A 57,671-nucleotide genomic window follows, 5' to 3' on the forward strand; every position below is an offset into this window, starting at 1 on the left:
AGATGAAATCTCTCCTCTTCCTTGGTCTCCCTCGTTCTGTTTCTCCCATACTCGTTCACATAAATATCGTCCTTCGCCAAGTTGCTGTCATAAATTCTCCGCAGCGCAAAATCCATGCCGTTCGGTCCAGGCATTACCATATCCGTTACTTCCACGCGCAAGGAGCCGTCGACAGGCGAGATATGGTCGCTAAAGGATCCGACGGAGTAAGGCGCTTGATCCAACCGGATTGGACGATTGCGGAGCGCTTTCTCATCGTATAGATTATTCCCAAGGAAGGCTAACGAGCGCTTCTCCCATAATCCATACACTTGATCCGTCACCGACGGTTTCCCTTTCCCGTAGACCTGCTCCGTTACGCTGGCTTGATACACAGCCTCCGATACACTTTTCATTTTTTCCTGATGCTCAATTAACGGATCTGGAGCAGGCTTCAAATAAGTGCTGTTCATGAATTGCTCATAGTCTCTTCCCTGCTGCTTGGCTTTTAGACCTTGATAGATTTGATGAAGCTCGTAGCCCTTGAACAGCTCCTCCGTTACCCAATCCCTCGTTACGCCAAAGGTTTCGGTTAGGGAGGTAATCGTAATAAGCTCGTCTGGATTAAAATCCGTGAACGTTGCGTGCGGACCATATACACTGGAGGTTACCGATGGATAGATTTCTTTCACCGATTTCTTAGATGCAATAGCTTCTTCTGCAGAAGCGAAAGGCACGCTTGTAATCAATAGTACACATGCGAGAATAAGTGATAGCCATCTTTTCAACATGATCTCTCCTATCAATTATCTTTCCTTGACATCAATTAGACATCGGTTGAAAAAGCCTTCATCTGATGTATGCTCCGTCTAAACTCACTTCATTTCATTCCATCTCTTCCGGAAGGAACATTTCTACCGGCCCTGAAGGGTTGTAGGTCGGGTTAAATCGTAAATTATGAATTACGATGTTTTCTCCCCATGCCTCGTTGCGAACTATCGGCAATAAACGGACAGAAACCGATATTTCTCTAGTATTTGGTGCAATATCTCCTCGTATAGTAATCACTTGTCTACCATTGCCTAATATATAAGTCTCTTTATACGTTTTTTGGGGAAAACTACCGATTCTCTTAGGAGGCCCAACCTCAACTTCCAATTTTGCATTACTGCTGCTTAGAATCGAAATCTCGCCGTATAAGGCGAATTTCCCTTTCTCAGAACTCGGCTCCAGTGAAATGTCTTGGTAAATTTCAGCCGAAAGATTCCCCCATATTCCAAATGGTACGGATATGTTTTGGCCTCCATCACCACTACTCTTCCCATAAATAGCTCCTACATCCGCTCCACTACTTCTTTTTGCCCAGCCTTGTGCGATATCGCTTTTTCGATCAAACAACGTAAATAACGAGTTCCATAATGCCTGCGGTTCAGTACTATACTCAATTGAAACCTGAGCAATGTAAACATTGTTGATGTTGATGTTGACATTGCTTACTCCACTGTAACGCGCTCCCACGTACACAGTTGCATAGACTGCACCTTTTGGAATATTCCCTCTTAGTGATGCAGTCTGGTCAGTTATACTATCTGATGTTGTATAATTCGTTCCTAGCAATGTCCCCTTCTCATTAAAAAACAAAATTTGAAAATGAGTATTTACATTGCCAAGTCGATGAAATATCCCTCTCAATTGATAATTTCTCGAATCATCAATTAATAGATGCTGTATCAGGTATGATTCTTTACTAGTGCCGTTAGAATTATAAGAGATGACCTGCCTTTTCTTATAGTCACTAGTAGTCATCAAGTTAAACTTAGCAGAACCATTATCCCCTGAGATTTCCCAATAATCTGGAATTGTTCCCTCCGAGACTTGAATTTCTCTGCCCTGAAAATCATGATTCATGAGCAAATTAAAATAATAATCTAAACCATAGGAGACATCGACTCCCTTAATTACTATCGTGCCAGCCGCATTATTGCCAGTTGAATGGATCGCGATTTGCACAATCGCTCTTTCTGCTTTTTGGGGAATACTCTCTCTGAGGCTCATCGTGAAGAAGAAATCTCTCTGCAGCGTGCTTTTTTGGCTCGCATTACCGATAACCTTTCCTGTGTTATCTACAAAATCGACCATCATCACAACCTCTGCATTCTGTAGATGTTCAATCTTTAAGGAAGCTTTCAGATCAAACCCACGGCTGGATTCCTTCGTAATCCACAGTGCTTGCTTGATCCCAATGAAATCTCCAATTGGAATATTGCTCGCTTGAATCTGTTGATGATTTCTTGATCCTATTTTTTGGATGTTAAAGCTCGATGCAGCCTTGTCATCCGTCATATATGACCAGCCTACCGCTTTGCCACCATTGTTTACTTCATGAAAATCTCCGTTTTTCAGCTTATCCTTATATGTCCTCTCTCTTAAACTTTTACTTGTTATGTTTCCATTTTTATCTGCCTGATAGACAATTTCTTTTTCATCTTGCGTGATCACCGTTAAATTCCCATTTCTGTCATAACGATATTCCGCTTGATGAGCACTTACGCTAGTTACGGAAAACGTCAATAATGACAGCACTACGAACATAATTGCACACCTCATGTTTCGCCCTTCCTTTCTAAAATATATGACCGTCCCTGACTTTCAAACAACCGCTCTCCCCCCTTCATTATTCTAGGACTTACAATAATAATATCCTATTTTTCCTTGATTTTACTATTTTAAATTTTGGGGAAACTTTTCTTCGTTTTACATTTGAGTGAATACTCATCTGCCCCGAATAAAAGAAGACTTACTCGGTTAGAATAAGTCTTCTTTTATGGTTATTTAGGAAGACACCCGGAATCTGCGCTTCTTCGCTTGACGAAGTAATCTCCGCTGCTTGCAGGCGATGCTCCGCATGTTCGGATTCCATCAACTCTTGCAGGATCTGAACAGCTCTGCCGAATAGTACGTCCGCTTCGCCCTCCGTGACTTGCAGTTCTTTTCGCTTCAGCGGACGCATGAACATCCAACTGTTCATTGCTTTACGTTCTACACTGGCCTGCTGCATGAGACATTTGCATTCTCATTTGCTCTTACATGCGGCTCACTTAACCCGATCTCCGGTTCCAGGTCCGAATCGTCAAACCACGGCTCACCAATTTCAACCTAAATTTCCCCTAAAGGAATCTCTTCTCATCTACACTTAGACTTCGTTCAATATAAAAAAGCTGTCTCCTATGTAGTGATCCACTACAAGAAAACAGCCTTCGAACATCCTGCTCTTGAGGCGTTGCTTCATCATGTCGTACGATACCAGGTATCGTATATCAGCGAGGCCTCGTCAAAATCGCGACTTACATCCCCGCCATTCTAGGAAATACATATTCGTATCTCCTACATTCCCTAACCGTCGATTCACCGTTACTGAATAAGCCAGCTCTCCGCATCTGCTCGCGTTTCGAAAACCCCGAAATGATTGCTGCGATTGGATTCTCCCACCATTTCCTTAAAGCGGCCTCTATTCAACGATGGATCGGGAATGATGACAGCCGTCTTCACATGGTAGTTCGTAAACTTTTGAATCATTCTTCCCGCTACGCCCGTTCTAAGACTGAAGAACTCCCCCGCAAGAGCTTCCCCGTGTACCAGAAGCAGCTCAACATCATTCTCCTTGCACAAGGCAATCAAATCCACAGCATCCTGCTCCGTACTTAGCGGTGTATCGCTTGCAATCAATTCGATATATGGCTTCGTTTCGTTTTCGACGAGTCTATAGTTCATAGTCATTCTCTCCTTCATTTGTTTTCTTCCCTTAAGCTCCATGCGAATTCCCTGCACCCATTTCAGTTCATTGAGGTAGTTGGACAGTAGATTCTCAGAAATTTTATTCCACAAAAAGGCTTCCCGCTCATTTCGATTCGGCTCTTGGAGTCCACGATTCATTTTTTCTTGCTGATAGACGAGCTGCATGTTGATCCTGTCCTCATACCGATCCAGCAAATCATCTAATTCCTCGTCATCTAGTTGGTCTGCCCATGCCAATTGGATCAGGAATGTATTCTTAAGCTCGGGAAGTTCAGGTTCCTCAAGCACCCATTCTTTTAATCGGAGCATTCCCACATCTGTAATGCTGTAAATTTTTTTGGATGGAGAACTTTCCTGATGCTTGATTTCGTTAGTGACTAGGCCATCATCCAATAGCTGAACAAGCGACTTATAGATTTGATTGTTATTGCCGGACCAATACATCGCTGATGAGTCCTCAAAAATCTTCTTCAATTCATATCCGGAAGCCGGCTTCCAACTCAGAAGCCCCAGAATGGCATATTTGATCGACATCGAAAAACACCTCATTAGGTTACTAATAACATAGGTTAATAATAATCTATATTATTGATAATGTAAATACTGGATGGTTGATTAGATCAACAAAAGAAAAATAGGGCTGCCCCATAATCACATCTGATGTGACGGGACAGCCCTACTATATTAAAGATTCCATATTCTCATTTTCTTGCAACCTAAGATGGAAGCACACCCTGCTTCTTATGAACGACAAGCTTGTAGCCCACGCCACGAATCGAATCAATCTGCACAGATTGTTGATTCATCTCCAGCTTCTTGCGAAGAGAGCTGACATGCACATCTACTGTCCGCTGTCCGCCAATATAGTCAAACCCCCATACGGCATTCATCAGGTCATCTCTTGTTACTACGGTTCCAGGGCGCTGTACTAAATATAACAATACTTCAAATTCCTTAGGCCGCAGTGGAATGAGATCATTATGAAGCGTAACCTCATACTTCTCTGGATAAATCCGCAGATCGCCAAGTGCAATCATCTTGTCATCAGACTCTTCGGACAATGTCAATCCGGTTCCGTCACTCGATGTCCGTCTTAGCACCGCTCCCACTCTTGCCAACAGCTCTGCAACACCGAAAGGCTTCGTAATATAGTCATCAGCACCACACTTCAGACCTTGTACGACCTCTTCCTCCGCATTTCGAGCAGTTAGAACAATCACTGGGGTACGAATCCCTGCCTGTCTTACTCGCGACAATATTTCGAAACCGTTCATTCCCGGAAGCATAATATCTAGAACGATAAGATCAAATTTGCGATGGAGCGCCATCTGCAAGCCCTGAGTCCCATGATCGACAACCGTTGTCTCATACCCTTCCAAAGTCAGGTTGTAGGACAGCAGTCGCGCCAGTGTCGGTTCATCTTCAACTACCAATACTTTAATCTCTGACATAATCTTCCTCCGAAAGTCGAATCGATTATACGTAATCGTCTTTCTTCATCGTTTCTCAACATTATCGTAACATATATCATGTGATGTTGACCAAGCATTTTTTGAAAATGTTGAAAATTAATGAAAGGCAGCCGATCTCATCGCGTGGCCTACTTTACACTATTCGATAGCATCTGAATATCTTGCACGACTGGCAACTCGATCGTGAACGTCGTACCCACCCCAAGTTCACTGTCTACGCGAATTAATCCATGATGAGCATCAACGAGATGCTTCACGATGGACAATCCTAGGCCAGTTCCTCCGGAACTGCGAGACCGTGCCTTATCAACACGATAGAACCGTTCAAATATGCGCGGCAAATCCTTCTTCGGAATACCGATGCCAGTATCGGATATAGTCAGACGAATCCACTCTGCTTCCCCGTTCTCGCTATGTTCAATCGGCATTGCTACAATTTTTACGTGACCGCCTTCTGGCGTGTAATTAATCGCATTCGACAAGAGATTCAGTACAATTTGACGGAAGCGATCCTCGTCAGCCTCCACATACATATCTTGTTCTGTACTCAGAAGAACATCTATTCGCTTCTTGTCAGCTTCCTTCTGGAGCATCTCCACCGTCTTCTCCAAGAACAGATCAACCTGAACCGGGGAATATTGCAGCGGCACCCGCTTCGACTCTATCTTAGACAGCTCCAATATATCGCCGATTAGGCGATTCAACCGCTCACTCTCATCATGGATGATCTGCAGGAACGACGTTGCTATCTCTGGGTCATTTATCGCGCCATTCATTAAGGTCTCCGCGAATCCCTTCACCGCAGCAATCGGTGTCTTCAATTCATGGGACACATTGGCCACGAATTCACTTCTCATTCGTTCAAGACGCCGAATTGTAGATACATCCTGCATGACAAGCAGTACACCTGCCCATTCATTGTCTGTGAAGTAAACGGGCACTACACTCACATCAAGCAGACGTTCTTCTGGATAATACAGTGTAATTTCATCATGATTCGCTACTTTGCGTTCCAGCACCTCTGCAGTCATTTGCTGCATCTCATGTGGCGCTCGAACATCCTCGAAGGTACGTCCGATCCACTCGGTGCTCTTAATGCCCAATATATGCTCCGCCTTGCGATTCAACAGACCAACTTGGCCCTGAGCATCAATCATAACAATGCCATTAATCATATGTTCAAGCACTGCCTGAAGGCGGCTTTCCTTCTCGCGAATTTCCGACATTTGAACCTGCAGACTATCAGCCATCGCATTAATCGCAGATCCAAGCTGCCCGATCTCATCTTTCCCGACAGATTGAGTTCGTGCCCGATAGTCCATCTGCGCGATACGCATCGCGACACGGGTCATATTCTCAATTGGCCGTGTCATGTTATACGCTATTCGATAGCTGACAATAGCTGCGACAAGGAACAATATAGCGAGCCCTATCGACAGATAAGCCCACAACTCTCGTACACTGCTCTCTACATCTGCCAGACTCATCGCTAAGCGTACGTAGCCATCGAAGTCTGGAGTATGAACAGGACTAGCAACATACAGCATATTTTGCCGAAGGGTATCGCTATAGCGAATTTTGGAGCCTAGTCCATCCTTCTTCGCAGCAGCGATCTCCTCTCTGTTCAAGTGATTATCCAACTCAGCTACTGGACGGTCAGAATCTCCGACAACGGTTCCATCTTTCAGTATGAACGTAACCCTTGCATCAGCACTATCATGAAGCTTGCGAGCCCAGTCTGTGTAGTAGCTGGCAAGCTCTTCGAAGCGGTTTCCCTGCTTCCAGACCAAGGTCTGTTCGATGAGCATAATTTCCCGGGACATATTTTGCTCAAGCTGCCGAATATGACTCGTCTTGAATGTAGATGCCATATAAATGCCCGCTGTTAGCACTGAAATACCGATAAGCAAGACAAACACAAAGGTCAACCTTGTGCGAAAACGTGACATGGTTCTACTCCTTCTCTCTGCTTCAATTCATTGTTGTTACTGTCTACGTATTAATCCTACTTATCCCTTTTCCGTTTGACCAGCAGAAATTTTATTAATCTTTTGTAAAATTGCGTGATACACGGTGGCAGCTGGCTGCTGAATTAATATGGCGAGTACAACAGCAACGGCTGTTTCCGGCCCGAAGTACCTCATCGCTAGCACTAGACCAAGAGAGATATTGCGCATCCCTGAAGCGAAGCCCAATGTCCCCTGGATTGCTGTGCCGATGCGCTTGAACATAAAGCTCAATCCCCAGCCTAGTGCATAACAGACGGCAACGAGCAGCAGCACGACGAAGAACAGCCCTATCGCCTCACTCCCCCAGGCCCGCACATAGGGGCCAATCGCTGCTGCATTCAAGAGTACAACACCAACAAATGCAGCCTTCGATGCAGGCAGAAGCACGGGCGCAGCAGATGCCTTGGCCTTGCCTCCTGTCCATTCATATATGCAAATGCCTGCTGCGGTTGGAACCACAATAATCCACAGCAAATCAAGCAGCATTGCCCATACATCAAATGCAATGGTAGCCCCGAACATCGCAGACAGCGATGCGGGAACAACGATGGGGCTAAGCAGTGAGTCCATGACCACTAGAGCCAACATCAGAGGGACAGATTCTCTCGCCATCTCCACCCACAGCACAGAAGATATCCCTAACGGGATAATCGTGAACAGAACGAGTCCAGCCGTATAAGATGATCCTCCACCGAACAGAAGCGTGCCTATCCCATAGGCTGCGATCGGTGAGATGATATGCGTCAGAATGAATACGGCCGCGAATAGAACCGGCTGCCGAAAGGCTCCCATCACATCACGGCGTCCACATCCTAGCCCCATAACGAAAGTAACAAGTCCGAACATCCACGGTACGTAGGGCACGAACGGAAGCAACGGCTCACTACAAAGAACCCCCAGCACCAAGCAGCTGGGGATAAGCAAGTACATATACTGTTCGAACCAATCGTTCACGATCAGACCGACATTACGATCGAACTTTATTTTTCGATTCATTAGAATACCGGAGCCTTGAACTGAGACAGCTTCTCAAGCGAACTCCGATCCACATCTGCATGCAAGCTGTTCCCATGGGCATCCATCGTAACAATTGCTGCAAATCCTTCTACGTCCAAATGCCACATCGCTTCTGGAATACCAAATTCCATATAGTCAACGCCATTTACACGCTTGATGCACTCTGCATAATACTGCGCAGCACCGCCAATTGCATTCAAGTACACCCCGCCATGCTCCTGCAATGCAGCCAGAGTCTTCGCTCCCATCCCGCCTTTGCCGATAACAGCACGGATGCCGAATTTCTTCATAATATCACCTTGGTAAGGCTCTTCGCGAATACTCGTCGTCGGACCAGCAGCCTTGACATGCCAGCCTTCCTCATCCTTCAGCATGACAGGGCCGCAGTGGTAGATAACTGCCCCATTCAAATCAACCGGAGCATCATGATCCATCAAGTACTTATGAAGGGCGTCACGGCCAGTGTGCATCTCCCCATTTATAATGACAACATCGCCCACACGCAAGGAACGAATCGCTTCCTCCGTAATTGGAGTTGTCAGCACGACTTGACGACTCTCTCCTTGCTCAGAAGCAGCTGCGACTTGTCCAGAGTTCTCTGATTTCTGTGAAGCTGCCATAGCTACCTCTGTTCCACGCTCATATATCCATTCGCGGATAGCTCCCGAATCGCTGTCGATAATTACGCCCTGACGACGGAATGCCCAGCAGTTGTACGCAACAGATACGAAGAAGCTTGCTGGAAGACGGTTCATCACGCCAATTTTACATCCGAGCAGGGTGACCTCACCGCCGAAGCCCATCGTTCCAATCCCGAGTTCGTTAGCTTTCTCCATAATATATTGCTCCAGCTGTGCCAAATCAGAATGAGGATTCACATCATCTGCCTTACGGAACAGTTGATGCTTCGCAAGCTCGTATCCAGTCGTTCGGTCGCCACCGATGCCAACACCGATGAAGCCTGCACTGCAGCCCTGCCCTTGAGCCTGATAGACAGCATGCAGGATACACTTGCGAATGCCGTCCAGATCACGGCCTGCCTTGCCGAGCCCTTCCAATTCCGCAGGGAGGCTGTATTGAATGTTCTTATTCTCACATCCGCCACCCTTGAGTATCAGCTTCACTTCAATATCTTCACGTTCCCATTGCTCGAAGTGGATGACCGGCGTGCCCGGTCCTAAGTTATCTCCGCTGTTCGCTCCTGTTAAGGAATCAACTGAATTCGTACGAAGCTTGCCCTCTTTCGTTGCGCGGCTAATCGCTTCGCGAATGTCTTTCTTCATTTGGATTTGATTCGCTCCAATGGGTGTATGTACAATAAAGGTTGGCATGCCTGTGTCCTGACATATCGGCGACACATTTTTCTCAGCCATGGTGATATTCCGAGCGATTGTGCTCAAGGACAAGCCGGAACGCGTTGCAGCATCCTCTTGTGCCTGTGCCTCTTGAATCGCGCGCCGTACATCCCCTGGCAAATTTGTAGACGTTTCTACAATTAAATCGTACACACTCTGCAAAAATGATGTCATCATGAACTTGCTCCTCTCATCTCTAATCATCCCGGGAAATGAGTGTTCTTGATGCAGATCTCGGAAGCAACGGGAAGTAGTCTTTGTTACAATTTCGTCAAATGAGTTCCAATGCTATTATAATATCACAAGGCGTGCACCTAATCGAAGCATTTTCCACGCCTATCTCCTGCGACAATCCGAAGTCAACTGATTGCTGCAATTGTAGAGCGTCTAGATATCCCCCTGAAAGGAAGGAACCTATGAGTACAACTGAGAATTCAACAACCAAACCCCATCATTTTCTCGCCTATATGTACCGGCTCAAGCATATCGAACGCTGGAGTCTCATGCGAAATACAGACAAAGAGAATGTTGCGGAGCATACCTTCCATGTTGCCATGACTACCCATATGCTGTGCACGATTGCTAATGAGGTGTTCCATAAACAAGTAGACACCGGGCAAGCTGTAGCATTGGCCTTATTTCATGATGCTACCGAAGTATTTACAGGCGACATTCCTACTCCTGTCAAGCACCACAACAGCCGACTGCTGAACAATTTCCGTGAAATTGAACAGTTGGCCGCTGAACGCTTAGTCGGCATGATTCCTCCCGAACTGCAAAGCATCTACACGCCCCTCATAGATCCGCAAGGAGATCATGAGTTGCGGATCTATGTGAAGGCAGCCGATCTACTGGATGCCTACGTTAAATGCATCAGTGAGCTAGCTGCTGGCAATCGCGAGTTCGAAGTCGCCAAGCGCCAGACGGAACAGAAGCTGAAGCAGCTGAATATGCCAGAGGTACAATATTTCCTGACTACGCTCGCTCCGAGCTTCAACATGACTTTGGATGAAATATCTCTATCGGATGAAGAAGAGCATACCTAATAGCTGATGTCATAGACACATATGTGAAGTCGAGTATGAATTCATGTGTTTGTTACAATAATGGAAATACCAACACCACAGATTGATTTCATAGAAAGGAAGTCATGAATGCCTATTTTTAATCCTACTCTCGTTCACCGCATCTTCCGAGCAACATGGGTGCTATTGATCATTGCTGCGTTTACAGCGGTATTCTATTTCGGTTTTTCGATCATTTGCCCGTTTCTGATTGCCTGGCTGCTTGCTTACATGATGAATCCAATCGTTCGTTTTTTGGAGAAGCGTTGGAAGTTCCGCCGTGGATTCGCCGTGATGACGGCCCTACTGCTCTTCTCAGCCATCATCGCAGGAATTCTGTACCTATTCACGACGAAGATCATTTCCGAATCATGGCATATTATGGGGATCGTACAGAATCAGATTGTGGAATGGAGAATACAGGCTGAAGCCTATTTCTATTCTGCAGAGTTCCAGCATTTTCTCACCGACATGAATGATACATTCAATTTTGCAGATTTGAAATCATCGCTGTCAAAATACACAGGAACGATTGCTAGCGGAGGCACGTTAATTGTCACCTACTTGTTTCATTTCTTGAAAGCTACCGTCTTATTCCTGCCTAAGCTTGCGGTCATCACAGTCATTGTCTTGGTAGCTACATTCTTAATCAGCAAACAGTGGAATACGATTTCATCCAAAAGCAACACACTCATTCCTGAACGGGTACGCCGCTCTCTTGGCGTCGTGACAAGTGATTTGCAGAACGCCGTGTTCGGATATATTAAGGGCCATATTATTCTCTCCAGTATTACCGCATTTGTCTTCTTTCTTGGCTTGCTTGTACTCGGAGTAGAATATGCATTCACCATCGCCCTTATTGGCGGCATTGTAGACCTGATCCCATTAGTCGGCATCCCTGCTATCGTTGTGCCATGGGCTGTATTCGCCTATGTTGAAGGAAATGTATTTTTAGGAACAGGACTGCTCATTATGTGGCCTATTATTCTCGTTACTCGGCACGCCTTTGAACCGAAAGTATACGGGGACAGCATTGGACTGAATCCGCTTCTGCTTCTCATTTTTCTTTATGGTGGTTTGAAGCTGTTTGGCGTACCCGGCATCATTATTGGTATCCTCGCCCTCGTCGTGCTTACTGCGTTGCAGAAAGCTCATGTGTTCCGGGATGTATGGCGCTATATTATGACCGGCTCCTTTTTCAGTAAAGAAGACGATCAGGCTGTATCACTCATCGATTAGTTTAGAATCTTAGACCAACCATAGCGACATTCAAAAAAATCGCCCGGCTAGACGTAAGTCTGACCGGGCGATTCTATTATCCTGCCGTTACCGTAATGAACTTATAGCTATAAACCATCAGAAGCACGATGACGATGAACAATACGAAGATAAGCGTACTGAAAGTGCGAACCTTGCCTGTAGCTGCTGCATCCGCTTTACCGTTTTTTGCGGACTGCACCGCAAGCTTAATTTGCTTGCCCATGATGCCACTAAATGCAGCAATCGCTAGGAAGACAACCGTTGTCAATACCATCCAGAGCACACTGTACTTCGCTTGGCTCATGAGATAACCGCCTGTAATGAACTGAACGATTAAGAAATACTGTCCCAGACGATTCGCCGTTCCCACGCCCACGAGCAGCCCCTCTTGTCCTGCTGTAGACAGCTTGTTTAATTTCCCTACGATAAATGGAACAATGGCATAGAACCCCATTGCTACTGCACCTAAAATGTGCAAAAGACTAAAGGCACTGTACATGAAATACATTCCCTCCATAGACATGATATGGTTCAATCTTCGTTCCATTATACTAAAATTTACTTACTAACACAAAGAAAGACACCGAAATATTCGATGTCTTTCTTGATATTTCTATGAGATTTGTCACAATGTTCATAAATAATGGAATCATTGCATTATACACGTTCTCCAGCGACCACTTGAATAACGTTGCGGACGGATTCGGCCGACTTATCCAGTGCAGCCTTCTCTTCTGGCGTCAGGTCGATCTCGATCACTTTCTCTATACCATCTCCACCGAGTACAGCCAGTACGCCCATAAATAACGCGTCATAACCGTATTCACCTTCGAGGTATGCGATGACCGGGAGAATCCGTTTTTTGTCTTTCAAAATGGCTTCTGCCATTTGCACGATGGAAGCAGCTGGTGCGTAGTAAGCACTTCCGTTGCCAAGCAAATTGACAATCTCACCGCCGCCTACACGTGTACGCTGTACGATTTCCGCAATGCGTTCTTGTGGAATGAGGCTCTCAATCGGTACTCCGCCTGCGCTCGTATAACGAACGAGCGGCACCATATCATCCCCATGTCCTCCAAGCACGACGCCGCGCACATCTTCAACGGATACGTTCAACTCTGCTGCAATGAATGTGCAGTAGCGAGCGGTATCCAGAACGCCGGATTGGCCGATTACGCGATTTTTAGGGAATCCAAGTGCTTCAAAAGCAGCAAATGTCATTGCATCTACCGGATTACTCAAAATAATCACGTAGGCATTCGGGCAATAAGCTTTCACATTCTCACATACCGACTTCACAATGCTCGCGTTCGTAGTCACCAAATCATCACGGCTCATACCAGGCTTGCGAGCTATCCCTGCTGTAATGATGACGATATCGGAATCTTGCGTGTCTTCATAGTTCGATGTTCCTGTAATTCGGCTGTCAAAGCCTTGAACCGGGCCAGCCTCCAACATATCAAGCGCCTTGCCCTTCGTCGGATTCTCCAACTGAGGAATATCTACTAATACAACATCTCCAAGTTCTTTCTGAGCCAACATAAGAGCAGTTGTCGCTCCAGTGAAACCAGCACCAACGACTGTGATCTTGTTGCGTCGAATAGCCATTCGGATTCGACCTCCTAGTTCAAATGATTGATGATGTGGTCAGCAAACTCCGAGCATTTTACTTCTGTCGCGTTTTCCATCAGACGCGCGAAATCATAAGTGACAGTCTTGCTGTTAATGGCGTTTGCCATGCCTTTATAGATGAGGTCTGCAGCTTCCTGCCAGCCAAGATGCTCAAGCATCATAACACCAGACAGAATAACAGAACCTGGGTTTACTACGTCTTTATCTGCATATTTCGGAGCAGTTCCGTGCGTTGCTTCGAAGATCGCATGTCCTGTCACATAGTTGATGTTCGCTCCAGGTGCGATGCCGATGCCGCCAACTTGAGCAGCCAATGCATCAGACAAATAGTCGCCGTTCAAGTTCAATGTCGCGATGACATCGAATTCCTTCGGACGAGTCAATACTTGCTGCAATGCGATATCTGCAATTGCATCCTTAATGATGACCTTGCCAGCCGCTTCAGCTTCTGCTTGCGCCTTGTTAGCCGCTTCCGTGCCTTCAGCCTCTTTGATGCGGTCATATTGTCCCCAAGTGAATGTGTGCTCTGCGAATTCTTGCTCCGCCACTTCATAGCCCCAGTTCTTGAACGCACCCTCGGTGAACTTCATAATGTTCCCCTTGTGTACGATCGTCACGCTCTTGCGGTTATGCTTGATCGCATATTCGATCGCAGCACGTACAAGACGCTTGGAGCCATCGGAGGATACAGGCTTAATGCCGATACCTGATGTCTCAGGGAAGCGGATCTTCTTCACTCCCATTTCTTCTTGGAGGAATTGAATCACTTTCTTCACGTCTTCCGATCCGGAAGCATACTCGATGCCAGCGTAGATGTCTTCCGTATTCTCACGGAAAATAACCATATCAACCAGCTCAGGATGCTTAACAGGAGAAGGAACACCATCGAAATAACGTACTGGACGCAAGCACACGTACAGATCAAGCTCTTGGCGAAGTGCAACGTTCAGAGAGCGAATGCCGCCGCCGATTGGCGTCGTCAATGGACCTTTAATCGCTACAATGTACTCGCGAATGGCTTCCAGCGTATCATTCGGCAGCCATTCACCGTATTCATTGAATGCCTTCTCGCCAGCGAATACTTCATACCATGCAAGTTTGCGTTCGCCGTTGTATGCCTTCTCAACAGCTGCATCCAATACACGCTTGGATGCGCGCCAAATATCACGACCTGTGCCATCCCCTTCAATGAACGGGATAATTGGATGAACAGGAACTTGAAGCTTGCCATCCTCAATCTTAATTTTCTCGCCTTCGGTTGGTGGTGCAAATTTGTCCAATTGAATCACAGATGTTCCTCCTTCAATTTCATTGTCACACAAACAGCTAACGGGAGCTACTCTTCTATTGTAGCAACCCGTCAATTTGTAAGACAACCTATGTTTTCAAAAACTTCTACATTTATCTCAATTGAGTTGATAATTACCGTTCTTGAATCGGGATAAATAACTGACTGGATGGGCCTGTATACTCTGCACGCGGGCGAATGATACGGTTATTGTCCAACTGCTCCAAAATGTGCGCTGTCCAGCCGGATACGCGGCTGATTGCAAAGATTGGCGTGAACAAGTCTCTCGGAATGCCCAGCATGGTATAGACAGATGCTGAATAGAAGTCAACGTTCGGCTTCAGTCCCTTCTGTCCAGTAACGAGAGACTCAATGCGTGTCGACATATCATACAGCTTCATATCTTGACACGCTTCTCCAAGCTCACGGGACATCTTCTGCAGATGCTTCGCCCGAGGATCCCCGTTCTTATACACACGGTGTCCGAAGCCCATAATCTTCTCCTTGTTGTCAAGCTTGGACTGAATATAATCATCAACACGATCAAGGTCAGCAATCTCCTCCAGCATCACCATAACCGCTTCATTGGCTCCCCCATGCAGCGGCCCCTTCAGCGCGCCGATTGCCGATACAACACCGGAGTACATATCCGACAAGGTGGCAACCGTAACCCGGGCAGCGAATGTAGAGGCGTTCAGTTCATGATCCGCATGAAGGACAAGCGCCTTGTCCATAGCAGATACAGCGCTATCGGAAGGCTCCTCGCCAGTTAACATATATAGGAAATTATAAGCGATGGAATGACCCGGTTTCGGAGAAATCGGCTCCTTCCCTGCACGAACGCGTGCAAAAGCCGCGACCACAGTTGGTAGCTGTGCTTGCAGCGCAATGGCTTTATGTACATTAGCGTCATGCCCCGTGTCATTCGCTTGCTCATCATACAGAGCCAATGCAGAAATCGCAGTTCGGAGAACAGCCATCGTATTCGCGTCTGACGGATACAATTTCATTTGTTCAACAACGGCTGAAGGAATTGCAGCGCTCTTCTCCAGACGAGTGCGTAACTCCGAAAGTTCCTCTTGATTTGGCAGCTTGCCGAACCACAATAAATGAACAACTTCTTCGAATGTCGTATGATCGGCCAAATCGTCGATATTATAACCGCGGTATGTTAGCACACCATCGATGATTGAGCTAATAGAAGAAGTCGTTGCAACTATGCCTTCCAAACCTTTCGTTGCTGTCATCTGCCCTCTCTCCTTTGCATATGTAACCTAATACCATCCCATCTTTCTTTTCCCTGTGTTATCTCGATGTGTTTCGAAGTATTCCGCCCCGGAAAAAAAGGCAAGTTTTTCTATTAAGATGATAATGGATAATGTCGGAAATGTGAACGGTTTCAGTTGAAAAATATGGATAGAAATGCTTTATCAGAGGTATAAACGTTTTTTAAACTCCTTGAAATCATTGAGGATAAAAAGAAAAAATCAAGGAAATTGGGTATGGCGCATAGCATATAGAGAGGGTCGTCCTCCCAGATCGGACGTGCTGGGAAACCGAGGATTTACAGTAGGATTCATGGAGGTGATTGAGATCATGGAGCAGCACATCATCAAGCGTATTCTTCGCGGAGGGTGGGTATTGACCGTTGGTATACTTATACTCTTATCCTGCTATCTATTAGTCCCCCTGCTCTATCCGTTTCTCATTGCCTGGCTGATCGCTCTAATGCTCAATCCCGTTGTTGAGTGGATGTCAGAACAGTTCCGCATGCCGCGCTGGCTAAGTGTTACGATATGCTTGACCCTGTTCATTACGTCGATGCTAACGGTTGCGGCAGCGGTAGTTACGCGTGTGGTGAGAGAGGTTTATAATCTGTCTAATTCTATGGATCATTTTCTCCGTCTATGGAGGGAATTCTTTATTCAGCTGTTCGAAAATGATAAGGTTCGCACATTTCTTGAAACGCTTGGCTCCTTATACAAAGATAATCCAAATCTTCAAGGCTCGATCAACAGTAACTTATCGAGCACTGCAGAAAAGATAACGACAGTGATCACCAACTTCATCACCTCTTTTCTGGATGCGATCGTCCGTCTCTTGTCCAGTCTTCCAAATGTGGCATCCATCTCAATCATCATTCTCTTATCCGCCTTCTTCATAAGCAAGGACTGGTCGCGTTGGATGGGCATCCCTGCACGTGCCATGCCTGCCTCCATTAATCAATCCATGCGTACGATCTGGGGCGATCTGAAGCAGGCCCTATTCGGTTACTTGCGAGCCCAGTTATTTCTGATTTCCATTACGATGTTCATCATTACAACAGGACTCATTGTTCTGCGCGTGGATTATGCAATCACCATAGGCCTTCTCGTCGGCATTATCGATTTGCTGCCGTACCTTGGTGTCGGTGCTGTCATGATTCCATGGATTGTATACTGCTTTGCCGTTGACCAAGGTTCGCTTGGCATCGGCTTACTTATCGTATATGCCATCGTCCTGCTCACGAGGCAGATTATGGAGCCGAAGGTACTGGCGTCAACAGTCGGTCTTGATCCGCTCCTCATGCTAATTGCCATGTTCGTCGGCATGCAGTTGTTCGGCTTCCTCGGACTTATTGTCGGTCCCGTTTCCCTCGTTCTGCTGTCTGCCATGAAGCGAGCAAATGTCTTTCTGGATTTACAGACGTATATTATCAGCGGCAGAAAATAAAAAACGCACTGTTCAAATGTACACAAAAACGCCCGCCACATGGTTCTTCACCATTCAGCGGGCGTGTATATTTCAAGTTTAGAAACGGCGGAAATAAATAAAATTTCCGTCCTTCATCTTTTTCTCCAACCACTTAAGCAGATAGTGCCGATAGATCGGTCTAGTCAGCGGAAATACAAGTGTGAAGCCAATAATATCCGTAAAGAATCCCGGTGTAAGCAGTAAGATTCCTCCTGCAAGAATACATAGGCCTTCTACCGCAGAACGTCCTGGAATTTGCCCTGCCTGCATCTGCTTCTGAGCTTCTGCCAACACTTGATTCCCTTCGTAGCGCGCAATTACTGCTCCGATAACCCCGGTAAGCAATATCAACAGGAACGTATTCCAGCCCCCTACCCAGTTGCTCATCAGTACGAAACCGTACACTTCCAGTGCAGGAATTAATGTCAGAGTAATGAGTACCCATACCATCGGATTCAAGAACCATTCCCTCCCTTGCATAATGACTTATGCATTGCATCTTGCATTACAATCATGCAACTCTCATGGATGACATTCTAAGTAGAATCATTCCCATCCATCTCTTGAAATGGAGAAATCAACATCCTTCATACTGAAGATGAATTAAGAGGTCGGGCGCATTCGCTCCAGCAATGACCATACATCTTCCGCTTCCCGCTCAAGACGAATAGGCCGCCAATCCGCATTCAGCCAAGCAAGAGTAGTTGTTCCTTCCACGAGCAGCTTTCCGGATGACTTAGAGACCCAGCCTGCTTCAGGCAGGCCTGTGTCTGTACCGCCCTCTATCCTGCATACTTGTGACTCAAATGTCAACCGGAGAGGCGACAGCTGCATCAAGCGAGTATATACCATCACTCGATCATCATAGTATGCGGGACGCTTGAACCTCACCTGCAAATCGACCACAGGGAGCAGCAGCCCTCTTGCTTCAAGATCCCGATAGTTCATACCGAGAGCTCGAATCCATTCCGTTCTTCCGACTTCGAACCACGTCACATAGTTGCCATGGAATACGACATTCATTCGATCTGTCTCTTGATAGCGAACACGCAGCGGATAACCAAACCATACCGATTGATCTTCTTCCCTAACGTCATGATACATCTTCATTCCTCCTCCATTGTAGCGCATTCGAGGGTACGTTCACAAATACAGCAAGAGCAATGGTTCAACCATTGCTCTTGTCTGGTATTGCTTCTATATTCAATTGGATAGGCCTATTCTTATTAGCAACGGCCTTGTCCGATTTGGCTTACTTTAACAAGGTTTGTAGAACCTGCACAGCTTGTAGGAACACCAGCTGTGATCACAACCAAGTCGCCTTCTGCAACGATGCCTGTCTTCACGCCGCCTGCAACAGCAACGTCGAACATTTCGTCTGTAGAAGTAGCTTGATCGACTTTAACTGGAGTAACACCCCAAGTCAAGGACAAACCACGCATTACTTGCTCAGAAGGAGTCACAGCGATGATTGGAGCTTTCGGACGGTATTTGGATACCATACGCGCTGTGTAGCCTGTTTGTGTAGAGCTGATGATTGCCTTTGCATCCAGATCAAGAGCTGTGTTAGCAACTGCTTGGCTGATTGCATCAGTAACTGTAGCTTGCTGTCTCGAGCTTTGTTTTACCAAGATTTCACGGTATTCAAGCGCAGATTCAGCTTTTTCAGCGATACGGGACATTGTCAATACGGATTCAACTGGGTATTTACCAGCAGCTGTTTCACCGGACAACATGATTGCATCCGTACCGTCGAAGATTGCGTTTGCTACGTCACTTGCTTCCGCACGTGTAGGACGTGGGTTGCGTTGCATGGAATCAAGCATTTGTGTAGCTGTGATAACTGGCTTGCCAGCCAAGTTGCACTTCTCGATCATACGCTTCTGAACGAGTGGAACTTCTTCAGCTGGAATTTCAACGCCAAGGTCACCACGAGCAACCATCAAGCCGTCAGACGCTTCCAGGATTGCATCCAGGTTGTCTACGCCTTCTTGGTTTTCGATTTTGGAAATGATTTGGATATGAGTTGCATTGTGCTTCTCAAGCAATTCACGAATTTCCAAAACGTCTTGCTCTTTACGGACGAACGAAGCAGCGATGAAATCAACGCCTTGCTCGATACCGAAGCGGATGTCGTTCGCGTCTTTTTCTGTAATACCTGGCAAGGAAATTTTCACACCAGGAACGTTAACGCCTTTTTTGCTCTTGATTGTGCCGCCGTTAACGATTTTACATTTGATTTCTGTACCTTGAATCTCAACAACCGTCAAACCAACGAGGCCGTCATCGATCAAGATTGTGGAACCGACTTCAACGTCACGAGGCAAGTTCTCGTAAGTTACGGAGATGCGGTCTTTATCGCCAAGGATTTCTTCTGTTGTCAATGTGATGAACTCGTCTTCAACGAGGTCAACGGAGTCAACAGCAAGCTTACCTGTACGAATTTCAGGGCCTTTCGTATCAAGGAGAATTGCAACCGTTTTGTTCAACTCTTGGGATGCTTGACGAATGTTTTTGATTCGGTTGCCATGCTCTTCAAAATCACCATGTGAAAAATTGAGACGAGCAACGTTCATGCCAGCCATGATCAATTTTTTAGTGTTCTCTAAAGATTCGCTGGAAGGACCGATAGTACAGACGATTTTTGTTTTACGCATATGGGCTTCCTCCAATTATGTGTGTCTCTCTGTATCTCTATATTGTATTGCTAAAAACAAGGCTCTCAACTATCTAATTTACTATACTCAATAAAATTTGTATATGAAGATAATCATATTTATAAGTTTTACCAGTGAACGATGTTTTAAGTCAATTGACTCATGAAAACCGTGTCATCCCAGTCAGGACGCGGGATTAAGGACACAGACGCCACTGAACTTATCCGTGCTGCAGAATGCCGAACTCGCCAATATTGCGAAATTTGTCATATCTATCTTCGCGAAGCTGCTCTGGGGACATCCCCATCAGCTCGGTCAGATGACGCCAGAGCGCATCTTTCATGTTGGCGGAGGCCGCTTCAACATCCTTATGCGCACCGCCTTGAGGCTCTGGAATGATCTCCTCGATAACATTGAGTTCCTTCAGGTCAGAAGCTGTAATCTTCATCGCTTCTGCTGCTTGGTCGGCTTTGGACGCATCCTTCCAGAGGATAGATGCAGCACCGTTCGGGGAAATGCATGAATAGATTGCATTCTCCAACATAAGAACTCGGTTGCCTACGCCGAGCGCGAGCGCGCCGCCGCTTCCACCTTCACCGATGACGACGCAAATAATTGGCACGCCGAACATGGCCATATCCCGCAAATTGCGTGCAATAGCTTCCGATTGTCCTCGTTCCTCAGCTGTATTGCCTGGATATGCACCCTTCGTATCGATGAATGTAATGATCGGACGACCGAACTTGTCCGCTTGATGCATGAGCCTAAGTGCCTTACGAAAGCCTTCTGGATGCGGGCTGCCGAAGAATCTTGCAATGTTGTCCTTAGTATCCTTGCCCCGCTGATGTCCGATTACCGTTACCGGCACCCCGTTCAGTCGCGCCAATCCGCCCACAATAGCAAGATCGTTGCCGAACAGTCGGTCACCATGAAGCTCAATGAAATCAGTGAATATATGCTGGACAAAATCCAGTGTGGTTGGTCGCTGTTGGTGTCTCGCCAAGTGCATTTTCTGCGATGGGGAGATGCTAGCATAGATCTCTGCCGCTAACTTGGCGTAACGCTCCTCCAACCGGGCGATTTCTTCAGTAAAGTCAATTTGCTTCTCGTCGCCGAACCGTTTTAATTCAGCAATCTTCTGCTTCAACTCCACCAAAGGTTGCTCGAACGGAAGTTCATTCGCCATGAGCTACATCCCCTTTCACCGTATGCAGATCGATAAGTTTCGCCAACGTGGACTTCATGTCCTTGCGCTGCACGACCAGATCAATTTGTCCATGCTTCTGATTGAATTCAGCCGTTTGGAATTCTTCCGGAAGCTTCTGACGAATCGTCTGCTCGATTACGAGACGGCCAGCAAAGCCTACTCTTGCCCCAGGCTCAGCTATAATGATGTCGCCAAGCATAGCGAAGCTTGCAGACACTCCACCCATAGTCGGATCCGTGAATACCGAAATATAGAACCCGCCTGCTTCATGGAATTTCCCAAGCGCTGCACTTGTCTTGGCCATCTGCATCAGACTCAAGATGCTCTCCTGCATTCTTGCGCCGCCAGATGTAGAGAAGATGACTAACGGATATTGTTTCTGCATAGCAGTTTCAATAGCTCGTGTAATTTTTTCTCCTGTTGCCGAACCCATGCTGCCAGTGAAGAAATCGAAGCTCATCACAGCTACGACAACCGGAAATCCTCCAATTGTCCCCTCGCCCGTAATAACAGCTTCATCCATGCCGGATTTCGCTCTTTGCTGTTCCAGCTTGTCCTTATATTCTGGAAAAGCAAGCGGATCTGCGGATACGATATCCGCATCATATTCAAAAAATCGGCCTTCATCCAAAGTCATCTCAATGCGCTCCCTTGCATTCAAGCGCATATGATGCCCGCATTGCGTACATACCTTCAGGTTTTTCTCCAGCTCTTTATGATATTGAATCGAGCCACATTTTGGACATTTATTCATCAAACCTTCGGGTATTTCGCGTTTGGGACGGTCATCGTGTACAGATCCGGACGGCACCGTTGCGTACTTTTTCTTTTGAAATAAGTCTTTAAACACCCGATACACCTCTTTAGGCGTGATTTCTCCAGTTGAAATACAGGACATCATCCTATTGCTTCATACTAGAGATTGTCCTAACCATAGACAACAAAAATCGGCTGTTTGAACGATAACATCGTCATTCATCAGCCGCATCATGCATGCAAGATCGAATTAAGCACTTCCTGAACCTCTTCAACTTCTCCGGAAGGCACTAGAATTTCAAACTGTTGTTTAGACAGATGGATTGGACGGATCTGAATAAGGAATCCTTCCTCGGTCAGCTTGCGCTGAATCTTATCTGCTAAATTGGCAGTCGGTGCGATGTAGATAACAGTCCACACGCGCGATTGACCCCCCTAACGTTCCAGAAACGGCTCATATAATGCCATTATGATATCATAATTGTCAATTTCATCGCAACAAATTCCAACAGACTTGCTGCAATGCACTGCCCAATAAGCAATGATGAACCAGCGCCAGGCCTTATCATATCTCGGCTATTCGTATTCTTTAAGAATTTGCATTCATATCATCAAGCTTGCAGGCTCCACCCTCGCCATACTGCTGAGCACGCTTGTCGTGATGGGCAATTCTAGCTGACGCAGCAGCAGCTAATCCAGCTACAATATCATCTAGAAAAACATGAATTCGCGTACGATCCGAATTGAGCTGATGAATGATGCCAAGCTTGGCCTTATCCAAGTATCCGAAGCTCGTGAGGCCAATCATTCCATATACACTCGTAATGCCAAGTGCAAGTGTCTCATCAACACCATACAAGGATTCATCCGTCTCCATAATCGCTTGAAGCGGCTCCGGCAGCAGCTTCTGCTCGGCAAGCAAATCCAATGCAATGCCTGTAATGAGCGTGTATTGAACTTCGCGCTTGCGTGTTACGGCTCGTACGCTGTCCAGACAATCCTCCAGCGTCAACGCTGCATTGTATGGCTGCTGAAGATGGAGCACAATCTCCGCGATGGATTCAAGTGATACGCCGCGCTTAACAAGCCATTGTTCCGCCATATTGAATGTCATGGCGTCCCCTCCCTTCGCCCCTTCAACTTTACCTACCCGTGAATAGGGCGTATGACCACTCTATGCGGGATGATAAGGAATTGTGCTACTTGCGGGAGGAGATTCGATCCCTGACATTTGTTATTTGACGCGTACGGTTCCAGCACCGAACATTGATTCGATCCGCTTGAACAGATCCGGCGACGGCTTCAGCGAATATGCCTCGCTAAGCGCCCGCAATTGCTGTTCGCGCTCATAGAACAATACAGTCGGCAGCGGCCCTGGCTGCGACTTCAAGAGTTCCTTCAGCTGTTGCAGCAGGTCAGGCCGCTCATGATCGGCTGTAATCTTAATATATACTCGCTGTCGCTGTGGTTGGCGCCCACTCGCTCTGGAAGCAGGAGCTTCGGTTCCCCCACCCTGTGCTGTGTTCCGCAGACGAGCTGCGGATGAACTCCTATCCGTCCTATCCGCAGACATGCTGCCCGCATCTCGGTTCATGTCGACAGCTGCTTCAGCACCAGGTTGTAGGTTGACCGCCGCCTCTCGTTGATTCGGGCTTCGTCCTGACGGTTGTTCGCCGACCATGCGCGACTGAGAAGCTTGTCCACCACGCGTCTCAGAGGAGCGTCTGCGATGGGCAGCACGCTTCGCCAACGCAGCAATCGCATGGGGCTCAAGCGGTACAACCTCGTCAGCAAGCAGCTTATAGCCTTCGTCCTGACGCTGCACCTTCGCCCGCAGCGCAATCAATGCTCCCTTCCCAATCAACGGTTCTGATCGGCGCCACACTTCGGGGAACAGCACCACTTCAGCCCGCTCGATTCGATCCTCAATTTCAATGAATGCCATCGGCTTGCCCTTCTTCGTCATTATCGTTCGAAGCGACACAACCATCCCAGCAACGGTACAATCACTTTCGTCCGGCACCTCATGCAAATCAACAAGCCGATCCGTCTCGGATGATTCCAGCAGCTGTGCATGGTCATCCAGCGGATGGCCGGACAGGTACAATCCGAGCAGCTCACGCTCTAACTCCAGCTGCTCTGCCATGGCGAACGGCGGTATATTCGGATAATCAATCGTCCAATTGTTCACTTCCACGAAGCCGAACAATTGAATTTGAAGATCCTCTCTTTCCTTGCGCCATTTCGCAGCCGCATCTAAGGCCTCATCCAGCATGGCCAATAGCTGTGCCCGATGACCTGGAAGTGAATCGAATGCCCCCGCTTGAATAAGCGATTCAATGACTCTGCGATTGCACACCCGAAGATCAACTCGCTGACAGAAATCGAGCAAATCTGCAAATGGCTTCTCTTGTCGCTGTTTCAATATACTCTCAATCGCAAGCGTACCCACATTCTTAATGGCGCCAAGGCCGAAGCGAATCGCGCCATCAACAGGCGTAAAGCGAACATAGCTTTCATTAACATCCGGTGGAGATACCGTTATGCCTATTCTTCGACAATCTTCAATGTACTCCGCGATCTTCCGGTGGCTTCCCATATTCGCTGTCAGCATAGACGCCATAAACTCTGTCGGATAATGAGCCTTCAAATAGGCGGTTTGGAAGGCAAGCACGCCGTATGCAGCTGCGTGCGCCCGTGGGAATCCATAATCAGCGAAGCGAACGATCATATCGTACACCCGATTTGCTTCCACTTCCGTATACCCTTGATTCAGACTGCCTTCTACGAAATGGCGCCGCTCTTGATCAAGCACTTCCCGCTTCTTCTTCGAGACCGCGCGCCGCAGCAGATCCGCTTCCCCGAGAGAGAAGCCTGCCATTCTGGAGGCGATATGCATAATCTGCTCTTGATAGACAATAATGCCGTACGTATCCTGTAAGATCGGCTTCAGATCAGGATGAGGATATTCGACAGCTTTCAACCCATGCTTGCTATGAATATAGTTCGGGATGAACTCCATTGGACCCGGACGATACAGCGCAAGCACAGATACGATATCTTCAAATACAGACGGCTTCAGTTCCCGCAGAACTCGCCGTACGCCAGCTGATTCAAGCTGGAACAACCCTGTCGTATCCCCTCGGCACAACAGTTCATAGGTCGCCTCATCCGCATCATCAATCATGCCAAGATCAAGCGGTTCGTCGCCACGAAGATTCACCCATTCTAAGGTTCGTTCAATAATCGACAATGTTCGCAAGCCGAGGAAATCCATCTTCAGCAAGCCGATCGATTCTAAATTTTCCATTGAGTATTGGGTGAGAGCAATATTCTCGGTTCCTGCCTGCAGGGGAACATAATGCGTTAGCGGCTCTTCACTGATGACAACACCTGCCGCATGGGTTGATGCATGGCGCGGCATGCCTTCTACCTTAGACGCCATATCAATAAGCTCGCGTATGCGCGAATCACGTTTTCTCCAACTGCTTAGCTCGCTGCTTGCCCGCAATGCCTTCTCAAGCGTGACTCCGAGTTGATTCGGAATCAGCTTCGCTACCCGATCCGTATCGTTATAAGGCACATTCAATGCCCTGCCGACATCCCGCACCGCTGCCCGCGCAGCCATTGTACCGAACGTAATAATCTGTGCCACGCGGTCATGGCCGTACTTATTCGAAACATAAGCAATGACCTCATCACGCCGCTCATCATTGAAGTCAATATCAATATCAGGCATCGTTACCCGTTCCGGATTCAAAAATCGCTCGAACAATAAATGATACTTGAGCGGATCCACATTCGTAATCCGCAAGCAATATGCCACAAGGCTACCCGCTGACGAGCCCCGTCCGGGACCTGTCATAATGCCTTGTTCATGTGAGAAGCGAATGAAATCCCACACGATGAGGAAGTAATCAGAGAATCCCATATTCTCAATCGTATTCAGCTCATAGACAAGCCTCTCTCTCGCCTCTCGCTGAAAGGCTTCATCCTGCCATTCTGGCAGTGCTTGATAGCGGCTCGCCAGTCCCTCTTCGCACAATTGTCTCACATACTGCCCTGCATTCATGCCTTCAGGGAGCGGATGATAGGCGGGAAGGACATGCCCTCCGAAGTCCAGCGCCACATTGCACTGCTCCGCAATACGAGCCGTATTCGCAACCGCTTCCGGGACATGTCGGAACAATGCCGTCATTTCTTCCTGCGACTTAAAGTACATCTGGTCGGTATGCATGCGCATCCGCCCCTCATCCTCAACCGACTTCCCCGTACCTATGCAAATAAGGACATCCTGCATCGCTGCATCTTCCTGCTGCAAATAGTGAACATCATTCGTTGCAACGAGCGGAACGCCCGTCTGCTCACTTAAAGCTATAAGGCCAATGTTAACCTTCTTCTGTTCCGGAAGGCCATGATCCTGCAGCTCAATATAAAATCCATCACGGAAAATATCCTTATATCGTTCAACCGCGCTGCGCGCTGCCTCTTCATTGCCGTGAAGCACATGCTGCGACACCTCGCCGCCAAGGCAGGCGCTTAGCGCGATTATCCCATCTGCGTATTTGCGGAGCGTATCCATATCGACACGAGGCTTATAATGAAATCCCTCCAAGTGCCCTACGGAGCAAATCTTCATCAAATTGCGATATCCCTGCTCATTCTTCGCCAGCAATATGAAATGATAAATAGGCTGTTCCTTGCGCGATACCTTCTCCTGGAGCGCTCCTGTCGTTACATACGCTTCCACGCCAATAATGGGTTTAATGCCATGCGACATACATGCTTTATAGAAAGGAATGATTCCGTACATCACCCCATGATCCGTGAGGGCTAGCGCCTTCATTCCGCATGCGGCTGCTCGTGCAGCAAGCGCTTCAATACGCGCTGCTCCGTCGAGCAAGCTGTATTCACTATGCACGTGCAAATGCACGAACTGATCCATACCATTCACTCCTTCAACCTGCCATGTTATACGAACATATTTTCGTCTCTTATTGTATCATAATTCCGCCAGCAAGTCCTATACATGTACAAAGGGCAATTCTATGTGAAAAGGGGCGTTACGATGGGTTCATTTCTCTCGAAAGCACTTCTCGATTTCTTCATCGCCTTCGGCATCGTGCTCGGAGGTGCCATACTGGCGGGCATAGGGTCCGTCATCGCTCTTCAACCCCCTTCTGATACGATGCGCCATATTGCGGAGCATCTTAAAATATGGGCAGTCGTAGCTGCCGTAGGTGGAACGATCGACCCGATCAGAGTCATCGAGAGCAACTTCTGGATGGGCAACTTGAATCCAGTATTTAAGCAGCTTATCTTCATTTTCGTATCATTCTTGGGAGCTCACCTCAGCACAGAGCTCATTCACTGGATTTGCCGGGATCGCGTATAACGCAATACGCTACCAATTTCATTCTCATTCCCATCAACCACTTCTTACGCCGGAGTCGCGCATAACATCGCGTAATGGAGTCAAGGGAAGGAAGGAGCTTGCACGATGCGCCAGCGTAAAACCCCATTATGGCTCAGCAATCTCGCACTCATCATTGTCGGCAGCGTCATCGGTGCGGGAATCTACCATGCGGTCTATTTGCGTCAATTTAATGAGGTCATGATGATCAATATTGATCTGCGCGACCGCCTTGCCCATTACAAGGCTGAAACGGAAGACTTGCTTCGCTACAAAAATCGGAAAACCATTATTAAAAGCATCGACCTGCACATCTACAAACAGCAGAACGACACTAGCATCCCGCAAGCAGATGAAATGGAACTGCGACGGCGCTTGCTCAAGGACTTAGCCGTATTGAAGGGACGCAACGTGTTCAAAATTGATGAGTACAGCAAGCTTGTGGAAGGGCTATTGTCCCGTAAAATATATCCCGACGTGAATGACAAGGACTACACGGTTCAGCTCCGAACAATGCTCGTCACCGAAGGAGTGCTTCATGTGTGGATTGATGTACATACTTATGTGCCAACATCCCCTTAAGGGAATCATCGCTCGCTTAGGCAGCTCACTAAATTTTGTAGGACGGCCCCCTGGAATATGGTAATATAAAGGAGTTTAGATTGTATTCGTTTCCATATTGTCAAAGAAGGAGAGTTGCTTAATCGATGGAAACTATCCAATGGGTGCTCATTATCCTGATTTGTGTGACTTCAGGAATGTCTGTGTATTACAGCTTTCGCTCAAGACGTGAGCAGGCCACTGCGCTTCGTGGCTTGTATGCGGCTAGAATGAATATGTGTATGGGAATTATGCTGCTGCTCATCGCAACGATCCAAATTTTCATGTTCACAGCATCGACAGTTAGAGTCATTGTAGGAGCTGTACTGCTCGTAATCGGATTATTCAATTTGTTCGCTGGGCTGCGCAATCACAGCCATTATCAAGCCATCTATTCCGCAGGCAAAAAATAATCGCCTCATCAACAAAATGGGATTGCCTCTCATATGCCGCGTTACAGCAGCAGAGGCAATCCCATTTATTTACTCGTCGTGAAGTATCCATATCCATATATCTAAGTCCCAGTTGCTCTTTGCGTATTCATTTGGATTAGACAACTAGACATACATTCTCTCTCCGAAACATTAAGTCCCTACTGCGGTGCATAGCTGTGCGCTAGTCGTGATCGATCGACTGTGCGGTCATCATTGCTTTGGCGACGAGATGCTCTCCGTGGCGGATGGACAATTCCAGCTTGCAAAACTTGCGGCTCATCTCGATAAATTCCGGATGCAGCGTAACGATATCCTCGATTTGAAGCGGGCGGACGTAATAAGTTGTCATATTCTCCATAACGTGATCATAGCTGCGAACATCCTTCACCGCCCGCAAAGCGGCCTGCGTCATAATGGTGGATAAGATGCCCTCCGATACAGAACCGAATCCATTCACCATCTGTGGTGTGATGACACCACGGAAAAAGAGCTGCCCCTTATCGTCCCGCTCTTCTTCGAACCCATTCCATATCAGGTCATCGAACGTCTCCCCGAGATGCGGCTCCTTACGGGCATCACGCATCGCCTGCAGCACCTGCCGCCTGGTCACTACAGCAATGAGCTTGCGGTTGCGATCGACGATCGGGAGCAGTTCAACGCCCTCCCACACCATCGTATGCGCTGCCGAAGCGAGCGTCGTCTGCAGCGTAGCTGTGATCGGACTCCGCGTATAGAGCTTTTCAATGCTCGTGTCTGGTTCAGCCCCCAGCACATCCTTGTATGTAATCATACCAATAACCCGGTACCACTCGTCTACGACGGGGAATCGAGTATGACTTGTCTCATCACGCAGTCGTTGGAAGTCGCCAACTGTGCTGGATGGACGCAGCACAATCATTTTGTCTTTCGCTGTAACGATGTCTTCAACGATCATAATCTTCTTCTTAATTAACCGGTCGAACAGCGCGCGGTTGATCATAGAGCCGACCGTAAATGTATCGTACTTCGAAGAGATAATTGGCAAGTCCAGCGCATCGGCCAGCAGCTTCACCTCTCGGCTTGTTCCGAATCCACCCGTTATAAGTACACCTGCTCCATGCTGAAGCGCAAGACGATGAGCATCCTCGCGGTTCCCGACAATGAGCAAGCTCCCTGCATCAATATAACGAGCCATGGCATCCAGCTTCATCGCGCCGATGACGTATTTGTTCAGTGTCTTCATCAGACCGCGGCTTCCGCCAAGAACATGACCGCCTAAAATATCAACAACTTCACCGAATGTCAGCTGTTCGGACATATTGCGCGGCTTCTTCTCTACCCGAACCGTGCCAATACGTTCCTTCGTGACGACGATCCCGATGCTCTCTGCTTCCTTCACGGCACGATAGGCGGTTCCCTCACTAACGCCCATTTCCTTCGCCAGCTTACGAACCGATATTTTCGTCCCCGGCTTCAAACTTTCAATATGCTGCAGCAATTGTTCGTGCTTCGTTAGCGTCGCATCATGGCCATCCATCTGTTACACCCCTATATCCCGAACTGTTGTATTCTGTGCTTAGTTTACCATATATTTATAGGTAACTGCAAAATAAACAAGCTGGCATCTGACGATTCAGATACCAGCTTGTTAGCTAAGCATACGAGGGAATTCCAGCCTTATCCCGCAATCACTGCGGATGATTCTGCTCTCTCCTTTTTCACTAGCTTGCGATAGAACATCTGGAACGACAAGCTGCTTGCTGCCAGTGCGAGTCCAATGTACACCCACAGAAATCCGAGGTTCATCCATACATAGCCCATATCACCTAGTGAGATAACGCCGCGGAAAGCCCGTATTGTGTACGTCATCGGAAGCCATGGATGAAGCATCTGGAAAAATGGCGGTGTCAGCTCAATTGGGAACGTTCCTGCCGTTGAAGACAACTGCAGCACGAGCAAAATAATAATGATAAACCGGCCTACATTGCCAAACGTCGTAATGAAAAATTGGATCAAGGCAAAGAAGGTTAAGCTCGTTGTCAAGCATACAAGGAAGAACATCGGTATATTGGTTACAGGCAGGTTAATGACCGTAAGTACAACTGTACCGCAGATGATCACTTGCAGAATGCTCTCGACTGTCATAAAGCCAAATTTACTTACCATCCAAGCCATACCAGATGGAGGTCTCCCGCTTGTTTGTTTCAACGGATAGACCATGGAGAACATAAGTGCACCCACGAAGAATCCAAGCGACAAGAAATACGGGGCCATACCAACGCCATACGTTGTGACATCATGATTATCAAGCTGGTCACTGCCGACCGGAGATGAGATCATCTCATACGTTTTGTCGGTCGGGTGCTGCATCGCCTTCTCTGCACCTTCTCTCAGCTTGTCGCGCAGCTCTGCACCTCCATCTTGCAGTCGCTTCTGACCATCTAATAGCATCGCAAATCCGTCGTTAATCGATGCCTTGGCCTTCTCTACCTGATTCAGCATATTACTCATCTTCTGGAACATAACCTTCTGCACATGACTGGCTGCTTCATTCAGCTTCATATCCGCCAAATTATGCAGCATATCACGCGCCATAGGCTCCATCGCATTTACTTTGTCGTCTGCAGCCTTATGCAGCTTCTTCGTAATCTCTGGCGCCAATCGGTTCAACTCATCATTTACTTTATGATGAATGCCGTTAACGACTTTCGGCTCGTATTCCTTCCATTTCTCATCAACAAGCGTATGCAGCGTATCGACTAGCTGCTTCGACTTCTGCTGATACATATTTTCTGCAAGCTCATGCGCCTTGTCTCGCAGTTGAGGAGCCAATTCATTCGCCTTCGCAATCACCATGCGGTTCGCCATGGAGCGTATCTGTGGGAAGACTTCATCGAACTTCTGATCCGCTGCCTCGTGCAGCTTCTTCACAAGCGAACTTCCCACCTTGCTCAGCTCTCTATCCGCAAGCTCCGTTAGATCCTGCTTCACCTTATTCTTGAGCGCCAACAGATTATCGCCGTTCAAGCGATCCTCGACCTTCGCACGAGCATCCCCCAGTTTCTTCTTCAACTCATCCCACTGCGGTTTCATAGCAGGCGGAATCTGTTCTTCAAAGGGCTTAAGCTTCTCCTCAAGTATTTTCAAATCCTCGTGGATCTTGTTCATCTCATCCTTGCCACGCTGAATTGCACCGTCAAAGATCGCATCCACCTTCTCATCAATGTAGCGATGAATGGACGAACGAATCGTGCTGTCGAGCTTGCTGTACTCATTATCGATGATGGTATGCATCTTGGCACGAGCTGCAGGCTCCATCTTCGTTATCGAATCATCAAGCTCCTTGCTGATCTTCGCCAATACATTGTTCAAGTTCGCTTCATAAGCATGATCAATTTCTTTATGCATATTCTCCCGAATTTGCTCACCATACTTGTTAGCTTGCAGATCAATTTGTTCATGTACTTTTTCCTTAGCCGGCATAGATTTGGTGCGAACAAGCTCGTCAATTTTGATATGCAGCGAATCGTGCACGATATCATAATACTTATCAGATTGCGTATCAATTTCACGATGAATCTTATCCATCATCTTCGGTTTATTGCTGCGGATCGCTTCATCGATTTCCTTATGAATCATCTGATCAAGCTTCTCTTTGTTCTCCTCCAAGGCACGTTCCACCATCGTTCCAGCCTGAGAGGTCTTCGAATCGACCGCCGCATTCAATTCATCGCGGAACCTCTCAATCCCCTCACCTAGCTGGCCTAAGCCTTGCTCAATTTGGCTCGCACCTTCACTAGCAGCATTCAATCCATCCGCTACTTTGTCAATCGCATTGAACATTTGCTCAACATATGTTTCCGTTACCTTTCGCGACAATTCTGCCTTGATGTTCTGCACTACTTTATCTGAGATCTGTCCCGAAATAAAGTTATAACTGCTGTTCTCTGTGTATATCAGGTTCATCGGCTGCGGGTGCGGATCAAGGATCGTCGTTGCATTATGCGACATTTGTTCAGGGATGCGGATCATCAAGTAGAACTTGTTCTCGCTTAATCCCCGTTCCGCTTCCTGCCTGCTTACAAAATGAAACTCTACCTTCTCATTATCGCGCAGCTTCTCGATCAGCTCTCTGCCGATGGCAATCTCTTTCCCTTCGTACATCACCGGTCGATCCTCGTTGACGACAGCGACAGGCATATGCTTGACATTGCTATAAGGATCCCAATTCGCAACCAGATATACGCCGCAATACAGCAGCGGGATAATGAGCAGGCCCAAAACGGGTACAAGCACATCTTTGGTACGGATATTCGCCACGAATTCCGACCAGAAAAAACGAATACTATTCACGCTGTCACCTCCTTATTGACCGAATGACCATTTTGTTAATACGGTTCTCGTTTGACAGATGTGAGTATTATATCTTAGCCTTTTTCAAATTTCAATTTTTAATTTTTTTCCCAATGAAACCCATTTTACAAGACAAATATTCCAAATGCCAACTCAAAAAAAGTAATGCTGTTTCCAACACTTCAGCGATGCTTCTCCTGCCCCACAATGTCACAATTATGACCGCAATCAGCGGTTCAGAACCAAAAAAATAGAGCCTCTCCTAATGGAGAGACTCTATTCGTCAGCTATTGTGCTTACTTCAACCTGGCTGCCGCTTCATACGCTCTTCCAGGCGTCTATATTTCTCACGCTTAATCTTCTGCAGACGCTGTTCCGTCTCCTCATCCACCCGCAGCAAGCGGTGCAAATGAGCAGCCACAATCAACAACGCAAACGCAATCCATACAACGCCGAACGTCGAAGCTGCTGTCCAGCCATCCTTGAAGCTCAATGTAGGCAATACATAAATCAGCATCGCTACAACCAGTATGATGGATATGACATGCTTCCAGTTATTCCGTGGTTTCACAATAGCCGTATGATGTTCCGTTTTCATCCCGTTACGCTCCTTACTTGAGACGAGCCGTGATATCTGAAGCATCATCTCTATTCTTGTCCTATACTAGAGCGTATGCCGGTTATATGAATCCCATGACTTCTTTCTTGTCCTTATTGATACAGGTGGCCTAGCGATTCAGAGACGATCTTATTCACATCTTGAATGACAACGGCAAGGCGGCGTTCAGCATCGAACAGCTTCGCAATATCCGCATTCATGCTGATCACTTGGAACAATTTCTCCATCTTTTCCATCTCTTCTTGATCTGGCATTTCACCTGTCATCATCTTTTGCTGCATATCCATCTGACGTGCACGGAAATCATCCAGCATCTGCTTGCCTTCAGGGTTCGCATCCACTGCTATCATTGCTTCTTCTACAGCTTTGGCCTCTTCAGAGGACTGCAATGCACGTGCCAAGTCGTGCGCTTTGTCGTATACGCTCATCATTCATTACCTCCCGCAAAAAATACAATCTTCAGCATATCATAGTTCCATATTACTGTCCTCATCCAAATATGACGTTTATCCGACAGCTAACAGAACAAAAGCCTGCACCAATCCAATAATACCTCCAAGCAAAGCCCCCAGCCATGTAATTGCTCGGAACTCCTTGCCCGACACACTTAAAATGATCGTCTCCAGACGTTCAATCGGGAATTGCTCCACCTGAGTGCGTACCACTTCCTGCAAGCGGGCTGCGCGAACAATAGCGTCCAGATTGCGATCCAATAGCGCAAATGCTGCCTCCACAGCTCGTGGAATATAGCCGCTCCACACTGCTTCATACTTGCCAACCAGATGCGCCGGCTGAATCTCGCCAAGTCGATCGATCCGCTTCGGCCACTGAATCATCGCAGCGGCTTGGCTCGCAATATAATCAAGGGAATTCGTCTCTTCGGGTATATCCGTCCACGAGCGAACAATCTGAGCAGGTGTCTCTTGTAGCCATTCACCAAGTTTCGATAAAATGAAACCTGCAACGGTCGCGCGAACTTTAGGCGAGCGAAGCTGTTCGACGAGCACAGGCATCATCTTGGTTACGAGCTTATCCTCATCCACAAATATCGCTGCCATAGCGCCAAAGAAACCTGAGGCACGATCAATGACATCCTTCGCCAGCTTCGTCATGAGCAGTTGTCCCTGCAACGAGGTCAATTCCTTCTCGAACGATGACAGCATCACAGCTGCGGCTTTGTCTGCCCATTTCGCAGATGACTGCTCCCACCCTTCAGGAAGCCATTCAATCAGAGGGCGCTCATCCCAGCCTTTCCCCTCGAGCCACTTCTTAACCCCATTTGCCGTCCATTCCTGCAATCGATGCGCAGATTGATCCCGAATCTCATCCCATTCCTTATCCGGAAACAACTTGACCGCCCACTCTTTGACCGTTCTGTCATCTTCCGACCAATTCTGAGTCATGCGCAGAACCGTTTCTGTCGCCTTCTCACGAGTATCGGGCCTATTCAGCATCGTACGGAGCCCATCACTTGTAACTAAATATTCGGCTACAACGTCACCGAAAGAAGCGGCAATATCCTCTCTGCGCTTCGGAATAAGTCCTGGTGTAAATGGTATGCGCCAGCGGCCAATATACATGGCTTTGCGCGGATGAAAAAGCATTTTGATCGCAAAATGGTTGGTAACCCCACCTACGATAGCAGCAACGACAACACTAAAACTGATAAACAGCCATACCGGCATGTCTATTCCCCCTTTTTATTTCCTTCAATAGGTCAATCACCAAGGGAAATATGTCCTCATATGATGAATTAACGTATACGGTCTATCTGTATCGACCCATGCAGATGGGATCGTATGAATGACTGCAAGTTGTTGTTGGAAGGAGAACCTCCATGTCTAAATCAAAAGTGACGCTCCAGTTGATCAGCTCCAGCCTCTTGCAAGACGATGTGCTCATGTTGGGAGAGGCTTATGTCAAGCTGTGGAAGGTTCCTGTCAACCAGCCGCTGACTCTGAAGTTCGGTTCCTTCAAGCAGCGCGTGACAGTAATATCCGTCTCCCGCTTCGACGGGCTACGAATGAATCACTCACTTGCACGAAAGATGGGGCTGACGAACGGCCAGTCACTGCGTGCGGCCTACAAGACATCGAGCCAAATCTTGAGCCTTGGACCGCTTATTGGTGTATTAGTAAGCCGTGATTATCCGAGCATGCCGGATAAGCCATTCGGTTCTATTACCTCTTTCTGCAAGGAATTGGTCGATGCATGCCAGCTCCAAGGAGCATGGGTATGCTTCTTCACACCCGATCATATCCAAGACCTCCACAACGTCAAAGCGTGGGTCAATACCAATGGTAGCTGGCAACGAGTTACGATGCCGATACCGGATATTATCAACAACCGATTGACGTCACGCAAGCTGGAGAACAAACCTAGCGTACAGCATTTTATGAAAGAAGTAAAATCGCGATATCAGTCCGTTGTCTTCAATGAAAAATTCTTGGATAAAACAGAAGTGTTCGAAGCACTCAGACCTCATGCAGAGCTATCCAAGTATTTGCCGGAGTCTTACTCGCTCCGTACCTTCTCCACCTTAAAAAGCATGTGCAGCCGTTATACCACTGTGTTCTTAAAGCCCGCACGCGGCAGCCTTGGCAAAGGCATTATTCGCATCACCCGGCTCCCGGATCACAGTTATCAAGCCTTATATTCCACCTTAAACGGAACAAAACGACAGCAGTTTAGCAGTCTTACTAAGGTCTTCTCCAGCTTATCTGGCAAGTTGAAAACGAACCACTACCAAATTCAGCAGGGACTGACGCTAATCGATCATAGTAGGCGTCCGGTGGATTTCCGAGCACTCGTCCAGAAGAACGCTTCCGGCAAATGGACGATCACTTCGATCGTCGCCCGCATTGCGAGCAATCAGCACTTTGTATCCAACCTGGCACGCGGCGGCTCACTCAGTACCGTGAAGGAAGCCATATTCCGTACGAACCTGCCTCCTTCGGTGAAGAATGATGTAAGTGCACGGCTGAGGCGAGCTGCACTTGACATCGCTCAAGGTGTAGACACTTATATTCCCGCTCATTTCGGTGAGCTCGGCATCGATCTTGCTGTAGATAACTCGGGGAAGGTCTGGCTCCTCGAGGTCAATTCCAAACCATCCAAAAACGACAACACGCCTTTAGGCGATCGAAAAATACGGCCCTCTGTGCGCAAAATCGTGGATTACTCTCGATTTCTAACCGGGATCTAAGGAGGTGGCAGCAATGAACATGTCAGAACCTTCTGCGCTGACGCTTGGCGTTCTGCAATGTGAAGGCACAGGAACGCTGCCATTTGCGGAAGCGGACTACTGCCGCAAACTTTGTATTGCCGGTCGTAAGCACGGTATCCGTGTTATCGTGTTCTCCCCGTTATGGATACATTGGGTTGACTGCACCGTTCATGCATTTGTATATGGGAAGTCAGGATGGGAACGGCGTACATTCCCCCTTCCCCGGCTCGCTTATGACAGATGCTCCTACAGCAATCCGCAGCAATACCGTAAAACACAAGCTGCCATCACCCGTATGAAGCAGTTGGCGAACGTCACGCTTCTCGGCATCGGCTTACGAGGAAAATGGGATATCTATCGTTCAATGCGCAAGGATTCATCCCTGTCTCCTATACTGCCTCCCACTCGGTTGTTCGTAGGCATCTCCAGTCTCGCAGCTCTGTTGAATCGTTATCATGGCGGCCTATTTCTGAAGCCACATGGCGGCACTCATGGAAAGTCTACACTGCATGTTCGCTACCGCGACAACGATAAGGAGAAGACTGATTCGATATCAACTGCTCTTCCCGGCACTTTGGAGCTTCGTGGAAGGGACGACGATAATCATCCCATACAACACAGCTTCTCCCGGCCTCAGGAAGGATTCGCTTGGATCGAACAATTTGTCGGCAAGCGCAGATTTGTCATACAACCCTATTTATCATTGGTTACCCAAGAAGGAGAGCCGTTCGATGTCCGTGTTCTTATGCAAAAAAACGGAAACGGCCGTTGGGTTCTAACCGGTATGGCAGCAAGGGTCGGCCAGCCTGACAGCGTCACATCTAATCTGCACGGAGGCGGTCGCGCCGTCTCGGTCATACCATTCTTGGAAAGCCAATTCGAACCGAATCATGTTCATCGGCTTATAGAACAACTGAGTACGTACAGCGAATACATTCCACCGCTTCTGGAAGCCCAATATGGGCGAATAAGCGAGATCGGCCTCGACTATGGAATTGACCTCAAGGCTCGCCCTTGGCTGCTCGAGGTCAATTCCAAACCTGGCAGATCCGTATTCAGACACACCGGAGAATACGAAGCTGCCCTGCAATCAGTGGAAAATCCCATCTTGTACGCACGCCATGTGTTGGTTCGGTACCTTAGGAGGGTCAGTTCATGAGTTTGACGGTATGCAACGTCCATTTGACGCCAAATTCCGAAAAAATTTTATATGTATCCAACTCCTTATTAAAACAGCTCAAACTTGCCGGCAAAAGATCGGTACGGCTCAGGCTCGGAAAGACGATCATTCCAGCTTCAGTCAGACCGATCCAGAAGCCCGGCAAGCATCTCTATGTAACGGCAGGATTACGCTCAGCCGTACGCGTCCCTAAATCTGGATCTGTATATCTGCTGAATGAAGCTGAAGGCGACATTCATATCGGCCCTCTCATTGGCATAATGTCTGACGGAACGTCCCGCTCATCTTCAACTCCCTTCGGCAGCCGTACAGGATTTATTAGACAGATCCTTCGCACAGGCAATAAGAAAGCATATGTGTTCGCATTCGCTCCCCGCGACATTAATTGGAATAACGATACGGTGCTTGGCTATTTTCTTGGTCCTTCGGGGGGCTGGATAAGGCGAACCGTACCGCTGCCTGATGTCGTATACAACCGCTTGCCTAGCAGACGTGCCGAAACATCCGGCTCTTACAATACGCTTCGTGAACGGTTCACACGCAAAAAAATCCCGTTCTTCAACTGGAGCTTCTTCAATAAATCGGATGTATATGCCCTGCTCAAGAATGAATTAGAAGCCAATCAGCATGTTCCTGAATCCATCATGAATCCATCATCAGACACAATCCGAACCATGCTGGAACGACATCAGTTTGCGTATTATAAGCCTTCTGGAGGCAGTCTTGGCATCGGTATCTATCGGCTGACCTACTTGCCGAAGAAGGGGTTCTTCGCCCGGTATACTTCAAATGGCAAGAACGTACTCCTTCGCTTCCGCTCCTTCTCCAGTCTGATGCGCATGCTCGAAGCGAGACACGGACGCAGCCTACGCAATTATGTCATTCAACAGGGCGTTCGTCTTATCGAGATCGACGGATGTCCGATTGATTTCCGTTTCCATATGCATAAGAACGGAGATAACAAGTGGGCGGTGGTGGGCATAGGCGCCAAGAAGGCCGGCAAAGGCAGTGTAACCACTCACGTCAAAAATGGCGGTAGACTCATGACTCCTTCCCAGGCACTTCAACGTGCATTCGGAGAACGCTCAGACGAAGTGCTCGACAAGGCGAGGAAGATCGCAATCCAGTTGGCGGAAGCAATTGAGCGCAATCATCCGCATTTGATCGGAGAGCTTGGCTTCGATATTGGGATTGACCGTGATGAGCAGGTCTGGATGTTCGAGGCAAATGCGAAGCCGGGACGCTCGATATTCAAGCACCCTTCCCTTAAGAATGAAGGGCAAGCTTCCATTGAACATATCTTGGATCACTGCCTGTACCTAAGCAAATTCCGCAGGGGGGAGATCACGTGAGTGGGAACGAACAAGCAGCACAAACACCTGTCATTGCAATTCTAACGATGGATGATGACAGAGAGTACTTCCGCGGCAACCGAGATAATTTTGCTGATATTATCAAAAAGGGGAGAGAAATGGGGTTTACTGTTTTTCTCCTAACAGTTCGGGATTTGAAGCTTCACGCGAAGCGTGTCATCGGTTATTCCTATGAGAATAATGTGTGGAAGCAGGAGTGGTTCCCGCTTCCGCACGTTATCTATAATCGCATCCCCCTTCGTGAGGATGAAAGTCTTCCAGCGGTTCGCAGCAAGATTAAAGAGGTGCTCGCACATCCTTCGATCAAGTTGTTCAACCCATACTTTTTCAATAAATGGCACTTATTCGAATGGCTGAAAAAATCAAAAATTACGAAAAAGTATATCCCTTCAACCAGACGGCTGAAAACCTCGGCCGCATTAGGTAAAATGCTGCATAAACATCCTTACTTGTTCTTGAAGCCGGAATCCGGCAAAGCAGGCGCAGGGATTATGACTCTTCGCGTGAATCATACCAAGGCACTCAAGTACCGTCTGAAGATCCAGGAAAAAAAGAAGAGCGTATCGTATAAATGCGCTACGATCTCGAAGCTATGGAGCCGTATCCGTAAGGAAGCCGGCGCCCACGACTATATTGTGCAACAAGGCATCCCACTTGCAGCCAGCAATCGTCGCCCCTTCGATCTTCGTGTCCTGATTCAGAAGAACGGCCGGGGACAATGGGAGGTTACAGGCGTGGGCGCACGTGTCGCAGGTACAATGAGCATTACGACACATGTGCCTCGCGGCGGTAGTATAGACGACCCGGAGAAGCTCTTAATCTCTGTGTTCGGTAATGAGCAATCTAAGCGCATCATGATTCGTGCCAGACATGCTTCGCTGATTATCGCAAGACAGATCGAGCGTGCATCCGGGCATCTACATGGAGAGATGTCTATGGATTTAGGTGTCGATGCTGGCGGAAGCATTTGGTTCTTCGAAGCAAATGCCAAACCGATGAAGTTCGATGAGCCTCATATCCGCCAACGTTCGCTCGAGCGTATATTTCAATACTGCCAATATCTTGCCAAATTAGGCGGATAAGGGACGGGAAGAAGGTGATACAGCTTGAGTCAACCGACACTCGGTATATTGACGCTATACTTGAATGAACGAAAGCATCTGGAAGAGCGCCTCATCTATCAGCGCATGATCACAGCCGGCAAAAAAATAGGACTCGACGTATATGTGTTCACACCACAGGATGTTGATGACCAACATCGACGCATTCACGCGATGTGTTATCATCCAGAAACGAGGCGCTGGACACGGAAATGGACGCGTTTTCCGAATATGATATTTGATCGATGCCGTCTCCAAAACAGCCATCGCTTCACTCAGCTTCGCCGATTCCGCAGCAAGTACAATCACCTGCTGTTCTTAAATCGGCCGCTGCGCAACAAATGGACGATTCACCAGGTGCTGTCGACCGTCCCTTCGGTCAAGGGGCACTTGCCAACTACCCGCTTATATCAGTCAATGCAGGATCTGCAGAGTATGCTGCGCTCTCATTCCTTAATCTATTTAAAGCCGATAAACGGTACAGGTGGAAGGGGCATTATGCGTATCGAGCGTTCGTCTCTCAATCCCACCACCGTATTCGTACAAGGGCGTGATCATCAGCGCCGGATTATTCGTCCGCAGAAGCTCACGATTGGCCAACTAGCAAGGAAACTGGCTGCCTGGAGAGCTAGAGACCGTTATCTCGTCCAACAAGGGATTGCATTGAAGCTGCCGAACGGACGCGTGCATGATTATCGCATGCTCGTGCAAAAAAATGGCGAAGGCAAATGGGAAGTGACAGGCTGTGCGGGTCGGGTTGGAGCAAATAAAAGCATCACGTCCAACCTGCATGGCGGCGGCGAGGCGGTTCGGATGGATGAACTGCTCCGCAGATGGATAGGCGATGAGCATCGAATTGCAGAAGTGAAGGATGACGCAGAGAGGATCAGTCTCGAGATCGCACAGTTCCTAGAAGAGAAATATGGAGCCTTATGTGAATTGGCACTGGATCTCGCGATCGACCGCAAGGGGCAAGTATGGCTGCTCGAAGTAAATCCGAAGCCTGCACGGGAAGTGTTCCATCGAATCGGGGATCGGGATACTTATCGGAATGCAATCGCACGGCCAATGGAATATGCATCATGGCTATATCGCCAGAAGGGGAAGCGCCAAGGAGATGCGGCTATCTCCATTGTTGAAGGAGCACTCTCATCCGGTAAAGACCAGAAATAAAATAATAGCGCTCAACCCACATCGCGCGTACCTATGGATACGGTGATGTGGGTTGTTCGCATCTAGTCACGAAATGGGTTTTCGAGAAGCACTACCTCATTGGTATGAGGGCGAAGCTCCACTCTTCCGCCTAATGGCAAGATAAGCTTCGGATCCGTATGGCCGAAGTCGAAGTTCACAACAATTGGCAGATCTCCGGCACCGAATTCCCCTTCTACAATATTGACGATAATGTCGTACAATTGTTTATTTTCTTCCTCACTATAGTCCTTGGCTCTACCGAATATAATTCCCTTCACCTTCTCATACACACCCTGCATCCCATAGTTGCGCAGCATGTAGCCTACATGCATCGGTGAAGGCTTCTCCTCAGAAGTTTCGAAGCAGAGAATCTTATTGTCCCAGAACGATGGATCAGGCCAGTACGTTGTCGTTTTCATAAATTCCAGTACTTCAATACAGCCGCCCCATACTTCACCCTGCTGGACAGAACTTCCTTGCAAGAACCTCCATCCATCCCCATTAGGGTAAAATTCCTGGCACTCTCCAAGTGTATCGAGATTGCCCCAATCCTTGTATCCGTTGGTCCACCGACGATATGGAGCATAGTTGTAGGGAAATTGATCCGAGAAGAAGAAATCACGAAGATGCTCTGAATACGCTTCAGGCAGATGCTTCAATTGGGCTATTCCCGCCAATATTGATGGGCCGTAGAAGGTGATCATTCCGAGCTGATTCAAGTACGAGAGGAACGTTGTTGCATCGGAAAATCCCATAATGAACTTTGGATTGTTCATGATGATTTCAGTATCCAAATAGGGCAATATTCGAATTGATTCATAACCGCCAATGGAACAAATGATGCCGTCGATGCTTGAATCACCGAAGCATCGGTTGATATCCTGCGCTCGCAGCTCTGGATAGCGATACAATTCAGTCGGCTCCATCCTAGCTGTCGGCATTTCGATGATGTCAAATCCGAACATCTCCCGCAGGTTGCTCAGCCCAAGCTCGAAGGTTTCTGGAAATAAGTATGGGAGTCCACTCGATGGAGATATCACCGCAATTTTCGAGCCTTGCTTCAATCTTTTGGGTTTCATCATACGAATCATTCATCCCCGCCTCCCTAAAGTTTTCCATCCATCTTACCCCTACTCACCACTTGGGTCAACCCTATTTATGTTCACATACATAGCAAAGATGCCGCACAAGTGTGCGGCATCTCCTCTCTTACTTCGTATACAGTTGATACATCATCGTATCTTCGTCCGCGGCACGAGCGAGTTCATAAGCCTGCTGAACGCTTCGTTTGTTCTGGATCAGTTCATAACAGAAACGGGTGACGAACATCAACGTGCTGTTCCCATATGGATAATCATCAGGCCCAATATAAGTCTGGCAGCCACCATCCAAGAATGCCTCGGCCATCTCCTTATTGCCCAGATCACATCCGTTGCAGACGACCGTCCGGCCATCGAGCTTGGCAAATTGCCTAACTGCCTCGCTGCCGAAATCACCACGCGGCTCCCCTTCCTCATATACCTCGTCCCCAATCTCAGACATCACAAAGCGGCCCTCGTCGCCATGAAAGTTCAAAATGACGAGATCCGTATTAGGGAACAGATCCTTGCCGGATAATACATCGATAAAGTCATTCGGTCTTCCTACCCAATACATGAACACCCGAGCTCCAAAGTACTCCAAGGTAGCTCGAAGCGCTTGCGTCTCCATATCACAATCCGGTCCACATACGATAGCAACATTCATCTCAGGTTTACTCATTCCAATCAGCCTCCATATTGTTTAAATAGTAGTTACGCGCGAACGCATTGTTGGTTCAACTACTATGAACAATGGAGGCGGCCTGGCCCACCACGGTACATGCTTACGTTACTTCTTCATTATTGTCTTCCCTTCAGTAATTGTTAATTGTTGTTATTGTTCCGATGAAGCATACAATTCCAGCAACTCATCGAAGTTATGGATAAGAACGTCCGAGCCCTTCAACTCTTCGTCCGCACCGAAACCTGCATATTGACAGCCGATAACCGTCTGTCCATTTTCTTTGCCGGCCTCCACGTCTGAAGAGCGATCACCAACCATCCATGCTGAGGAGATACCATGCTCCTTCAACAGAAGCTCTACAAGCTCCACCTTCGTCGAAGTCTGCCGGCCTCCAGCACTATACAGCTCCGTGAATAGCTCGGTCAATCCGTGCGCAGCAGCTACACCTTGCACATATTCTTCCAACCCATTACTTGCCACAAATAACTTTACACCAGCTTCTCGCAATTTGGCAAGTGTTTCCTCCACTTGCGGGTACAGCTCCGTTCCACCCTCTTGCAAGCCCTTCAACTCATTTTCGAGCAGCAGATCATCTGCGCGCAGTCTTGCCTCTTCGCTGGACTCTGGCATAACCCGCTCCCAAATATCTGCAAGCAGCATACCAAGAGAGCTTAAGATGCGCTCCTCCGGCGGGGTTGGCCCTTCGAACAGTCCCTCATTGCGAAGCTGGTCAAATGTTCTGTGGTACGCCGGAATCAACAACGTCTCTGTCTTGAACAGCGTTCCATCCATATCAAAAATCATCGCCTCCGGGCGCTTCAAAGTACTCGCAGTACGAGATACGTCAGAAATTGTAGTCATTACTTTCCCTCCAATTCTATGGTTGACATTGCACAGACTATACATCATTGTACACAACATCGATCGTCGAATCATTAGTAATATTGTAAATGTTTTGTAATCAATATGTCAGGATGAGGATAGCCAATTCTCTTCACGTTCGATATGATAAGGATGTTGAATATACTAGGCACTGGATTATACAGCAACCAACTAGTCATACGGAGGCGAATCAATTGGAACAGGCGATCATCATCGGCGCGGGTCCATGTGGACTGTCCGCTGCTATAGAATTACAACGGATTGGTATGAATCCGCTCATCATTGAGAAGCACTGTGTTGTGAACTCAATATATCGTTATCCTACCCATTTGCAATTTTTCAGTACACCGGAAATGCTCGAGATCGGCGGCATGCCATTCGCCAGCCCGCACGACAAGCCCTACCGGGATGAAGCACTTGTCTACTACCGCAAAGTTGCGGAGCGATATCAGCTGCGAATTCGATCTTATGAAGAAGTAAAGCACGTTCACAAAGAAGAGGATGGCACGTTCACCGTCCATTCTACGACACGCAGCGGCTTATCCAGCTCGCACCGCGCGCGTTATGTAGTCATTGCAACAGGGTATTTTGATCATCCGAACATGCTTGGGATCCCAGGAGAGACACTTCCGCATGTATCGCACTATTTCCAAGAAGCTCACCCTTATGCCGGGATGAATGTTGTTATTATTGGCGGCAACAATTCAGCCGTTGATGCTGCACTTGAACTTATGCGAGTTGGAGCTAAGGTGACGGTTGTATACCGCGGTGATGAGTTAACTGCTCATATTAAGCCATGGGTACGTCCCATTTTCGAGAGTATGATCGCGAAGGGACATATTGACATGCACTATCATTCTCGAGTTGTAGGCATCGAACCTGATAAGGTTCATATTGAGCGTAATGAGGGGGGCACGGATGTCATCGCAAGCGACTTCGTCCTCGCCTTGACCGGATTCAGACCGGATCGAACGATGCTGACTGCTAGCGGAATTGAGCTGCAGAGCGATCGCGAGAAACCGATATTCGATCCTGATACGATGGAGACGAATGTCCCTGGATTGTATGTAGCTGGAGTCATCTCATCAGGCCGGGATGCCAATGAGATATTTATAGAGTCTGGCCGCCATCATGGTAAGCTGATTGCGAATCATTTGGAGCAGCAATCCCGTTAAGAGAAGCGGGTGGGTACAATGAACCCACCCGCTTCCTTATGGATGAACTAAGACATCACCGCTGTCCGTTCTTTGAAATTAACACCTCGATAGTACATATCCGCAACGAGCAAGTTCGGCCCGCAGCAGGATGCTTGCGGACAATGGCAATCCACCGTTCTGGAGAGCGGATGTTCATTCAGCCAAGCATTGAATGTATCGTCAAGCTTGCCTGAGTAGATGCTGCCGAACGCTGGAATATCTGCAAAGTCCGTAACATAGATATCCCCGCTAAACAAGTTGACATTCAATCGATTGCGGCCATCCGGATCGTTGCGCACAGTCACCATTGGTTCCCTATGGAGGCGGCGGAGCAGCGCTTGATCCTCCTCATTCGAATTACAGGAGAAGAACGGCAGCGTGCCGAACAACATCCACATGTCCTTATTGCGAGTATCCAGCAACCGATGAATAGAGGTACGCAATTGTTCGATTGGAAGCACCGGCAAGTTCTCCGCGAAGGAGCTCGGGTACATCGGGTGAACCTCATGTCGCTTGCATCCCATTTCATCGATGATCTGATGAATTTCGCTTAACTTGTCATGCGTCCGATAGTTGACCATCGATTCCGCGGAAATATACATGCCTGCCTCACTCAGCTTGCGTGTATTCTCGATCATGCGCTCATACAGTCGACCTGCGGCTCCAGATTTGACTTCGTGGCTGCTGTGCGTAAAGCCGACTGCATGGAAGTCCTCCATACATGTGTAGTTGAATGAAATATGCATGACATCCAAATAGGGAGCAACCATCTCGTATCTGCGCATGTCCATCGTCAAGTTCGAGTTGATCTGGGAACGTACCCCGCGCTCACGTGCGTATTTTAACAGAGGAACGATATACTCCTTGACCGTCTTCTCGTGGAACATCGGCTCACCGCCGGTAATGCTTATCGTCTCCAAGTGCTCAACCTCTTCAAGACGTTGAAGCATTAGATCAAGCGGCAGCTTGGGAGGCTCATTTGCGACGAGTGTGTGTCCTACCGCGCAATGCTCGCAGCGCATATTGCATGCCTGGGCCACAGTCATTTCCACACTCGTCAATAGATGACGGCCATATTGCTGCAAAGAACGAATCGGATCCCATGGATCGTAGGCTGGACTAATTGTCTTAAGACCTACTGTTCCTCTTTGCTCCGTATTCGCTGCCTTCTCCGCTTGCAATTGATTCATGATTCATTCCACCTAACTTTCTAGTTGCCTGCTTACAATCTTTATTGCAGAAAATAATTGCTTACTTATTTATAGCATACTTCGCCGTTCCTTGCGTCGAAACATGCTTGGGACCCACCAATTGGCATGCCCCATCAGCTTCATAAATGCGGGAACGAGCAGAACACGTATGAGTGTTGCATCCAAAAATACAGATACTGCAAGCCCAAGCCCGATAGCCTTCATCATCTCGTTATCGGTGAAAATAAACGCACCAACAACAACAATCAAGATGAAAGCAGCACTTGTAATAATACTGCCTGTCTTCATTAGCCCTTGAGCGGTGCTGTGCTCATTGTCCTTCGTTCGATCATACTCTTCCGCAATCCGTGACAGCAAGAACACCTCATAATCCATAGATATGCCGAACACGACACAAAAAATGATGACAGGAAGCATCGCCACCACCATTCCTGTAGACGTTACATGCAATAGTTCAGCTAAATAGCCATGCTGGAAGACAAGGACGACAATGCCAAGACTTGCGCCAAGGCTCAGCATGTTCATGATGACCGCCTTCAGCGGCAGAAGAACCGAGCGGAATGCGAGGAAGAGCACGATATAGGTCACGATAAGAATAAACGCAATCACATACGGAAGCGCAGCCGTGATGCGTTCAATGATATCATGCTGAACCGCTGGCCCTCCGGTTACATACTTCCTGCTCAATCCCGAACCTGAATCTATCTGACGCAGCTCGTCCACTACCTTGAACGCAGCATCACCCTTCATGTCAGGCCTCAGAATCACTTGCACCACAAGCATCTTGTCACGAAGCGGCAGCTTCGCCTCCATCTGTGTGCGAACTTCTGGGCGGGACAACGCCGCTGCCTGCGCTTCAGCTCCTGTAATATTCAACTGAGCTAATGCATCCACATAGCTATCAGCACGCTGTACACCCTCTATAAGTTGAATACGGGATGCTAGCCCTTGAATCGCTTGTATCGTCTCGATAGAAGAATAGGGCTTGTCCGTCTCCACAACGATTTGAATTGGATTCAACGCCTGCTCATCATAAGCTTCTCTCATCAATTCTGCACCGTAGCGCGATTCGTACTTCGGCGGCAGCATCTCTGCATCCGGTATCCCAATCTTCATGCTGCCTATCGGCCATGCACAAGCAGCCAATGCAGTTGTGAGCAGCAGAACGATCCCTACGGGATGCTTCATCACACCATGCGCAATACGGCTCCATAGTTCACTGCCACTCGTCTTCTCCGCACTTCTCCACCGGGCAGGAATGATAGGGAACTTGTTCACCTTATCGCCGAGTACACTTAATAGTGACAGAAGAAGCGTGTTCCCCGCTATAACTGACATCATGACGACGATAACTCCACCAATGCACAACGAGCGGAACAAGGATAAATCAATAAACAGCATAGCAATTAAGCCGATCAGCACCGCAACACCAGAAAATAAAATTGACTGGCCCGCGGTCTGCGCCGTCATGGCGACAGCCTGCTCAACAGAAGATTGCTTGGCAAGTTCCTCTCGGAACCTGCTTACAATGAAGAGCGCATAATCAATGCCAACAGCTAGTCCCAACATGGACACCATATTCGGCAAAAAATTGCTTAACGTATCTGTTAGCTGAGCAATTCCATAAATAATCCCGAGCGTAGTTGTCACACTGAACAGCCCGATAATGAGCGGAAGGAATCCCGCAAGCCATGTTCCGAAGACGAACAATAAGACGATCAGCGCGATTGGCAATCCGATTAGTTCCGACTTCACAATATCGTTCTTGCTCGCAGTCTGAATATCATAGTAGACCGGTGTCGCACCAGTCACATAGGCCTTCGCGAACGGGATGTCGGAAATAAGCTTACGCAGATCGGTATATCGATCCAGCGCTTCATCCGTATCCATATTAAGACGGACATGTGCAGCAACTACATCGCTACGCACTCCCGTTCTATCCTGAGTCCGCAGCTGAACGTCACCGACGGATGAATTCTGCTTCAATTCAGTAAGGGAACGTTCAATCTGCTGTATCGATTCTTTCGTCAATAGCGACCTGCCGTCGCTGCTCTCATAGACAATGTCCATCGTCGTAGAAGAGAGACCAAGCCCATCACGCAGCAGCTCATATCCTACATAAGATTCGCTTCCTGTCGGCGTAAACCCATTATCCTTAAGCATGGAAGGCACTTGTATAGCCAATATCGAAGCCATTGCAAATAGAAGCGTCCATATGATCAATACCCCATGACGCCAACGATACATCCACTTTCCCCAGTGCCACAACCAACCTGTTCTGGCTGTTTCCCTCACGTGTTGAACCCCCTGCTCACTTGTAGACTGAATAAAGGGTATATGATAATAATGAATAAGTGCTGAGCTTACTTGCTTCGTTGTTTGTTGCCTACGCGCTCATTAATCAGCTGCGTGATAGCCCACGATCATAACGTGGAGTTTCTTGGATAGATCGATCTCATGAGGGGTCTTCAATGGATTGCCATCAGCGTCGTACAGTACTCTTACAACTGGTCGTTGTGGACACTCAGCATGAATGCGGGCAACAACGCATGTCTCGCCTGTATTCAAATGAATGGACATTCCTATCGGATAGACAGCCATACGGTCTCTGAACAATTCCAGCATACCTTGCTCGTATTGTGTCCCTGATCCGGTATACAAAATTTCAAGTGCTTCATGTGGAAGCATTGCCTTACGGTATACACGATGGGTTGTCATCGCATCATATGAATCCGTAATCCCAATCCACTTCGCATATTCATGAATATCCGGCGACTTAATGCCGCGCGGATAGCCAGAACCGTTCAACCGCTCATGGTGCTGATAAGCACAGTGCGCTGCCAGAAGCGGAATGTTCGGCTCATCCTTCAACATGCGGTATCCTATCTCCGCATGCTGCTTCATATGTGCAAATTCAGCATCAGACAACGAACCTGGCTTGTTCAATACTTCGAGATTAATCTGCGTCTTGCCAATGTCATGAAGGAGCGCCCCCATGCTCAATGTCCGCAGTTCATTGCGGGGATATCCGTGATGAAGTCCTAGCAGGGTCGTATATACACACACATTAAGGGAATGTCGAAACAAATAATGATCAGTTGTCTGCATATCATTCAGCATTACCATCGCCTTATGGTTGCCATACAAATCGCCAATGATGGCATCCAATACATCGAAAAACTCGCGATTCAATGTAGAATTCGAGGCAGCACGCTTCCGTGTCATGGCTTCATCAATCAATTGCTTGAATTGCTTGCGAATCGTCATATTAGCCAGCCTTCGTGTCTCATCGCTCAACACATCCGGCGCATGAATACCTTCTGTCCGATCATCTTCTACATATACGTATGATACGCCCATCGCTTCCAAGCGCTGAATATACGCGGTATTAAGCTCTACTTGCTCCTTGAGCAGCACTAGACCTTCTTCATTATATATTTGTTTTGCTAATCGCATGCCAGCTCGGCACGCTTGTATAGGTACCCATCGCAAGCAGAGTCAACCCCTGAAGTTATGATATTTACATTCACTTAAAATGCATCGAATTAATCATATCAAATTCTCGCTAGACTAGCGAGTCACTACCGTACATTCCTTTGTTTACGTAGAAAATATGGCAGATTTCACTCCCTCCCTTCTCCACCTTCCAAGTAAATTGGATGAATAAAAGCACACAACTGTTGCATACTTCTGAAATTTACTGGCATTCTAAATGCCTCGAAATGATCCTATCAGAAATACTCAGAACTTCACACAGAGATATTCATGAATGTTCAATATCTAATATCTGCTACATCATGAAGTACCAGAATAATGCTGCGAGAACAAAGCGATATATCGCAAAGTGACGAAGCTTAATCCGCTGAATATGCTTGAGGAAGGCAACAACAATCACATAGGCTACAACAAAGGATACTAAGAAACCAAGTACAAAAAAAGCGAAAATATCGAGTGTAAACATCTTATAATTTTGGAGCAGTTCATAGCCGCTTGCCGCACACATAATGGGAATCGCAATAAGAAAGGAAAAATCAGCAGATGCCCGGTAGCTGACACCGCTCAACATACCACCTGACATGGTAGAGCCTGATCGGGAAAACCCTGGCCACAGCACAGACAATATTTGAAAGAGTCCTATTGAAAAGGCCTGCTTATAACTAATTTCATCGATCGTGTTCGCCGAGGGTTGTCTGCGAGACCCATACCATTCTGCGAACCACATAAATGCACCGCCGACTACAAGCGCCCATAACACCGCTTCCGTGCTGTCAAATAATTGCTTAATATGGTCTTTCGCTATATAGGCCACCGCTAATGCAGGCGCTATTCCAATAATGACATGAAGCAGATTCAGACGAGGACAGATGACATGACCTTGCTGTACGGTTCGCTTGCGCAATCCCAGCATCTCCAATATGCGATCCCAATACACAACCGTCATGGCTAAGGTCGCCCCCAATTGAATGACAATTTCGAATGTCTTGAGCCAGTTGGCCTGCTCCTCAATCCCCATCAGCTTCGTCGTCAATATCATATGACCTGTTGATGAGACAGGTATGAATTCTGTCAGTCCCTCCACGATGCCCAGTACAATTGCAACAATGACATAGAACATGGCTAAATCCCTCATTTCCCCATACGTAGAAATACTCAGCATGATGATTTGAATGATTGCGAGCATTTCACGTTCGGACAAAGTATCTTGTTCTTTGTATACGAGCAGAGGGAACATTTCAGCACCAATTCTTCACATTTTCCTGGAAAATGTTACTGTTATCTTGTGACTGGCTTTGATATGATAAATGATACATGTAGTACAAAATGACTAGAAGGGTGAGACATTTGGTGCGGATTCATGTCACGCAAATTCACGAAGGGGACACTCTCACGAAGGATATTTTCAATGATAGAGGGCTGTTGGTTCTGTCTGCTGGAACCGTTATGAAGCATAGGGACATCGCCCTACTTATTCGCCATCACATGGATATGGTAGACATCGAAGCAAGACCACTCACCGATGAAGAGGCTGTATCCCCATCCCAGATCAATGTGCCGCCAAGTTCAAATCATATCGTTCATAAGGAAATGCAGAAAGGCTACATGGAGGCAACTCGAAATGTGGAGAGCATCTTTCAGGATGTTATCCAGCACGGATTTCTGCAGGATGAGCTTGTACAATCGTCCATCACACCGCTTATTCAACAGATGGAGAAGCAGCGTGATGTTGTATCCCTCTTGCTTCTGCTGGACTCGAAGGATAATTATACGTACCAGCATTCCGTACAGGTCGGCATGCTGTCTTACTATTTGGCCAAGTGGATGCATTACGGAGAAGAGGATGCGGAGCGCATATGCAAGGCAGGATTTCTGCATGACATCGGCAAGAGTCGCATTCACAAGTCGATCCTACTCAAGCCTGGACAGCTGACGAGCTCGGAGTTCGAAGAGATGAAGTCGCATACTGTGATCGGCTATGAAATCATCCGTTCCTCCTATAGCGACAATTGGCTCGCGATGGCGGCCCTCCAGCATCATGAACGCTTAGATGGAAGCGGTTACCCTTATGGTGCTGCTGAGCAGGAGATCCATCCGACAGCACGTATCATCGCAGTTGCTGATGTGTATAGCTCCATGACGTCTACACGAATTTATCGGGACAAGCAGGATTTATTTACGGTTCTGAAAGAACTTGATTCGATGAGCTACAGCGGACTTGATCCCCACATTGTTCATACCTTCATTCGCCATATGCTGCCGAACTTCATCCATAAGCAGGCACGCCTAAGCGACGGGCGAACCGGAACAATCATCATGAATCATCAGACTGAATTTTTCCGGCCGCTCGTGCAAATTGATAATCGTTTCGTTGATTTGACACAATGCCGCGATCTTCATATTGAAGAGGTGTGCATGTAACCTGCTGTGTGCCCGATGTGTGCCTGATGTGTGCTCGATGATGCGCACACTTACGGCGTTTTTCTCGCTGGGTATGAACCCTTCTAGCCTGATAGGCACATGAACTTAGGAAGTCTTCGCCTTGACACGGTGCGCCATTAATTCAGAAACGGTGACAAATGAATAGCCCCGCCGCTTCAATTCGGGCAGTATTTTCTTCAGCGCCTGAATGGTTTGTGTGCTTCCTTCTACTAAGTCGTGCATCAGTACGATGTCACCGTTTCTTGCATGTCCAAGCACCTTATTGACAATTCGATCTACTCCTGGAGAACGCCAATCCTTCGTATCCTGATGCCACGACCATAAAATAACGCGGTACCCCTTCTCCCGTGCAATTTCTACAAGCCGCTCATTATAATACCCGCCAGGTGGCCGGAACAATTGAGGCGGCGTACCTGTTACCTCTTCAATCACTCGATGCGCCTTCATAATTTCCTCTTCAATCTCGGCCTTCGTTACACCCTTGCGAAAATATTTATGATGATACGTATGGTTCGCAATTTCATGTCCTTCACGAACTGTGCGCTTCACTAATTCTTGGTGCGACTTTACCCTCCATCCTACGACGAAGAAGGTAGCCTTGGCATTATACTGCTTTAACAGGTCTAAGATAACCGGAGTGCGGGTTGGATCAGGACCATCATCAAAGGTGAGTGCAATCCGCTTGCCGGCAGACGGCACTTCCCAGACGATATCTCCTCGCCCTTCATAATAGGCACGATCTCTGCGAGCTGGCGCACTCTCATGATGGGCGTCGATTTGTGATGCTACGGACATGGAATGTGCATTGGCTGGTGCAAGCAGACATACTACCATACCGCCTAATAACATCATGATACGGAATCTGTGCTTGCGACGAATGTGCCGCAACTTTCGCTCCTGTTGGATAGGGTCCACCATTTCCAATCCTCCTGTTGCGTAGTGAAATACATAGATGCGAACCCGCTGCAAGCAAGTTGAACATCAGCATAGGGATTAGTATGCCATATTTGGGGTGTACCATGCGGATGCAGCAAAAACGGGAACAGACAATGAGGAATGAAACGCAATAAGGCCTATCAGCACACAAAAAAATACGTGCTCTTGCCTGCTGTACCATGTACAGCAAACAAATGAGCACGTATCTGACTACAATCTTATGAAGGTTAGGCCGATTGGCAGACTGCAGAAGCAGTCATTAACCGATAGAGCCTTCCATTTCGAACTTGATCAATCTATTCATCTCAACGGCATATTCCATCGGGAGCTCCTTCGTGAACGGCTCGATGAAGCCCATAACGATCATTTGAGTCGCTTCATCTTCAGACAAGCCGCGGCTCATCAGATAGAAGAGCTGATCCTCGGATACCTTGGATACAGTCGCTTCATGCTCCAGTTGGATATTGTCATTGCGAATCTCGTTGTATGGAATCGTATCGGACGTAGACTCGTTATCCAAGATCAATGTATCACATTTTACGTTTGATTTTGCACCATCAGAATCACGACCGAACGAAGTCAAGCCGCGATACGAAACCTTACCGCCATGCTTCGAGATGGATTTCGAGATGATTGTCGACGTTGTATCTGGAGCCAAGTGAATCATCTTCGCACCCGCATCCTGATGCTGGCCTTTACCTGCTACCGCAATGGACAACACAGAGCCTTTTGCCCCGCGGCCTTTCAAGATGACAGCTGGGTATTTCATAGTCAGCTTGGAGCCGATGTTCCCGTCAACCCACTCCATGTTCGCATTTTCTTCCGCAACGGCACGCTTTGTAACCAGGTTGTAGATGTTTGGCGCCCAGTTTTGGATTGTAGTATAACGAACACGCGCATTTTTCTTCACGATAATCTCAACAACCGCACTGTGAAGGGAATTCGTGCTGTAGATAGGCGCTGTACAGCCTTCAACGTAGTGCACGAAGCTGTCTTCATCAGCGATAATCAGCGTACGCTCGAACTGACCCATGTTCTCGGAGTTGATACGGAAGTAAGCTTGCAACGGAATTTCACACTTCACGCCTTTAGGCACATAGATGAAGCTTCCGCCCGACCATACTGCACTGTTCAATGCAGCGAACTTGTTGTCCGCTGGAGGAACAACAGATGCGAAGTGCTCACGGAAAATCTCCGGATGCTCACGAAGCGCTGTGTCCGTATCCATAAAGATTACGCCCTGCTCTTCGAGATCCTTCTGCATGCTGTGATAGACAACCTCAGATTCATACTGAGCAGATACACCGGCAAGGAACTTCTGTTCCGCTTCCGGAATACCGAGCTTATCGAATGTTTCTTTAATTTCAGTCGGAACTTCTTCCCATGTCTTTCCTTGCTTCTCAGAAGGACGCACATAGTATTGAATGTCGTTGAAGTCCAGCTCATCCAAATCGCCGCCCCAACGAGGCATTGTCATTTTGTTAAATTGCTCAAGCGACTTCAAGCGGAATTCCAGCATCCAGTCAGGCTCGCCCTTAATACGGGAGATCTCGGTAACGATCTCCGGCGTCAGCCCTTTACCGGATTGGAAGACTGCTTGGTGATTATCGCGAAAGCCATACTTGTATTCTTCCATTTCAGGCATTTTCTTCGCCATTGTTGTTGTACCTCCTTCGTGCGAACCTCGCACTTTATCGCCTATTCAGGCTTCTCGATCCCTTTGCGCAGCGCGTTCCAAGCCAATGTCGCACACTTGATGCGAGCCGGGAATTTGTTCACGCCGGACAGAGCCTCGATATCTTCATATTCATCAAACGCAGCGTCCTCGCCTTTAACCAGGGCAGAGAATCGCTCAGCCAATTCATGTGCCTGCTCCAACGTCTTACCTTTAACCGCTTCTGTCATCATTGACGCACTAGACATGCTAATCGAGCAGCCTTCGCCTGTGAATCGGGCATCCTCAACAATGCCATCATTCAGCTTAAGCTGCAGTGATATGCGATCTCCACAAGTCGGGTTATTCAGGTCAACCGTAACCGTGTCATCCTCGAACGTGCCGCGGTTCCGTGGCTTCTTGTAGTGATCCATGATGACTCGACGATACAGATCATCCAATTGCATCGCTGAAATACTCCTTCGTTTCCCGCAAGGCTTCCGCCAACCGGTCAATGTCTGCTTCCGTGTTGTACAAGTAGAAACTTGCGCGCGCCGAAGCACTTACCTTAAGCCATCGCATAAGCGGTTGGCAGCAGTGATGTCCGGCACGTACCGCAATCCCCTTCGCATCCAGAACAGTAGCTAGATCATGAGGATGGACATCATCCAAATTGAATGTAACCAGCCCAATCCGTTCGCTGCGAGGGCCGTAGATCGAGAGTCCCTCAATCTCAGACAAGCGCTCGACCGCATACGCGCCCAGTTGCATTTCATGCTTATGAATATTGTCCAGCCCTACTTCGTTCAGAAAATCAATCGCGGCGCCAAGTCCAACAGCCCCCGCAATGATCGGTGTTCCTGCCTCAAATCGAGCAGGGACATCCTTCCATGTCGAATCATATAACTCGACAAAATCGATCATTTCACCACCGAATTCGATTGGTTCCATCTTCTCAAGCAGCGCCATCTTCCCATATAATGCCCCGATTCCAGTCGGTCCGCACATTTTATGCCCTGACAATGCGTAGAAGTCGCAATCCAGATCCTGAACATCGATCCTCATATGCGGCGTGCTCTGTGCGCCGTCAACTACGATTACAGCACCGTGACGATGTGCAATCTCCGCGATCTGCTTCACTGGATTCACGATTCCGAGTACATTGGATGCATAAGCAATCGATACAATCTTCGTCCGATCTGTAATCGTCTGCTCCACATCAGACAGCAAGAGTGTGCCATCTTCCTGCATCGGGATAAATTTCAATGCAGCCCCTGTCGCCTTCGCGACCTGCTGCCACGGAATGAAATTGCTGTGATGTTCCATTTGCGTTATTACGATTTCATCGCCTTCCCTGCATACGCTGCGTCCATAGGACGATGCAACGAGATTAAGCGCAGATGTCGTCCCGCGTGTAAACACAATCTCTTCCGTGCGTGCCGCATTAATGAACCGGGCAACTTTCTCCCGCGCACCTTCGTAAGCGTCTGTCGCTCGGGAACCGAGCGTATGGACGCCGCGATGTACGTTCGAGTTGTCCTTCTCATAATACGCTTGTATCGCATCAATTACGGACCTCGGCTTCTGTGAAGTTGCCGCACTGTCTAAATACACCAACGGATGACCATTAATTTCCTGATTTAGGATCGGAAATTGCTCACGAAGCTCGCGTCCAATCATTGTCCCAGCTTCCTTTCGATGTAACGCTTCAGCAATTGCTGCAGGTGCTCACTTGGCAGCTCAGCTACAACTGGCGCCAAGAAACCGCGGATAATCAAGTTCTCCGCCTCTTCACGAGCAATACCGCGCGACATCATGTAATGTACTTGCTCCTGGTTCACTTGACCAGCAGAAGCAGCATGACCCGCTGTTACATCGTCCTCATCGATAAGCAAGATTGGGTTGGCGTCACCACGAGCTTTCGGGCTCAGCATGAGCACGCGCTCGGTTTGCTCACCGTTCGCTTTTGTTGCTCCCTTCTCGATCTTCGTAATTCCGTTGATGATCGAGGAAGCAGATTCACGCATAACCGCGCGCGTAATCATTTGGCTGTCAGAGCTCTTGCCGAAGTGTACGGCTTTCGTCGTAATGTTCAGCTTTTGCTCGCCATTTCCTACGCATATTACTTTTGTATCGGAAGTAGAACCGTTCCCCTTCAGGATCGAGTTCGTCTCGGACGCAGCGTTACCGTTGTGCATTTCACCAACAATCCACTCAATGCGGCCGTCATTCTCAACAATTGCGCGACGAATCGTGATATCCGTAGCCTTCTCATCCAAATGATGGACAGATGCATAAGTTACCTTCGCACCGGATTTAACAAACACTTCTACTACACCATTATGGACATAAGCATCAGAAGAAGATCCAGATACGTAGTTGTCTACGTAGTTCAC

Annotated in this window: 49 protein-coding genes and 1 pseudogene (1 of these 50 running past the window's edge); 13 read left to right on the forward strand and 37 right to left on the reverse strand. The window is 47.8% G+C overall.

What is annotated here, in order from left to right; all coding sequences use genetic code 11:
• The 8 genes and pseudogenes from ABN764_RS27870 to ABN764_RS27905 form a co-directional block, all read right to left on the reverse strand.
• Nucleotides 1–770: pseudogene (locus ABN764_RS27870) on the reverse strand (polymorphic toxin-type HINT domain-containing protein); the annotation flags it as partial.
• A 94-nt stretch (nt 771–864) separates the two neighbouring features.
• Entirely contained in the window at nt 865–2,571 is a 1,707-nt protein-coding gene (locus ABN764_RS27875; RefSeq protein ID WP_446673746.1) for a hypothetical protein, read from the reverse strand.
• A 205-nt stretch (nt 2,572–2,776) separates the two neighbouring features.
• Nucleotides 2,777–3,037 (reverse strand): hypothetical protein, encoded by a 261-nt coding sequence (locus ABN764_RS27880; protein ID WP_446673747.1) that lies wholly within the window; start codon nt 3,035–3,037, stop codon nt 2,777–2,779.
• Between the two features lie 353 nt (nt 3,038–3,390).
• Nucleotides 3,391–4,308 carry a PadR family transcriptional regulator gene (locus ABN764_RS27885; protein ID WP_446673748.1) on the reverse strand — a complete coding sequence of 306 codons (918 nt, stop codon included), beginning with the start codon at nt 4,306–4,308 and terminating at the stop codon, nt 3,391–3,393.
• A gap of 182 nt (nt 4,309–4,490) precedes the next feature.
• The gene (locus ABN764_RS27890) at nt 4,491–5,225 is read right to left on the reverse strand and encodes a response regulator transcription factor (RefSeq protein WP_021252150.1); all 735 of its coding nucleotides are present in this window, start codon (nt 5,223–5,225) and stop codon (nt 4,491–4,493) included.
• Nucleotides 5,226–5,374: 149 nt separating this feature from the next.
• Nucleotides 5,375–7,195, reverse strand: coding sequence for a two-component system histidine kinase PnpS (gene pnpS / locus ABN764_RS27895; protein WP_446673749.1), 1,821 nt, complete (start codon nt 7,193–7,195; stop codon nt 5,375–5,377).
• Nucleotides 7,196–7,255: 60 nt separating this feature from the next.
• On the reverse strand, nt 7,256–8,251 hold the full coding sequence (locus ABN764_RS27900; RefSeq protein ID WP_446673750.1) for a bile acid:sodium symporter family protein: 996 nt from the start codon (nt 8,249–8,251) through the stop codon (nt 7,256–7,258).
• Nucleotides 8,251–9,801, reverse strand: coding sequence for a fumarate hydratase (locus ABN764_RS27905; RefSeq protein ID WP_446673782.1), 1,551 nt, complete (start codon nt 9,799–9,801; stop codon nt 8,251–8,253). Before ABN764_RS27905 ends, ABN764_RS27900 begins: the two co-directional genes overlap by 1 nt.
• Nucleotides 9,802–10,043: 242 nt before the next feature.
• On the opposite strand from ABN764_RS27905, the gene yfbR reads away from it, so the two are divergent.
• On the forward strand, nt 10,044–10,673 hold the full coding sequence (gene yfbR, locus ABN764_RS27910) for a 5'-deoxynucleotidase (RefSeq protein WP_446673751.1): 630 nt from the start codon (nt 10,044–10,046) through the stop codon (nt 10,671–10,673).
• Nucleotides 10,674–10,781: 108 nt separating this feature from the next.
• Nucleotides 10,782–11,930 (forward strand): sporulation integral membrane protein YtvI, encoded by a 1,149-nt coding sequence (gene ytvI, locus ABN764_RS27915; RefSeq protein ID WP_446673752.1) that lies wholly within the window; start codon nt 10,782–10,784, stop codon nt 11,928–11,930.
• A 76-nt stretch (nt 11,931–12,006) separates the two neighbouring features.
• Here the strand turns inward: ytvI (ABN764_RS27915) and ABN764_RS27920 are convergent, their stop codons facing one another.
• The 4 genes from ABN764_RS27920 to citZ form a co-directional block, all read right to left on the reverse strand.
• Complete coding sequence (locus ABN764_RS27920) at nt 12,007–12,450, reverse strand: hypothetical protein (protein ID WP_090512260.1); 444 nt, start codon at nt 12,448–12,450, stop codon at nt 12,007–12,009.
• A gap of 158 nt (nt 12,451–12,608) precedes the next feature.
• Complete coding sequence (mdh, locus tag ABN764_RS27925) at nt 12,609–13,559, reverse strand: malate dehydrogenase (protein WP_446673753.1); 951 nt, start codon at nt 13,557–13,559, stop codon at nt 12,609–12,611.
• A gap of 14 nt (nt 13,560–13,573) precedes the next feature.
• Nucleotides 13,574–14,872, reverse strand: a complete 1,299-nt coding sequence (icd, locus tag ABN764_RS27930) for an NADP-dependent isocitrate dehydrogenase (RefSeq protein WP_021252158.1) — start codon at nt 14,870–14,872, stop codon at nt 13,574–13,576.
• 133 nt (nt 14,873–15,005) lie between these two features.
• Nucleotides 15,006–16,118 (reverse strand): citrate synthase, encoded by a 1,113-nt coding sequence (gene citZ / locus ABN764_RS27935; RefSeq protein WP_072731473.1) that lies wholly within the window; start codon nt 16,116–16,118, stop codon nt 15,006–15,008.
• Between the two features lie 349 nt (nt 16,119–16,467).
• Here citZ and ytvI (ABN764_RS27940) point away from each other — a divergent pair, with 349 nt between their 5' ends.
• Nucleotides 16,468–17,583, forward strand: a complete 1,116-nt coding sequence (ytvI, locus tag ABN764_RS27940) for a sporulation integral membrane protein YtvI (protein ID WP_021252160.1) — start codon at nt 16,468–16,470, stop codon at nt 17,581–17,583.
• A gap of 78 nt (nt 17,584–17,661) precedes the next feature.
• On the opposite strand, the gene ABN764_RS27945 is transcribed toward ytvI (ABN764_RS27940), so the two are convergent.
• The 8 genes from ABN764_RS27945 to ABN764_RS27980 all read right to left on the reverse strand — a co-directional run bounded on the left by ABN764_RS27945 (nt 17,662) and on the right by ABN764_RS27980 (nt 27,169).
• On the reverse strand, nt 17,662–18,054 hold the full coding sequence (locus tag ABN764_RS27945; RefSeq protein WP_036590083.1) for an FxsA family protein: 393 nt from the start codon (nt 18,052–18,054) through the stop codon (nt 17,662–17,664).
• Between the two features lie 153 nt (nt 18,055–18,207).
• A complete protein-coding gene (locus tag ABN764_RS27950) occupies nt 18,208–18,708 on the reverse strand; it encodes an acyl-CoA thioesterase (protein WP_446673754.1) in 501 nt (166 codons plus the stop codon).
• A gap of 122 nt (nt 18,709–18,830) precedes the next feature.
• Nucleotides 18,831–20,261 carry a pyruvate kinase gene (pyk, locus tag ABN764_RS27955; protein WP_021252163.1) on the reverse strand — a complete coding sequence of 477 codons (1,431 nt, stop codon included), beginning with the start codon at nt 20,259–20,261 and terminating at the stop codon, nt 18,831–18,833.
• Nucleotides 20,262–20,481: 220 nt separating this feature from the next.
• The gene (locus ABN764_RS27960; protein ID WP_021252164.1) at nt 20,482–21,447 is read right to left on the reverse strand and encodes an acetyl-CoA carboxylase carboxyltransferase subunit alpha; all 966 of its coding nucleotides are present in this window, start codon (nt 21,445–21,447) and stop codon (nt 20,482–20,484) included.
• A complete protein-coding gene (gene accD, locus ABN764_RS27965) occupies nt 21,437–22,318 on the reverse strand; it encodes an acetyl-CoA carboxylase, carboxyltransferase subunit beta (protein WP_021259003.1) in 882 nt (293 codons plus the stop codon). The genes ABN764_RS27960 and accD overlap by 11 nt, the downstream gene beginning before the upstream one ends.
• 137 nt (nt 22,319–22,455) lie before the next feature.
• Nucleotides 22,456–22,644, reverse strand: a complete 189-nt coding sequence (locus tag ABN764_RS27970; RefSeq protein ID WP_021252166.1) for a hypothetical protein — start codon at nt 22,642–22,644, stop codon at nt 22,456–22,458.
• Between the two features lie 169 nt (nt 22,645–22,813).
• Nucleotides 22,814–23,338, reverse strand: coding sequence for a phosphatidylglycerophosphatase A family protein (locus tag ABN764_RS27975; RefSeq protein ID WP_044356245.1), 525 nt, complete (start codon nt 23,336–23,338; stop codon nt 22,814–22,816).
• Between the two features lie 120 nt (nt 23,339–23,458).
• Nucleotides 23,459–27,169, reverse strand: a complete 3,711-nt coding sequence (locus tag ABN764_RS27980) for a DNA polymerase III subunit alpha (protein ID WP_446673755.1) — start codon at nt 27,167–27,169, stop codon at nt 23,459–23,461.
• A 123-nt stretch (nt 27,170–27,292) separates the two neighbouring features.
• Between ABN764_RS27980 and ABN764_RS27985 the strand changes: the two genes are divergently transcribed.
• The 3 genes from ABN764_RS27985 to ABN764_RS27995 all read left to right on the forward strand — a co-directional run bounded on the left by ABN764_RS27985 (nt 27,293) and on the right by ABN764_RS27995 (nt 28,650).
• Nucleotides 27,293–27,619 carry a YtrH family sporulation protein gene (locus tag ABN764_RS27985; protein ID WP_028532392.1) on the forward strand — a complete coding sequence of 109 codons (327 nt, stop codon included), beginning with the start codon at nt 27,293–27,295 and terminating at the stop codon, nt 27,617–27,619.
• A gap of 105 nt (nt 27,620–27,724) precedes the next feature.
• Nucleotides 27,725–28,219 carry a sporulation membrane protein YtrI gene (locus ABN764_RS27990; protein WP_021259007.1) on the forward strand — a complete coding sequence of 165 codons (495 nt, stop codon included), beginning with the start codon at nt 27,725–27,727 and terminating at the stop codon, nt 28,217–28,219.
• 125 nt (nt 28,220–28,344) lie between these two features.
• Nucleotides 28,345–28,650, forward strand: coding sequence for a YtpI family protein (locus ABN764_RS27995; protein WP_021252171.1), 306 nt, complete (start codon nt 28,345–28,347; stop codon nt 28,648–28,650).
• 202 nt (nt 28,651–28,852) lie between these two features.
• On the opposite strand, the gene ABN764_RS28000 is transcribed toward ABN764_RS27995, so the two are convergent.
• The 5 genes from ABN764_RS28000 to ABN764_RS28020 all read right to left on the reverse strand — a co-directional run bounded on the left by ABN764_RS28000 (nt 28,853) and on the right by ABN764_RS28020 (nt 35,307).
• Entirely contained in the window at nt 28,853–30,187 is a 1,335-nt protein-coding gene (locus ABN764_RS28000; RefSeq protein WP_072731480.1) for a DRTGG domain-containing protein, read from the reverse strand.
• A 140-nt stretch (nt 30,188–30,327) separates the two neighbouring features.
• A complete protein-coding gene (locus ABN764_RS28005) occupies nt 30,328–33,003 on the reverse strand; it encodes a YhgE/Pip family protein (RefSeq protein ID WP_446673756.1) in 2,676 nt (891 codons plus the stop codon).
• A gap of 301 nt (nt 33,004–33,304) precedes the next feature.
• The gene (locus ABN764_RS28010) at nt 33,305–33,601 is read right to left on the reverse strand and encodes a hypothetical protein (protein ID WP_446673757.1); all 297 of its coding nucleotides are present in this window, start codon (nt 33,599–33,601) and stop codon (nt 33,305–33,307) included.
• 113 nt (nt 33,602–33,714) lie between these two features.
• Nucleotides 33,715–34,050, reverse strand: coding sequence for a YlbF/YmcA family competence regulator (locus tag ABN764_RS28015; RefSeq protein WP_072731485.1), 336 nt, complete (start codon nt 34,048–34,050; stop codon nt 33,715–33,717).
• A 78-nt stretch (nt 34,051–34,128) separates the two neighbouring features.
• Entirely contained in the window at nt 34,129–35,307 is a 1,179-nt protein-coding gene (locus ABN764_RS28020) for a DUF445 domain-containing protein (protein ID WP_072731486.1), read from the reverse strand.
• A gap of 152 nt (nt 35,308–35,459) precedes the next feature.
• Here ABN764_RS28020 and ABN764_RS28025 point away from each other — a divergent pair, with 152 nt between their 5' ends.
• The 5 genes from ABN764_RS28025 to ABN764_RS28045 are packed head-to-tail and all read left to right on the forward strand — an operon-like array spanning nt 35,460 to nt 41,674.
• Nucleotides 35,460–36,827 carry a YheC/YheD family endospore coat-associated protein gene (locus tag ABN764_RS28025; protein WP_072731487.1) on the forward strand — a complete coding sequence of 456 codons (1,368 nt, stop codon included), beginning with the start codon at nt 35,460–35,462 and terminating at the stop codon, nt 36,825–36,827.
• A 13-nt stretch (nt 36,828–36,840) separates the two neighbouring features.
• Entirely contained in the window at nt 36,841–38,007 is a 1,167-nt protein-coding gene (locus ABN764_RS28030) for a YheC/YheD family endospore coat-associated protein (RefSeq protein WP_446673758.1), read from the forward strand.
• Nucleotides 38,004–39,380 (forward strand): YheC/YheD family endospore coat-associated protein, encoded by a 1,377-nt coding sequence (locus ABN764_RS28035; RefSeq protein WP_072731490.1) that lies wholly within the window; start codon nt 38,004–38,006, stop codon nt 39,378–39,380. Before ABN764_RS28030 ends, ABN764_RS28035 begins: the two co-directional genes overlap by 4 nt.
• Nucleotides 39,377–40,483, forward strand: coding sequence for a YheC/YheD family endospore coat-associated protein (locus ABN764_RS28040; protein ID WP_315743476.1), 1,107 nt, complete (start codon nt 39,377–39,379; stop codon nt 40,481–40,483). Before ABN764_RS28035 ends, ABN764_RS28040 begins: the two co-directional genes overlap by 4 nt.
• A gap of 24 nt (nt 40,484–40,507) precedes the next feature.
• Nucleotides 40,508–41,674: a YheC/YheD family endospore coat-associated protein gene (locus ABN764_RS28045; protein WP_072731496.1), complete on the forward strand. Its 1,167-nt coding sequence runs from the start codon at nt 40,508–40,510 to the stop codon at nt 41,672–41,674.
• Nucleotides 41,675–41,736: 62 nt separating this feature from the next.
• On the opposite strand, the gene ABN764_RS28050 is transcribed toward ABN764_RS28045, so the two are convergent.
• The 3 genes from ABN764_RS28050 to ABN764_RS28060 form a co-directional block, all read right to left on the reverse strand.
• Complete coding sequence (locus ABN764_RS28050) at nt 41,737–42,786, reverse strand: S66 family peptidase (protein ID WP_446673759.1); 1,050 nt, start codon at nt 42,784–42,786, stop codon at nt 41,737–41,739.
• A 118-nt stretch (nt 42,787–42,904) separates the two neighbouring features.
• Entirely contained in the window at nt 42,905–43,456 is a 552-nt protein-coding gene (locus ABN764_RS28055) for a delta-aminolevulinic acid dehydratase (protein WP_446673760.1), read from the reverse strand.
• Nucleotides 43,457–43,609: 153 nt separating this feature from the next.
• Nucleotides 43,610–44,320: an HAD family hydrolase gene (locus ABN764_RS28060; RefSeq protein ID WP_072731498.1), complete on the reverse strand. Its 711-nt coding sequence runs from the start codon at nt 44,318–44,320 to the stop codon at nt 43,610–43,612.
• A gap of 215 nt (nt 44,321–44,535) precedes the next feature.
• On the opposite strand from ABN764_RS28060, the gene ABN764_RS28065 reads away from it, so the two are divergent.
• Nucleotides 44,536–45,516 carry a YpdA family putative bacillithiol disulfide reductase gene (locus ABN764_RS28065; RefSeq protein WP_072731499.1) on the forward strand — a complete coding sequence of 327 codons (981 nt, stop codon included), beginning with the start codon at nt 44,536–44,538 and terminating at the stop codon, nt 45,514–45,516.
• Between the two features lie 47 nt (nt 45,517–45,563).
• Here ABN764_RS28065 and yfkAB read toward each other — a convergent pair whose 3' ends face one another.
• The 4 genes from yfkAB to ABN764_RS28085 form a co-directional block, all read right to left on the reverse strand.
• On the reverse strand, nt 45,564–46,727 hold the full coding sequence (yfkAB, locus tag ABN764_RS28070) for a radical SAM/CxCxxxxC motif protein YfkAB (protein ID WP_021252186.1): 1,164 nt from the start codon (nt 46,725–46,727) through the stop codon (nt 45,564–45,566).
• A gap of 69 nt (nt 46,728–46,796) precedes the next feature.
• Nucleotides 46,797–49,043, reverse strand: a complete 2,247-nt coding sequence (locus ABN764_RS28075) for an MMPL family transporter (protein ID WP_446673761.1) — start codon at nt 49,041–49,043, stop codon at nt 46,797–46,799.
• A 102-nt stretch (nt 49,044–49,145) separates the two neighbouring features.
• Nucleotides 49,146–50,240, reverse strand: coding sequence for an HD-GYP domain-containing protein (locus tag ABN764_RS28080; RefSeq protein ID WP_072731501.1), 1,095 nt, complete (start codon nt 50,238–50,240; stop codon nt 49,146–49,148).
• 298 nt (nt 50,241–50,538) lie between these two features.
• Nucleotides 50,539–51,363 (reverse strand): undecaprenyl-diphosphate phosphatase, encoded by an 825-nt coding sequence (locus ABN764_RS28085; RefSeq protein WP_315743466.1) that lies wholly within the window; start codon nt 51,361–51,363, stop codon nt 50,539–50,541.
• A gap of 230 nt (nt 51,364–51,593) precedes the next feature.
• Between ABN764_RS28085 and ABN764_RS28090 the strand changes: the two genes are divergently transcribed.
• Entirely contained in the window at nt 51,594–52,664 is a 1,071-nt protein-coding gene (locus ABN764_RS28090; protein ID WP_446673783.1) for an HD-GYP domain-containing protein, read from the forward strand.
• Between the two features lie 105 nt (nt 52,665–52,769).
• Here the strand turns inward: ABN764_RS28090 and ABN764_RS28095 are convergent, their stop codons facing one another.
• The 5 genes from ABN764_RS28095 to sufD form a co-directional block, all read right to left on the reverse strand.
• Nucleotides 52,770–53,480, reverse strand: a complete 711-nt coding sequence (locus ABN764_RS28095) for a polysaccharide deacetylase family protein (protein WP_051249834.1) — start codon at nt 53,478–53,480, stop codon at nt 52,770–52,772.
• Nucleotides 53,481–53,880: 400 nt separating this feature from the next.
• Nucleotides 53,881–55,278 (reverse strand): Fe-S cluster assembly protein SufB, encoded by a 1,398-nt coding sequence (gene sufB / locus ABN764_RS28100; protein ID WP_021252192.1) that lies wholly within the window; start codon nt 55,276–55,278, stop codon nt 53,881–53,883.
• 41 nt (nt 55,279–55,319) lie between these two features.
• Nucleotides 55,320–55,742 carry a Fe-S cluster assembly sulfur transfer protein SufU gene (sufU, locus tag ABN764_RS28105; protein WP_065292100.1) on the reverse strand — a complete coding sequence of 141 codons (423 nt, stop codon included), beginning with the start codon at nt 55,740–55,742 and terminating at the stop codon, nt 55,320–55,322.
• A complete protein-coding gene (locus ABN764_RS28110; protein WP_315743459.1) occupies nt 55,729–56,955 on the reverse strand; it encodes a cysteine desulfurase in 1,227 nt (408 codons plus the stop codon). Before ABN764_RS28110 ends, sufU begins: the two co-directional genes overlap by 14 nt.
• On the reverse strand, nt 56,952–57,671 hold the 3' portion of the coding sequence (gene sufD, locus ABN764_RS28115) for a Fe-S cluster assembly protein SufD (protein ID WP_446673762.1). Its footprint extends 597 nt past the window's final position; the window shows 720 of its 1,317 coding nt (coding positions 598–1,317); its start codon lies off the right edge, out of view; the stop codon is at nt 56,952–56,954. The genes ABN764_RS28110 and sufD overlap by 4 nt, the downstream gene beginning before the upstream one ends.

This window comes from Paenibacillus wuxiensis, assembly GCF_040195695.1.
Classification (GTDB): Bacteria; Bacillota; Bacilli; order Paenibacillales; family Paenibacillaceae; genus Paenibacillus_B; species Paenibacillus_B suaedae.

What these genes read in the sequence shown, in the direction of transcription:
- ABN764_RS27875 (WP_446673746.1), bottom strand. Translation starts at nt 2,571, where the DNA reads ATGTTCGTAGTGCTGTCATTATTGACGTTTTCCGTAACTAGCGTAAGT.
- ABN764_RS27880 (WP_446673747.1), bottom strand. Translation starts at nt 3,037, where the DNA reads ATGCAGCAGGCCAGTGTAGAACGTAAAGCAATGAACAGTTGGATGTTC.
- ABN764_RS27885 (WP_446673748.1), bottom strand. Translation starts at nt 4,308, where the DNA reads ATGTCGATCAAATATGCCATTCTGGGGCTTCTGAGTTGGAAGCCGGCT.
- ABN764_RS27890 (WP_021252150.1), bottom strand. Translation starts at nt 5,225, where the DNA reads ATGTCAGAGATTAAAGTATTGGTAGTTGAAGATGAACCGACACTGGCG.
- pnpS (WP_446673749.1), bottom strand. Translation starts at nt 7,195, where the DNA reads ATGTCACGTTTTCGCACAAGGTTGACCTTTGTGTTTGTCTTGCTTATC.
- ABN764_RS27900 (WP_446673750.1), bottom strand. Translation starts at nt 8,251, where the DNA reads ATGAATCGAAAAATAAAGTTCGATCGTAATGTCGGTCTGATCGTGAAC.
- ABN764_RS27905 (WP_446673782.1), bottom strand. Translation starts at nt 9,801, where the DNA reads ATGACATCATTTTTGCAGAGTGTGTACGATTTAATTGTAGAAACGTCT.
- yfbR (WP_446673751.1), top strand. Translation starts at nt 10,044, where the DNA reads ATGAGTACAACTGAGAATTCAACAACCAAACCCCATCATTTTCTCGCC.
- ytvI (WP_446673752.1), top strand. Translation starts at nt 10,782, where the DNA reads ATGCCTATTTTTAATCCTACTCTCGTTCACCGCATCTTCCGAGCAACA.
- ABN764_RS27920 (WP_090512260.1), bottom strand. Translation starts at nt 12,450, where the DNA reads ATGTACAGTGCCTTTAGTCTTTTGCACATTTTAGGTGCAGTAGCAATG.
- mdh (WP_446673753.1), bottom strand. Translation starts at nt 13,559, where the DNA reads ATGGCTATTCGACGCAACAAGATCACAGTCGTTGGTGCTGGTTTCACT.
- citZ (WP_072731473.1), bottom strand. Translation starts at nt 16,118, where the DNA reads ATGACAGCAACGAAAGGTTTGGAAGGCATAGTTGCAACGACTTCTTCT.
- ytvI (WP_021252160.1), top strand. Translation starts at nt 16,468, where the DNA reads ATGGAGCAGCACATCATCAAGCGTATTCTTCGCGGAGGGTGGGTATTG.
- ABN764_RS27945 (WP_036590083.1), bottom strand. Translation starts at nt 18,054, where the DNA reads ATGGTATGGGTACTCATTACTCTGACATTAATTCCTGCACTGGAAGTG.
- ABN764_RS27950 (WP_446673754.1), bottom strand. Translation starts at nt 18,708, where the DNA reads ATGTATCATGACGTTAGGGAAGAAGATCAATCGGTATGGTTTGGTTAT.
- pyk (WP_021252163.1), bottom strand. Translation starts at nt 20,261, where the DNA reads ATGCGTAAAACAAAAATCGTCTGTACTATCGGTCCTTCCAGCGAATCT.
- ABN764_RS27960 (WP_021252164.1), bottom strand. Translation starts at nt 21,447, where the DNA reads ATGGCGAATGAACTTCCGTTCGAGCAACCTTTGGTGGAGTTGAAGCAG.
- ABN764_RS27975 (WP_044356245.1), bottom strand. Translation starts at nt 23,338, where the DNA reads ATGACATTCAATATGGCGGAACAATGGCTTGTTAAGCGCGGCGTATCA.
- ABN764_RS27980 (WP_446673755.1), bottom strand. Translation starts at nt 27,169, where the DNA reads ATGGATCAGTTCGTGCATTTGCACGTGCATAGTGAATACAGCTTGCTC.
- ABN764_RS27985 (WP_028532392.1), top strand. Translation starts at nt 27,293, where the DNA reads ATGGGTTCATTTCTCTCGAAAGCACTTCTCGATTTCTTCATCGCCTTC.
- ABN764_RS27990 (WP_021259007.1), top strand. Translation starts at nt 27,725, where the DNA reads ATGCGCCAGCGTAAAACCCCATTATGGCTCAGCAATCTCGCACTCATC.
- ABN764_RS27995 (WP_021252171.1), top strand. Translation starts at nt 28,345, where the DNA reads ATGGAAACTATCCAATGGGTGCTCATTATCCTGATTTGTGTGACTTCA.
- ABN764_RS28000 (WP_072731480.1), bottom strand. Translation starts at nt 30,187, where the DNA reads ATGGATGGCCATGATGCGACGCTAACGAAGCACGAACAATTGCTGCAG.
- ABN764_RS28010 (WP_446673757.1), bottom strand. Translation starts at nt 33,601, where the DNA reads ATGAAAACGGAACATCATACGGCTATTGTGAAACCACGGAATAACTGG.
- ABN764_RS28015 (WP_072731485.1), bottom strand. Translation starts at nt 34,050, where the DNA reads ATGAGCGTATACGACAAAGCGCACGACTTGGCACGTGCATTGCAGTCC.
- ABN764_RS28020 (WP_072731486.1), bottom strand. Translation starts at nt 35,307, where the DNA reads ATGCCGGTATGGCTGTTTATCAGTTTTAGTGTTGTCGTTGCTGCTATC.
- ABN764_RS28025 (WP_072731487.1), top strand. Translation starts at nt 35,460, where the DNA reads ATGTCTAAATCAAAAGTGACGCTCCAGTTGATCAGCTCCAGCCTCTTG.
- ABN764_RS28030 (WP_446673758.1), top strand. Translation starts at nt 36,841, where the DNA reads ATGAACATGTCAGAACCTTCTGCGCTGACGCTTGGCGTTCTGCAATGT.
- ABN764_RS28035 (WP_072731490.1), top strand. Translation starts at nt 38,004, where the DNA reads ATGAGTTTGACGGTATGCAACGTCCATTTGACGCCAAATTCCGAAAAA.
- ABN764_RS28050 (WP_446673759.1), bottom strand. Translation starts at nt 42,786, where the DNA reads ATGATTCGTATGATGAAACCCAAAAGATTGAAGCAAGGCTCGAAAATT.
- ABN764_RS28055 (WP_446673760.1), bottom strand. Translation starts at nt 43,456, where the DNA reads ATGAGTAAACCTGAGATGAATGTTGCTATCGTATGTGGACCGGATTGT.
- ABN764_RS28060 (WP_072731498.1), bottom strand. Translation starts at nt 44,320, where the DNA reads ATGACTACAATTTCTGACGTATCTCGTACTGCGAGTACTTTGAAGCGC.
- yfkAB (WP_021252186.1), bottom strand. Translation starts at nt 46,727, where the DNA reads ATGAATCAATTGCAAGCGGAGAAGGCAGCGAATACGGAGCAAAGAGGA.
- ABN764_RS28085 (WP_315743466.1), bottom strand. Translation starts at nt 51,363, where the DNA reads ATGTTCTATGTCATTGTTGCAATTGTACTGGGCATCGTGGAGGGACTG.
- ABN764_RS28095 (WP_051249834.1), bottom strand. Translation starts at nt 53,480, where the DNA reads ATGTCCGTAGCATCACAAATCGACGCCCATCATGAGAGTGCGCCAGCT.
- sufB (WP_021252192.1), bottom strand. Translation starts at nt 55,278, where the DNA reads ATGGCGAAGAAAATGCCTGAAATGGAAGAATACAAGTATGGCTTTCGC.
- sufU (WP_065292100.1), bottom strand. Translation starts at nt 55,742, where the DNA reads ATGCAATTGGATGATCTGTATCGTCGAGTCATCATGGATCACTACAAG.
- ABN764_RS28110 (WP_315743459.1), bottom strand. Translation starts at nt 56,955, where the DNA reads ATGATTGGACGCGAGCTTCGTGAGCAATTTCCGATCCTAAATCAGGAA.